Origin of the sequence: Algibacter sp. L4_22, assembly GCF_023473045.1 — a bacterium.
Classification (GTDB): Bacteria; Bacteroidota; Bacteroidia; order Flavobacteriales; family Flavobacteriaceae; genus Algibacter.
Genome location: NZ_JAMCOK010000009.1, coordinates 57,672 through 114,774, shown reverse-complemented (window position 1 = coordinate 114,774; position 57,103 = coordinate 57,672). Strand labels below are relative to the sequence as shown.

The window sequence follows — 57,103 nt, the reverse complement described above, 5'->3', positions numbered from 1 at the left end:
TCTGTTGAAATAACTGAAATCCCTTTATAAATGAATTGTTTCATTGGGGTTTCATTGTAAGATAAAAACCCGACATCGGTGCCAGGTTCAAAATTACTGGAGCGGCATTGTTCTAAAAAGATACCGAGAATTCTATCGCTTACGCTGATGTAGGCCTCGCCTTTTTTGATATTAAAATCTTTAGAATCTGTAATAATTTCAAAACTGAAACCTTCCTCTTTGCAGTATGCTTTAAAATAATCTACCGTTTCTGCTGGGTGATGTGTAAATGTGGGATACACTAACACTAATTTTCTGTATTTCTTAAATGCCTGATTTGCTTCTTTTAAAGTATCATAAAAAGATTTTCCAAAATCTTGAAACACAAAATTATTATGCTTGTTTGCGTGAATATTCCAATCGATTAACAATAATTTACTATCATCAATATCTTTTAAAACTTCGGCAACTTCTTTGTTATCAAAAGTCATCACTACATACTTATAATACTTCCCTTTACTATTATTAATTATGGTTTTAAAATTATCAATATTATAATGATGAAACTGAATATCTGTAATAACATTTTCGGGCAAATTATTTACAAACGCATGATATAGCACTTCTTTATAAGCCTTAAAGGTATCTAAAAGCAAAAGCACTTTTCTAGTTTCGTTGGCTACGTAATAGCCTTTATTTGGCACAGATTCTATAACGCCATGTTCTTTTAAAATAGAATAGGCTTTAAAAACAGTATCGCGAGAAAGTTTATGAGATTTGCATACCGAATTAACTGATGGTAACGCATCACCACTAGCCAACCTATTGTTTGCCAACTCGTTATTTATAGCATTAACAAGCTGCTGATACTTAGGCGTTTCGCTATTTATGTTGATTTTAAAATCCATATTTATAAACCGTACTGGTCTGGTCCGGTATGCAAATATAAAATTTATTTTTATGAATCCCTATATTTACTTAGAAAATATCTTTTTAGGGCACAAAAAAACCATGTACATTCGTAAATATACATGGTTTTAAAAAATATTTAACGAGCTTTTTAGCCCACTTTTTGATTCTTTTTATCTTTTCCGAGCATCATTAACTCTGCTCGATTTTCTTCTTTTCGTTCATTAAACAAACGTACGCGCTCCAATAAAGCATCCTGCTTTTCTATTCGTGCCTTTCGCCTTATTTCTTGAGCTTCTTTTTGCTTCTGACTTTCTTCTTTTTGTTTTGCCTTTTCTTTTAAAACAGACAAATATGAATAGCCATACATGCTTAAAAAAAGCAAAGCTATTATACCGATAATAACATAACCGTTTTCCATTGAATTCTATGAGGGATTAATTAGAATAAAAAAATCAATTGGTTAGACTGAATTTTAATTTATAAAGTTAAAAAAAACAGTGCCTAATTAAGAATAAAAAAGACAATCAGTAAATAAAAACAGATAAACGTAAAAATAAATTTTATTTTAGCTCAGTATCAAAACCATTAGCCTTCCAATTTAAAATTCCACCCTCCAACTCATAAACTTTAAGGAATCCTAATTTTTTAAAAACAGCAATACTTTTACCGCTTCTTCGTCCTGATTTACAGTAAATTATTAGTGGCTCTTCCCTATTCAATACTTCCAAAGATTTCGAAAAATTATCTGATAAAAAGTTAATATTTTCAGCTCCCGAAATATGACTTATTTTAAATTCTTTAGGAGTCCTTACGTCTAGCATTCGGATACCGTTTTGTTCTTTTAAAATCACATTAAGCTCCTCTGGAGTAATTTCGGTAACAATATCATCCTTTTGTGCTTTACAATTAAATAAAGTAGCACAAAAAAAGATGATTATAAAAATTGAAATTGATTTCATATATTATTATAAATCTACAACATCTCCAGCCCAATCTAACATGCCTCCTTCTAAATTATAGGCGTTTTCAAACCCCATTTGTTCCATTATTGCACAAGCCTGCCCACTACGATTTCCAGAACGGCAATACACATAAAAGTTTTTGCTCTTGTCTAATTTTTCGATTTCGCTTACAAACTCTTGCCCTTTGTATATATCGATATGTTTAGCTCCTGGAATAATACCTTCCGCTACTTCTGCATCTGTTCTTACATCTAAAATTACAGCGTTATCGTCCTTAGCTAGTTGCTCTGTCCACTCTTCTTGTGATAAATCTTCCATTATTATGTTGTTATTTTTTGTTTTATTATTTTAATGAAAACAAATTTAATATTTCTAAAGTGATAGACGAAAAAAAACCCAAAGTATTACACTCCAGATTTTTTTACTACCTATTCTATATTACTGATTCATTATACTTTAATACCACAGCCAATAGCTCTAGTTTCAGTTGTTTTCACTTCTTTTCCATCAAGCAAAGCATCTACTGCATTTTCAACATATTTAGTTGTAACTGCCGTAGCATCTTTATAATTATCATCGATTGCTCCAATATACTTTACCTCATTACCTTTACTTGTTTTCTCTAAAACAAAAACATGAGGTGTTTTAGTTGCTCCAAATTTTGGATATATTTTTTGATCCTTATCAATTAAATAAGGAAATGTAAAGCCTTTTTCTACTGCGCGTTTTTTCATAGCCTCTAAGTTATCATCTGGCTTAATATCTGTATTATTCGGCATTATTGCAATTACAGGGTAACCTAACTTCGCATATTTTTTATCGAGTTCTACAATACGATCTTCATACATTACAGCATAAGGGCAGGTATTACAAGTAAATGTTACTATAAAACCTTTAGCTTCTTTATAATCTGATAGCGAAACCATGTTTCCATCAATATTTTTTAACGAAAAATCTTCAGCCACGTCACCAATTCCATAACCATCACTAACAGTTTCAGTCTTTACAGTAAATGCGCTTACACAAAGTACAACCATAATTACCGATATTATTTTCATTGTTTTTTTCATAACTATTTAATTTAAGAATTGCTTTAACTCATGCTCTAACTCTTCGTAAGTAAACGATTTCTCATAAAACTTACGCTTTCCATTTTTATAAATAATAGTTGCTGGTATTGCTCCAGACCATGTTTCATCTACCTGCGGAATCCAAGAATTACTATCAACATCATCCAAAGCAACAACTTTGGATTTCAGTTTTTCCTTCAAAATAAAAGGCTTCAATTTAGATTCATATAAATGTGGAAAATCTAAACTCACCAATGTAATATCTACGTTCTCATTTACGTATTCAGACTTCAACTTCTCAAAATAGGGCAATTCTTTCACACAGGGCGCACACCAAGTGGCCCAAAAGTTAATAACATGAATCTTATCATCAGTCCTATTTAAAAACTTCTTTAAACCATTAAAATCATAGACTTCCAAAGCTATATCATTTTTCATAAAAGCATCAATTTCTTTTACTTCAGGAGCACTACTAATTAAATTGGTTTGTTTATTTTTATTCCCACAACCAAAAACAAAAAGTAAGGTTGCCATAAATAAGTATCGTTTCATAATCATAAAATTAATTAATACTATTTTGTTTCTTCTCCTGTTTAACAAACTTTTATATAAAAACGCAGCGTTATTCGGAATTTTATATACATTTGTATGTACCGCAGTTGTTTTCGGCTCGTAAACAAGTAAGATTTTTTTACAATCGAACTCAAACTATCATTAAATAAAAGTCAACTTTTAGTTGTAATTATATAAAACAAAACACTAGCAATAATAGAAAATAAATTAGTGGCTCACTTAACCACCAACGAAAAAGCTGAATTAACTTCACTTTTACGCAAATTACGGTTAATAGCAAGTAGGTTTCCCTAAACCAATAGTAACCAACCAAGACTGTTGTACTTGTTATAGCAGTCTTTTTTAAAGAGGAATCCCTAACAAATTAGTCCTAATTCTTCTTTATTCGTAAAAAAAGCACAAAGTTTTGTATAATACTTTTTCAATCTTTATATTTGAACCAGTTAAAACAATAACAATGAACATATTTTTAAATAATACATGGTGGTGGAGCTTTCGAAACTAAAATTCGTGAAGTAAAACCCAAGTATATTTAAAACTTAAAATATCCAAAAGGCTTGTCATTCACGACAAGCCTTTTTTTTATTAAAAAAGTTTACATTTTCGGTGTTTGCCGAAATATTAAAAACATTAAATGGAAAAATTTAGTCTATACACCCACCACAAAAAAATATTAACAGATACTATAACACCTGTATCTGTTTACTATAAAATACGCGATAAATACCCAAACAGTATTTTGCTAGAAAGTGGTGATTACCACCGTAATCACAAAAACTTCTCGTATATATGTTTCAACCCAATCGCATCTATAAAGGTAGAAAACGAAGTTATTTCGCAAACCTTTCCCGACGGAAGCACCACGTCTTTAAACATAACAAAAGATATAAACGTAGCGAACGAAATCCATGATTTCACAAAACGTTTCGATCCCCAATCCGACGAAGATTTCAAATTCATTAACAACGGTATATTTGGTTACACTGCTTACGATGCTGTTCGGTATTTCGAGGATGTTCAAATTAGTAAAAAAGACGACTCTGTAGTAATACCAGATATTTACTATGCTGTTTATAAAAATATTATCGCCATAAACCACTATAAAAACGAAGCTTATATTTTTGCACACTGCTTTAACGATGCCGAAAACAACATACACGACATCGACCAGCTAATAAACGTGCAAAATTTCGCATCTTATAATTTCAAATCTAAAGGCGAAATAAAATCTAATTTAACCGATGACGAATTTAAAGCTCAAGTAGATTTAGCTCAAAAACATTGTGCTCGAGGCGATGTTTTTCAACTCGTACTTTCTCGTCGTTTTTCACAAGAATTCACAGGAGACGATTTTAATATTTATCGCGCCTTACGTAGCATAAATCCATCACCATATCTATTTTATTTCGATTATGGAGATTTTAAAATATTTGGTAGTTCACCCGAAGCCCAACTTGTTGTAACAAATGGTCTGGCCGAAATTCACCCTATTGCAGGAACATTTAAACGAACAGGCGATGAGGAACAAGACGAAATTCTTGCCGAACAATTAAAAAATGACGATAAAGAAAACGCAGAACACGTTATGCTTGTCGACCTAGCCCGAAACGATTTAAGTCGTCACGGCAGCCAAGTAAAAGTAGAAACCTATCGTGAAGTGCAGTTTTTCTCGCACGTAATTCACCTAGTAAGTAAAGTAACAGGCCATAAACACAAAAGCACCTCAACGATGCAAGTTGTGGCAGATACTTTTCCTGCAGGAACATTAAGTGGCGCACCAAAACACCGTGCTATGCAACTTATTGAACAATACGAAAAAACAAGTCGCGGCTATTACGGTGGCGCAATCGGATTCATGGATTTCGAAGGCAATTTTAATCACGCCATCATGATCCGTACCTTTTTAAGTAAAGATTACAAATTAAACTGGCAAGCAGGCGCCGGAATGGTATCAAAATCTAATGCCGAAAACGAATTGCAAGAAGTATTTCATAAACTCGGTGCATTAACAAAAGCCATAAAAGTAGCCGAAGACATATAAATAAATTGGGCGTTACCCGAAAAGGGTCGGGCTTTCGGCAGTCGCTTTTTTGTGTTGCATAGGTGCAACAACACAAAAAGAGCTTCAACAAAGCCTCAATCCCTAACGCGGAGCAATCCACGGAAAAAGTAGCAGTAAAGCAACACCTACTCGAATAACAAAATAAATAAAATTCAGATTCATCTGAAAAAAAATAAACTTATGAAAGTACTAGTCATAGACAATTACGACAGTTTTACATACAATCTAGTTCATTACCTAGAAGATTTAAATTGCGATGTTACCGTAGTCCGAAACGACAAACTTACCCTTGACGATGTTGAACCATACCATAAAATAGTATTATCTCCAGGCCCAGGAATTCCAGACGAAGCAGGATTACTAAAAGCCATTATAGAAAGATATGCTCCAACAAAAAGTATTCTTGGCGTATGCTTAGGCCAACAAGCCATAGGTGAAGTTTTCGGAGGCTCATTAATAAACCTAGATGAAGTTTATCATGGTGTAGCAACAAACGTTACCATAACCGTAGACGATGAAATCCTTTTTAAAGGCTTAGATAAAAACATAGAAGTCGGGCGCTATCACTCATGGGTAGTAAACCCGAATTTACCAGAAAGTTTAGAAGCGACATCGGTAGATATTAACGGACAAATCATGTCTCTTCGCCATAAAACATACGATGTTCGTGGCGTACAATATCACCCAGAATCGGTATTAACTCCAAACGGAAAAGCAATTTTAAAAAATTGGATTGAAAATTAAAAAAAAACAGTATTCAGTTTTCAGTCTCAGTAAAACAGTGCTTACTCCAATGAAAACAAAATAACCAACAACAATTCTCGCTTTACGGAAATAAAAAAGAAATGAAACATTTATTAAACAGACTAATAAACCACGAAACACTTTCAACCGAAGAGGCAAAACAAGTCTTGGTAAACATATCAAACGATATGTATAATCCTAGCCAAATAACCTGTTTTTTATCGGTTTTCATGATGCGCAGTATTACTATAGAAGAGCTAAAAGGCTTTAGAGACGCGCTTCTAGAACTGTGCTTACCTATAAATCTTACCGATTTTAATGCTATCGATATTGTAGGAACTGGCGGAGACGGTAAAAACACCTTCAACATTTCTACCCTATCGGCTTTTATAACCGCAGGTGCTGGTGTTCATGTTTCTAAACATGGAAATTACGGTGTATCATCAACTTCTGGCTCATCGAATGTTATGGAACATTTAGGTGTGAAATTTTCTAATAATGAAGATTTTTTAAAACGCGCTTTAGACCAAGCAGGAATATGTATTTTACACGCACCATTGTTTCACCCAGCAATGAAAAACGTTGCTCCTATTCGAAAAGAACTAGGTGTTAAAACTTTTTTCAATATGTTAGGGCCTTTGGTTAATCCGTCCTTTCCAAAAAACCATGTTCTAGGGGTTTTTAATTTAGAAGTTTTAAGGCTTTATAGTTTCTTATTTCAAAATACAGAACACAATTATAATATCGTTTATGCTTTAGATGGCTACGATGAAATTTCATTAACAGGAAAAGCAAAAATTATTTCTAATCATACCGAAAAACTTTTTTCACCTGAAGATTTAGGCGTTTCAAAAATTAAACAAAACGCTATTTTTGGTGGAGATACCATAAAAGATGCAGCAAATATATTTGTCGAAATTATTAGTGGAAAAGGAACAGAAGCTCAAAACAATGTTGTTTGTGCCAATGCAGGATTAGCCATTGCCACTTCAAAACAAATTTCACATCAAGAAGGTTTTCAAATAGCAAAAGAATCTCTGTTTTCAGGAAAAGCAAAAATGAGTTTAGATAAATTAGTAGCATTAAGCAAGTAAAACAGTATACTGAAAATGAATATTTTAGACAAAATAGTAATCGATAAAAGAAATGAAGTCGCCTTAAGAAAGCAACTTATTCCCGTTTCGCAATTGGAGCAATCTGTTTTATTTGAACGCGCAACGGTTTCTTTAGCCAATAACTTACGAAATAGCAAAACTGGTATTATCGCTGAACACAAAAGACGTTCACCTTCAAAATCTGTAATTAACAACACTCTCAATGTTCAAGATGTGGCTTCGGGTTACGAAAATGCAGGTGTTTGTGGCATGTCCGTTTTAACCGATGGAAAATATTTTGGCGGAAGTTTAGACGATTTATTAACTGCTCGTGCAAGTTGTAATTTACCGCTTCTACGTAAAGAGTTCATCATAGACACCTATCAAATATTGGAAGCCAAAGCTTATGGCGCCGATGTAATTTTACTTATCGCTGCTGTTTTAACCCGAGAAGAAATTAAACAATATTCGGAGTTTGCAAAAAGCTTAAACCTCGATGTTCTTTTAGAAGTGCATAACGAGGCCGAATTGCAAAAATCTATTATGCCAAGTTTAGATATGCTTGGTGTGAATAATAGAAATTTAAAAACCTTCGAAGTAAGTTTAGAAACTAGTAAATTATTAAGCACACAAATACCAAACGATTTTGTAAAAGTCTCCGAAAGTGGCATTAGTAACATTGAAGCCATTAAAGAGCTTAAACCTTTTGGATATCAAGGATTTTTAATAGGTGAAAACTTTATGAAAACCGATAACCCCGGTGCAAGTGCTACTGAATTTATTAACCAATTGAATAAATAATATTTCACTGAATTTATTTTAAAACCACATAAATTGAGCATCATGAAACTGAAAGTTTGCGGAATGAAATATCAAGATAATATAACCGAGGTCGCAGCTTTACAGCCAGACTATTTAGGTTTTATATTCTACGGTAAATCGTCTAGAAATTTCGATACATCCATTCCAAAAATATCTAGCACCATAAAAAAGACAGGTGTTTTTGTTAATGAAGACTTGCAAGTTGTTATTGAAAAAATAAAAACATTCGACTTACAAGCTGTTCAATTACACGGTGAAGAATCTCCAGAATATTGTGCTACTTTAAAAGGCGAAGTACTTGAGATCATTAAAGTATTCTCTATTAAAAACGAATTCAATTTCGAAGTATTAAAACCCTACGAAAATGTCTGCGATTACTTTTTATTTGATACCAAAGGAAAACACCCAGGCGGAAATGGCTATACCTTCAATTGGAATGTTTTAAACCAATACCCATCAACAAAACCATTCTTTTTAAGTGGAGGCATTGGTGTTGATCAAACAGAAGATATTAAAGAATTCCGGAATAGTAAAGCTTCAAAATACTGCTACGCATTAGATGTAAACAGTAAATTTGAAATAGAACCCGGATTAAAAAACATAACATTATTACAAGAATTTAAAACAAACCTTAGCACAATTTTATACCATAAAAAAGAACAGGTTATGAATTATAACGTAAACGAAAAAGGCTATTACGGTGAATTTGGTGGCGCTTTCATCCCAGAAATGCTTTACCCAAATGTGGAAGAATTACGCCAAAACTATTTAAAAATAATGGCGGAGCCGGACTTTAAAAAAGAGTTCGATCAACTTTTAAAAGATTATGTTGGCCGTCCATCGCCTCTGTATTTTGCAAAACGCCTTTCAGAAAAATATAACACAAAAATATATTTAAAGCGTGAAGATTTAAACCACACTGGCGCTCATAAAATCAACAATACTATCGGGCAAATCCTTATGGCTAAACGCCTTGGAAAAACTCGAATTATAGCAGAAACAGGTGCAGGGCAACATGGTGTTGCTACAGCTACCGTTTGTGCATTAATGGGTTTAGAATGTATTGTTTACATGGGCGAAATCGATATTGCACGCCAAGCTCCAAACGTAGCGAGAATGAAAATGTTAGGAGCTACTGTAGTACCTGCGCTTTCAGGAAGCCGTACGCTAAAAGATGCTACAAACGAAGCCATTCGTGATTGGATTAACAATCCTGTAAACACACATTACATTATTGGCTCGGCTATTGGCCCGCATCCTTATCCTGATATGGTTACGAGATTCCAATCGATAATTTCTGAAGAAATAAAATGGCAATTAAAAGAACAAATTGGTCGTGAAAACCCCGATTATGTTGTAGCCTGTATTGGAGGAGGAAGCAATGCAGCAGGAACATATTACCACTATCTACACGAACCTGATGTAAAAATTATTTCGGTAGAAGCTGCTGGTTTAGGAGTAGATTCTGGTGAAAGTGCTGCCACTTCGGTTTTAGGACACGAAGGTGTTATTCATGGTTGTAAAACATTGCTGATGCAAACCAAAGACGGACAAATCACAGAGCCCTACTCTATTTCGGCTGGGCTGGATTATCCTGGCGTTGGACCTATGCATGCACACTTATGCAAAACAGGGCGTGCAGAATTTATGTCGATTACCGACGACCAAGCTATGAATGCTGGTTTAGATTTATGTAAACTGGAAGGTATTATTCCTGCCATTGAAAGCTCGCATGCCTTAGCCATTTTTGAAGAAAGAACCTTTAAACCAGACGATGTTGTTGTGGTGAGCCTTTCTGGTCGTGGTGATAAAGATTTACAGAATTATATTGAATATTTTAAAATATAAAATAACAGACGATACCGCGTTAGGGATTGAACGGCATGTTTGAGCTCCCCGACTTTTTAGGAGGGAGCGAGTAGTGAAAGCCCGACCCTTGTGGTAACGCAAAAAAACAAAAAAAGCAAAAACATATTCAATCGTAGTAAAATAGGATTTACTCGAGGGAATGAAAAAAATATTCTTATTATGAATAGAATAAACCAAAAATTACAAGAAGATAAAAAGTTGTTATCGATCTATTTTACAGCTGGTTACCCAAGTTTAACAGATACCGTTTCTATTATTGAAGATTTAGAAAAAAACGGGGTAGATATGATAGAAATTGGACTTCCATTTAGTGATCCGCTAGCTGATGGCCCTACTATTCAAGCAAGTTCAACTAAGGCTTTACAGAATGGCATGACGACTGACGTGCTTTTTGATCAATTAAAAAATGTTAGAAAAACCGTTTCTATTCCGTTAATAATTATGGGATATTTCAACCCCATGCTACAATATGGTGTGGAGGCATTCTGTAAAAAATGTCAAGAAATTGGTGTTGATGGTTTGATAATTCCAGATTTACCAGTGGATGTTTATCATGAGGAATATCAAACTATTTTTGAAAAATACGGATTAATAAACGTGTTTCTAATTACACCACAAACATCGGTGGAGCGTATTAATTTTATAGATTCTGTTTCTAACGGATTTATTTACATGGTGAGTAGCGCTAGTGTTACAGGAAGTAATTCTGGTTTTGGTGACGAGCAAACAAGCTATTTTAAACGTATTGCCGATATGAATTTAAAAAACCCACAGGTTATTGGGTTTGGAATTTCGGATAATGAAACTTTTACTCAAGCTACAGAATATGCGAAAGGTGCCATTATTGGTAGTGCTTTTATAAAACATATTACAAATAGCGGAATAAACAAAACAGATGCATTTGTAAAATCTATACTCAACTAACATGAAACTGCTTAACGACTGGAAACTTATTTGCTTACTTTGCTTAACGCTAGGTTTGGCCCCCTTTTTTCCAGAACCTCATATTATCGGCAAACTTAAATGGATATCTGGTGGAGCAACTGGAATGCAATTTAAGGACTGGTTTGATGTTTTGTTACATGGTTTTCCTTTTGTACTTTTATTACGCATTATTATTATAAAAATATTTCAAACAAAAACAAACTAAGTTTTAACCAAACAACTAGATAAGCACGTGCTAATATTATAAATTAATAAAAATTTATTCTTGCCTAAAAATAAGATAATATGAAAACAGAAAAAGTTGTAATTGTTGGTGCCGGTTTTGCTGGATTACGTCTTGCTCAAGACTTGATTAACCATCCAAACTACGAGGTTTATTTAATTGATAAACAAAATTACCACCAATTTCAGCCATTAATGTATCAGGTGGCAACTGCACGTCTTGAGCCCGCTAGTATTTCTTTTCCGTTGCGAAAAGTTTTTCAAAAGGCTAAAAACGTTAAAATAAGAATTACCGAAGTTTCTGAAATTAATTTCAACAAACAATTTGTTGCTACACCTATCGGAAACTTTGATTACAACCATTTAGTAATTGCTATTGGTTGTACCACAAACTATTTTGGCAATAAGAATCTACAAGATTTTGCTTACCCAATGAAAACTATTCCTGAAGCGATACAGCTTAGAAATAGAATTTTACAAACTTTTGAAAACGCTTTAAACACCACAGATCCAGACAAATTACAAACTTTATTAAATTTTGTAATTGTTGGTGGCGGCCCAACTGGAGTAGAATTAGCAGGTGCTTTGGCCGAGATGAAAGAAAACATTTTACCTAAAGATTATCCCGATAAGGATTTCTCGAAACTTACCATCTATTTACTAGAAGGCAGTCCACATACGCTAAGCCCAATGAGTAAAGGCTCACAAAAAATGTCGCAAAAATACTTGGAAGAATTAGGTGTTTCTGTAGTTACAAATACCTTTGTAAAAGATTACGACGGTACTATTGTAACATTAAATACGGGTGAAAAAATAAACTCGAAAAACGTAATTTGGGCAGCCGGTGTAACAGGAAACGTTATTAAAGGTTTCCCTGAAAGCTGCATAACGCGTGGTAACCGCCTTATTGTTAATCGGCAAAATGAGGTAGTGGGTTTAAAACATGTTTATGCTTTAGGTGACATTTCGTATATGGAAACACCAAAACACCCTAAAGGGCATGCACAAGTTGCTAGTGTAGCCTTGCAACAAGCTTCACTTTTAGCCGAAAACCTGAAGAAAATAATTAAAAACAAACCTGTAAAAGATTATGAATATATAGATAAAGGCTCCATGGCAACTATTGGAAAACGGAAGGCTGTGGTAGATTTGCCTAAATTCAGTTTTCAAGGACGTTTGGCTTGGTTTACATGGATGTTTATCCACTTAATGCTTATTTTAAGTATAAAAAACAAGCTCCTTATTTTCATGAATTGGATGATTAGTTATTTTAATAACGATAGTACTTTGCGGATTATAATGAAACCTATTTCAACCAAAGTTAAAACCACCAAAGAATAATGCCTTTAAATATTGTTTTAGTAGAACCAGAAATACCGAATAACACAGGAAACATTGGTCGTTTAGCGCTAGGTTCAGGTTCGCATTTACACTTAGTAAAACCGTTTGGTTTTGAAATTAGCGATTCCCGCTTAAAACGTGCTGGACTAGATTATTGGAAACATCTTTCGATAACTTACTACGAAAACATTGAGGACTTCTTCAAAATAAATAAAGATAAAAAAATGGCTTTTCTTTCCAGCCATGGCAAAAAAAATCATTGGGATATTCCTTTTGAAGATGAATTGTTTTTAATCTTCGGAAAAGAATCGGTTGGGTTGCCAAAATCCATAATTGAAACCTATTCTGAACAACTTTATAAAATACCGCTTTACAGCGAACATGTTCGGAGTTTAAATTTAGCCAATGCCGTAAGTATTGTTACTTATGAAGGATTAAGCAAGTTAAACTCTAAATAAATTTATCAGGAAATTGAATTCAAAAAAAAATAAAAATATTTTTTCATCTATTAAACCTATTTTAAAAAAACGTGTCTAAACATAAAGTTTAACTATAAAACTAATATAAATGACATCAAAAAAATTAAAATTCGGTTTAGTTATTGTAGCATTATGTGCTGTTTCTATTACTAATGCTCAAGACAAAAAGAAGCCAGATCCAGAGAAAATGTTTGCTTCTTACGATACCGACGAGGACAAACTTATAAGCTTAGATGAGTTTAAAACAAAAAAACGTAAGAAAGAAATGGAAGCAGCCGTTTTAGAAAAACGTTTTGCTAAAATTGATGCAGATAGCAATGGTACGTTAACTTTAGATGAATTTAAAGCAGGAATGGCAAAAGGAAAAGACCAAGGAAACAACAAGAAAAAGAAAAAATCTGAGTAATATTAGCTATCATTTTATAATTGAAAGACAGCCAAATAAGCTGTCTTTTTTTTTATAAATTAATTATAACATGCTACATTTTTATTCCTAATAAATAATCGTATTTTTACAGCTAATAAAACCAAATCATTTAATGGGTAAAATCATTGCAGTTGCTAACCAAAAAGGAGGCGTTGGAAAAACCACCACGTCAGTAAACCTTGCGGCATCACTAGGCGTATTAGAAAAAAAAGTATTACTTATAGATGCAGATCCTCAGGCAAACGCCAGTTCCGGAATTGGTATAGATGTAGATAGTGTAGAAATTGGAACCTACCAACTTTTAGAACATTCTAGCACTGCAAGAGAAGCTATACGCAAGACAGACACACCAAATCTAGACATTATCCCGGCACATATTGACTTAGTTGCTATTGAAATAGAACTTGTTGATAAGGAAGAACGCGAATACATGTTAAAAAAATCGTTACAAGAAATTAAAGACGATTACGATTATATATTAATTGATTGTGCACCATCATTAGGTCTATTAACTTTAAATGCATTAACAGCTGCCGACTCGGTTCTCATTCCAATTCAATGTGAATATTTTGCGCTAGAAGGTTTAGGGAAATTATTAAACACGATAAAAAGTGTTCAAAAAATACACAACCCAGAATTAGACATTGAAGGTTTACTACTAACGATGTACGATTCTCGTTTACGATTATCAAATCAAGTAGTTGAAGAAGTACAAAAACACTTTAACGATATGGTTTTTAAAACCATTATTCAACGTAATGTGCGTTTAAGTGAAGCTCCAAGTTATGGAGAAAGCATTATTAATTATGACGCAAGCAGCAAAGGAGCAACAAATTACCTGAGTTTAGCTAGAGAAATTATTACTAAAAACGCTTAATTATGGCGAAGGCAACAAAAAAACAAGCTTTAGGAAGAGGTTTATCGGCTCTTTTAAATGACCCGAGTAACGATATAAAATCGGCTGAAGACAAGAATGCAGATAAAGTTATTGGAAATATTGTTGATTTAGATATCGATTTTATAGAAGTTAACCCGTTTCAACCGCGAAGTAATTTTAGCGAAGAAAGCTTACGAGAATTAGCTTCTTCTATAAAAGAGTTGGGCATTATCCAACCTATAACTGTTAGAAAATTAGGCTTAAATAAATATCAACTCGTTTCTGGTGAACGTCGATATAGAGCCACTAAATTATTAGGTTTAGAAACCATTACGTCTTACGTAAGAATTGCGAACGACCAAGAATCGCTAGAAATGGCTTTGGTTGAAAACATTCAACGTCAGGATTTAGATCCTATTGAAATAGCACTTTCATACCAACGCTTAATAGATGAAATAAATCTAACTCAAGAGCAAATGAGTGATCGTGTTGGAAAAAAACGTTCTACTATTGCTAATTATTTACGTTTACTAAAATTAGACCCTATTATCCAAACAGGCATGCGGGACAGCTTTATTTCTATGGGTCATGGCCGTGCTTTAATTACTGTTGAAGATCAATCGATTCAATTAGATATTTACGAAAAAATCTTGACGAATAAATTATCGGTTAGAGACACCGAAGTTTTAGTTCGTAATTACAACAATGGCGAAACATTAGAAACACCTGTAAAAAAGGAAACAAATAGTGCCATGCCAAATTTTGTTAAAACAGGCATTAGCTCGTTTTCGGAATACTTTGGACATAAAATAGACGTTAAAGTCTCTAAGAACGGAAAAGGAAAAATTACAATTCCATTCCATTCCGAAGAAGATTTTAATCGTATTAAAAAATTAGTAGAAGGTGATTCAAAATAAATTTCTAATAACAAGTCTATGCACTTTTCTATGCTGCGTTTCTTTATTTGCTCAAGATAAAGCTCCAAAGGAAGATTCACTTCCAAAGGAAAAAACAAAAGAACTGCCTAAAGAATTTGTGATAGACTCTGTTCTACAAATAACAGAAGCTTACGATCCTTTAAGACCTGCAAAAGCAGCATTTTACTCAGCCATTCTGCCAGGTTTAGGACAAGCTTACAATAAAAAATATTGGAAAATCCCTATTGTATATGCTGCATTAGGAACGGGAGTTTATTTTTACATAAATAACAGTAATGAATACACGAGATATCGCGATGCCTATAAAAGTCGTTTAGCCGGATTTGAAACTGATGAATTTTATTACGATTCCTCTGGAACAAAACTAGACGAACCACGTGTAAGTACAGATAGATTAGAAACAGCACAAGAATTCTACCGAAAAAACAAAGAAATTTCACTTCTTGTAACTATTGGTCTGTATGCTTTAAATATAATAGAAGCCAATGTAGATGCACATTTACTGCAGTATAACGTAGATGAAAATTTATCTTTGGCACCACACTACCAATTCAATGAGGTCGACGCAACTAGCAACCTTGGATTAACTTTAAATTTTAAATTTTAATATGAATATTGCTTTACTCGGATACGGGAGAATGGGTCAGACCATAGAACAAATTGCTATTAAACGTGGCCATAATATTGTTTTAAAGGTTGACAAAAACGACAAAGATTACGATATCACTAAAGCAGATGTAGCCATAGATTTCAGTATTCCAGATGTGGCTTTCAACAATATTCAAAACTGCATAAACAACAATGTCCCTGTTATTTCGGGTACAACGGGTTGGTTAGCTAATTATGATAACGCTGTGGCGCTATGCGAAGAAAAAAAGGGAGCTTTTATCTATGCTTCAAACTTCAGCTTAGGTGTAAATATCTTTTTTGAATTAAATAAAACACTAGCTAAAATGATGCGTGCTTTAGAACAATACAATGTTTCTATGGAAGAAATTCATCATACAAAAAAATTAGATGCGCCTAGTGGCACAGCTATTTCTTTAGCCGAAGATATTATATCTAATAGCGATAAATATGAAGGTTGGAAACTTGATGAACAAGTAGAAAAAAACATTCCTATTGTTGCAAAACGAATTGGAGATGTTCCAGGGACACACTCTGTTACTTACGAAAGCGAAGTGGATACTGTAACAATAGAGCATATAGCTCACAATCGCCAAGGTTTTGCCTTAGGCGCTGTAATTGCTGCAGAATGGATTGTTGGAAAAACAGGGGTTTTCACAATGAACGATGTGTTAAACATTGGTTAAAAAACAAAATTAATGTAACGCAAAACTCCGTTTGGCTACTTACATGAATAAATAAAATATTAGGATTATGACGTTAATGCAGTGGTTTATATTCATTTTGATAACTCAGGTTATTCATGGATTAGGAACTTGGAAATTATATATTAAAGCCGGCCGCCAAGCCTGGGAAGCCTTTATCCCTGTTTATAATGGAGTGGTTTTAATGAAAATAATTAATCGCCCTGTTTGGTGGGTTATTCTTCTTTTTCTTCCCATTGTAAACATGATTATGTTTCCTGTTGTATGGGTAGAAACAGCTCGTAGTTTTGGAAAAAACACAACTTTAGATACTGTTTTAGCCGTTATTACATTAGGTTTTTACAACTATTACCTTAATTATGTTGCCGATGTAACTTATATTAGAGAACGTAGTTTACATCCAAAATCGGCAACTGGAGATTGGGTTAGCTCAATTCTATTTGCAATTGTTGCAGCAACTATTGTACATACGTATTTTATTCAGCCATTTACAATTCCTTCTTCATCTTTAGAAAAATCGCTATTAGTTGGTGATTTCTTATTTGTAAGCAAGTTTCATTACGGCGCTAGGGTACCAATGACAACCATTGGAGCTCCTATGGTTCATGATACTATTCCTGGCTTAAAAAAGAAATCATATTTATTTAACGATAGGTTTGAAGAACGCAAAACGTCTTTAATCAATAAATTACAACTTCCCTACTTACGTTTTCCTGGTTTCGAAAACATAGAGAGAAATGATATTGTGGTTTTCAATCAGCCCGCAGATACGCTGTTGGATATGAACGATTTTACACCAGATAGAAATTATTACAAACCCATCGACAAAAAAACTAACCTAGTAAAACGTTGTGTTGGTATTGCTGGAGATAGTTTAGAAGTTCGCGATGGTTATGTTTATATTAATGGAAAGAAAAACGAATTACCAGATCGCGCACATTTACAGTTTAGCTATTTGGTTCAACCAAAAACAAACCAATTCAACCCGGCATATTTAAAAGAACGTTACGATATTACTGATGGTTTTGGAATAATAAACGATAAGAACACATACTACTTTTCAGCTATTTCCGATGAAGCTTTATCTCAGTTTAAAAATCATCCTAATGTTGCTAGTATAACGCCTAATAAAGCCGTAAAAGGTGTTCCAGATGCTAATATTTTCCCTCAAGATCCAAATTACGACTGGAATGTAGATTTCTTCGGACCTTTATATATTCCAGAAGAAGGAAAAACAATCGATATCAACTTAGATGTTTTACCTCTGTACAAACGTGTTATTAGCGAGTATGAAGGTAATGATGTAAAAGTAAAAGGAAACCAAATTTTAATAAATGGCGAGGTCGCTAAAACCTATACATTCAAACAAAATTATTACTGGATGATGGGTGATAACCGCCATAATTCTATTGATGCGAGACGATGGGGCTTTGTACCTTTCGATCACGTTGTTGGTAAACCAGTATTTATTTGGATGAGTTGGGACGGATCTAGCCCACGCTGGGAGCGTTTCTTTACAACAGTTAGCGGTAGCGGAAAGGCGACTTCATTTTTTATTCCGTTCCTAATTCTGTTAGCAGGATATTTCGGATTTACAAAATGGAAAAAACGAAAAGCAGACAATAGCTAATTATTGACTTACGTTTATGGATAACACACTATTAGAAAGTCTACTTAAAGCCTTAGAATTTTCGCCAGAAAATATTGAATTGCGTTTTCAAATTGCAAAACTATATTCCGATGGCTTAAATTATGAAGAGGCAGAAAAGCACCTATTATTTATCTTAGATAAACAACCAACAGATGCTCACAAATTTCTATTAGCAGAATGCTATTATAAACAGAAAAAATACAATTTAACAGAAGTTATACTTGAGGAGCTTATTGAAAACAACGAAGCCCCTAATTACTTAGAACTTCAATGTTTTTGTTATATAGATCAAAACCAAACGGAAGATGCGCTAGCTACGTACCAGCGTATTCTTGAAATTGATAAAACGTTTAGAAATGAAGAGTTCGAAAATTTATTTCGCGTTCCTGTCCAAGACTTTGATGACGATTTTTTCGATGAAGATGGTATTTCATTCTTAAAAAAACCCGATATTAATTTTGACAATGTTGGGGGGATGGAAAAAGTAAAGGAGGAAATTGATTTAAAAATAATCAAACCCCTTTTACATAAAGATTTATACAAAGCATATGGTAAAAAAATTGGTGGAGGTATTTTACTTTACGGCCCACCAGGTTGTGGAAAAACTCATATTGCACGAGCCACAGCTGGCCAAATTAACGCCAACTTTATAAATATAGGTATTAATGACATTTTGGATATGTGGCTAGGTAGTTCTGAAAGGAACTTACACGAAATATTCGAAACAGCCAGAGCCAATACGCCTTGTGTCATTTTTATAGATGAAATCGATGCTTTAGGCGCTAACAGAAATGACGTTAATAAAACGGCAGGAAGAACCGTTATCAATCAATTTCTATCGGAACTTGATGGTATTGATTCAGACAACGAAGGTATTCTTGTTTTAGGAGCAACTAATGCACCTTGGTATATAGATCCTGCATTTAGAAGACCAGGACGTTTTGATAGAATCATTTTTGTAGCACCTCCAGACGAAGCTGCACGAGAATCTATCTTTAAAATTGAGTTGAAAGACAAACCAACAGAAAACATTAAATTACAAGATTTAGCTAAAAAAAGTAAAGAATTTTCTGGAGCTGATATTAAAGCGAGTATCGATATTGCTATTGAGCAAAAATTAGTAGAATCATTTAAAGATGGTATTCCAAAACCATTAACAACTAAAGATATTTTAAAAGCTTTTGGCAAAATGAAAGCATCTACCCGAGAATGGTTTAATTCTGCTAAAAACTACGCCTTATACTCCAACGATTCTGGTTTATACGATGATATTTTGGTCTATTTAAAGATGAAAAAATAATGGATAGCCCAAATCTAGAACGTGGTATTCAACTTTTTGAAATTGGCAGATATCAAGATGCTATCCCCTATTTTCAAACAGCTCTAACCGAGAATGTTAATAACAGCAATGCTAAATATTTTCTAGCCCAGTCTTTTTTTTTAACCAAAGATTTAGACAAAGCTTTAATTTTAGCTTTAGACCTTCGATCAGAAATCCCGAATTGGTCTAATGTTTATTTTTTATTATCTCAAATTTATTTACATCAAGATAAAATAAAAGAGGCAGAAGAAAATATTGACAAATCGATAGAATTAGAGCCTCATGATGAACATGCTTTCGGACAAAAAGCATACATTCAAATAACGAAAAAGAAATTTGAAGCCGCTTTAAATTTTGCTAATGAAGGATTAAGGATTAATCCAAAAAGTAATTTCTGTTTAAATGCACGAACTACGGCGTTAACTAAATTAAACAGAAAGGAAGAAGCAAAATCCACTATTGAAAATCTATTAGAAGATGACCCAGAAGACGCACACTCACACGCTAACGTTGGCTGGAGTTATCTTGAACATAACGACACAAAAAAAGCTTTAACCCATTTTAAAGAAGCGTTATCGCTGAATCCTAATTTAGATTATGCGCGATCGGGAATGGTTACCGCAATAAAATCCAAAAACAAGGTTTACAAACTCTATTTGCGTTATTCATTTTGGATGAATAAACAATCGGGTAAAAACCAATGGATTTTTATTATTGGAATTTACATTGCCTATAAACTTTCAGCCAAATTAATTTCTGCTTCTGGTTATACCTTTTTACTTATCCCTTTAATTATCGCTTATCTTTTGTTTGCTTTAGGCAGCTGGATTATGGAACCACTATCCAACATGTTGCTTATTTTAGATAAATACGGTAAATATTTACTTGATAAAAATGAAAAGCTAAGCGGTCAAATATTTTTTGGATTACTTGTTGGAGCATTAATTATGTTTCTTTGTAATGTATTTACAAAAAACGACTATTTCACTATGCTTAGTTTAACATGTTTAGCAGCTGTATTGCCATTAACACGTGGCGTTTTAGCAAATACCGAAAAATCAAAAATAATCAATCTAATTTATGGCGGTATCATGTTAGCAGCAGCCGTAGTAATGTCTTTAATTGGCAGTTCTATAGCAAGTATTGGTATTACAGTTGGTGTTATGTTTATTGCGTACACTTGGTTAAGCAACTTTTTCACAAAATAATGAGTATTTTAATTCACCCTACATATTTTCCGAGTATTGCGCATTTTGTTGCTATTGCAAATGCCGATGATTTGGTATTTGAAATGGATGATAATTTTTTAAAACAAACTTATAGGAACCGTACTTATATTTATGCAGCTAATGGAAAACTAACTTTAAACATTCCGGTAATTCATTCTCAAAAAAACAGACAAAAGTATCGCGATGTCAAGATTTTCAATGAAGAGAATTGGCAGAGTTTACACTGGAAATCCTTACTTTCCGCTTACAGGACATCACCATTTTTCGAATATTATGAAGATGAACTTCTCCCATTATTTGAAATGAAAACTGATTTTATTTTAGATTTTAATTTGAAGTGTTTTGAAGTTATTACTGAATGTTTACAACTAGACATTAACACCTCTAAAACGGAAACATACCAAACAGATGTTAATGATACTAAAGATTTTAGGTTTTTAGTAAACGCTAAAAAAGAACAACCTCAAAACTTCGAAAAATACACACAGGTTTTTAGTAACAAACATGGTTTTATTTCTAATTTAAGTATTCTTGATTTACTATTTAATGAAGGTCCGAATGCTCTAAACTATTTAGAATCTCAAACTATTACACCTCAATAATGCTACAATCTATCGCACATTATGGTTGTCATTTTCTACTTCCGCTAGCAGTGGCACTTATTTGGTTTAAACCGAATTGGAAAACGGCATATTTTATAATGATTTGTGGCATGTTAATCGATTTAGATCATTTGCTAGCTACCCCCGTTTTCGATCCAAATAGATGTAGTATAAACTTCCACCCGTTGCATACATATTATGCGCTTGCCGTTTATATTCTTCTATTGTTCTTTAAGAAAACACGTCTGGTTGGTTTGGGATTAGTTATACACATTATAGCCGATGTGGTAGATTGTTCTTTTATGTAAGCTTAACACTTAACTAGTACTACTAAAGTATTTCTTTTATTCAATAGAAATCATAAAAACCGTTATAAAGCTACATTTTTATATTGAACAACTATTCTAGACTCAAGGTTGTACTTAATGGGAAATGATCGGAAAAGTGCTCGTTATAACTTTTATATCCATTTACAGAAAAGGCTTTATCTGCAAAAATAAAATCAATACGCATCGGAAAAAGGAAAAAATCGTGCGTACGTCCGAAACCATTTCCGCCTTCCTTAAAAGTATCGTTTAAATCACCTCTAATTTTTCTATATACATACGAGAAAGCCGTATTATTAAAATCCCCACAAATAATCATTTTATATTTACAGTTCTTTTTATGTGCCAAAAACAATTCTGCTTGATTCTGTTGCGTTTTAAATGCAGTACCTATACGTAATAAAAGGCGTTCGGAATCTTCTTTTTTCAAGCTCTCTATCTTCGTGTTTATTCTTAAAGATTCTAGATGGATGTTGTAAATTCTAATAGTGTCTTTGCCTTTTACCACATCGGCAAATATAGCATTGTTTGCTGTATTGGGAAATTCAACAGATCCTGAATTTATTATTGGAAACTTTGAGAAAATTGCTTGTCCGTGTTTAAATTTTTTACCCGATAATTTTTCGAATTTATATTTAAAGTTAGATAAATTAACATTTTTATGCGGGTGATATTCCTGAATACTTAATATATCTGGAGCTTCTGCTTTTATAAAATCTACAATATTAGTTTCAATGTGATCTTCAGGAATCCACTTATAAAGATTGAAAAGCCGAACATTATAATTCATGACTTTGAAATTCTGTACCGACTCGATGTTTTTAGATGACGAAAACTTATATAAAGACCCAAAAGTTATATAAGCTATAATTAACACTAAAAGCGAGATTAGAAATTGCTTTTTTAAACGAATTAACCAATATATAAAGAATATAACATTGATGATAATTAAAAATGAAACCCCTAAATTTATTACTGATAAAAACGAAAATGTTTTGGGGGGTAAATAAGGAAAAAACATTGAAAGCAACAACAACATCGCCACAATATTGTTGACGATATATATTATTTTATTAATGAAACTTAAATTTTTCATTTTGCTTTATTTATCCTTGTAAACATACACTTTTAATTGCTTTGTTACTACCATTACCAGAAGTTCTCCCGCGTTAGGGATTGAACGGTTTGTTTGAAATCCTTTTTGTTTTCCTTCAAAACAAAAAGATTGAGTAGTGAAAGCCCGACCCTTTTCGGGTAACGCCCAAATGTTTATAATGAACTATTTACCTGCTCGAAAAAGTAATTCTTTTTCTTCGGCTGTTAAACTATCATAACCACTTTTACTGATTTTATCTAAAATAACATCAATTTTTTTCTGGTTATTAAATTCACTATAATCCGATTTTTTATAACCACCTACTTTACTTTTATTTTTATGAACGGTTTTTAAAGGTCCTTTTTTAGAGGATGAAGATTTAAACATATTTGTAATAGCATTGGCAAAACGCTCGAATCCGCTACCAATATCATTGCCTTTAACCAATTGCGTGGCATAGAAATAGCCCAATAAAGCACCTCCAATATGTGCTAAATTCCCGCCAGCATTTACGCCAAACAGACCCACAATATCTAAAACAACAATGGCCGCACCAATATACCAAAGCTTAAGATTGAACGTAAATACACGAACATCTTGGTTGGGCATATAAGCACACATAAAAATTAACAAGGCTCGAACAGCAGCCGATGCTCCCACCAAACTTGAGTTTACTCCAAAAAAACTAGGCAATAAGGCATAGCCGATAAGAAACATAGCGCCACCAGAAATTGCTCCTAAAAAATATATATTTAATGCTGTTTTTGGACTAAAAAGATTTAAAAACATGCGCCCAATAACGTAGAGCCAAAGCATATTAAACAACAGATGAATAAAATCGTAATGCACAAAGGCATAACTAACTATTGTCCATGGATTTACTAAAGCGTTGAAAAAATCGCTAGGTAATTCGAACCAACTTAATGCCGATCTAAAAATTAAACCTACTAGAAAAATAACGACGTTTACCGCAATTATTTTTTCTAATATATTAAGTCGCGTTAACTTATATTTTATGTCTGTAGTTAAACTCATTAGTTCCAACGGTTATTATTAAACTGTGTTTTTTTCCAAAAATACATAATTAAAAAGCCTGTGATTGCTCCTCCAACGTGCGCCATATATGCCGTATTACTTGGGCTAAAAAAGGACTGACCGGTAACACCTGAAATTAAGTCTAAAAGAATAATTCCTGGTATAAAGTACTTAGCTTTTATTGGAATTGGTAAAAAAATCATCATCAATTCTGCATTAGGATTCATCATAGCAAAGGCTGCCATAACTCCCATTATACAACCAGAGGCTCCTACCATACTAGCATTAAAGGCAGGATAAATCCCTTTTAACAACTCAATTTGAGACTGTGTTACTCCTGCTATGGTTTGATTACTAGAAAGCATTCCTTTTATACTTTCGGCCGATAATCCAGAGTTAAGTAATGCATTATAATCCGGCATATATTGAAAGTAATAGAAACCTACTTGTAATAAAACCGCGCCTAAACCGGCAGAAATGTATATAAACAGAAAACGTTTTGACCCCAAGGTTTGCTCTACTGGTGTTCCAAACATCCATAAAGCAAACATATTAAATAATAAGTGTGTTATACTTAAATTCTGCAGATCACCACCACCATGCATAAACATGTGCGTTATAATTTGCCAAGGTCTAAATAATTCGTTCTGCGGAAAATACATTGCAAACCATTCATAAAAACTTCCGTTCCCTATAAACAAGGTCCCTATAAACATAATCACGTTTATGATTATTAAGTGTTTAACAGTTTCTGAAATTCGCATCATAATTTATATAAATTTTTTATCTAATTCGTCAACACTCATGGTTACAAATGTTGTTCTATTAGTAGGCGAAACATTAGGCGCTTTACAAGCAAACAGCTTATTTACTAAATGTTCTTGTTCATCTTTCTGTAATGACTGCCCTGTTTTTATGGCTAAACTTTTTGCCATAGATTTTGCTAATAAATCGGTTGCCGAGAAGTTACTGTCTGGTACTTCGTTTTCTACATCACTAATTAGTTGTTCTAAAATAATAGAAACTTCGCTTTCTGGAACGCCAACGGGAACCCCTATAATCTCAATAGACTCCTCTTTAACGTTTGAAAACACAAAACCGGTATGTTCTAAATCTTCTTTTAATTGAATAATAACAGCTATTTCTTGATTTGAAAAATGTAAATCTAACGGAAATAATAATTGCTGACTTAGCGCACCTTTTATAGTAAGATGTTGAAGATAATCTTCATACAAAATTCGTTGATGGGCACGATGTTGATCGATAACCAACATACCCGATTTTATAGTACTAACAATATATTTATTATGTAATTGATACGTGGTGTGCGTTCTCTCGATATCTTTATCGAACATGGAAACTGTAGACTCTTCAGTTTCAAAATGCACTTCACTAAAATCGTGTTGTGTTTTTGTGCCTTTAGATTCTAAGCCAACGTATAAACTCTCCCAACTTTCGGTTGGTTCTTTTTTATAAGAAACGGTTCTAGGTTTAATTGGAGCTTCATCTTGAAATGGATTAAAACTCCTATCCACCTCAATACTTGGTGTATTTGTTCTAGTCGCTTCTTTTTTAAGTCCGTATGGTGTATCTAGATTTGCGTCACGGTCAAAATCTAAAACTGGCGCGATATTAAACTGGCCTAGACTATGCTTAACTGCCGAACGAAGAATGGCATAAAGTGTATGCTCATCATCAAACTTTATTTCCGTTTTTGTTGGATGAATATTAATATCTATGGTTTGCGGATCTACAGTTAGGTTTAAAAAATAACTTGCATGTGTTCCACTTTTAAGTAAACCATCATAAGCCGAAGCTATAGCATGATTTAAATAAGCGCTTTTTATAAATCTATCATTTACAAAAAAGTATTGCTCTCCTCTAGTTTTTTTAGCAAATTCCGGTTTGCCAACAAATCCAGATATTTTAAGCACCTCTGTTTCTTCTTCTACAGGTACTAATTTTTCATTAGTTTTTGTTCCGAAGATATTTACAATACGTTGTCTGTAATTACTAATTGGTAAATTGAAAGCTTCATTTCCGTTATTATAAAAAGCAAAAGCAATCCCTGGATGCGCTAATGCTACACGGTGAAACTCATCAATAATATGACGTAATTCTACATTATCCGATTTTAAAAAATTCCGTCTGGCAGGAATATTAAAAAATAGATTTTTAACAGAAATCGAAGTTCCTTGTGGCGTTACTACCACATCTTGATCGGTTACTTTACTCCCCTCTATAATTATGGTATTCCCAACATCATCTTGAGGTTGCTTGGTTTTCAATTCTACATGCGCAATAGCCGCAATACTTGCCAAAGCCTCTCCACGAAAGCCTTTGGTATGTAGTTGAAATAAATCTTCCGCACTTCGGATTTTAGATGTTGCATGACGCTCAAAACTTAATCGGGCATCGGTAGTACTCATTCCTTTACCGTTATCGATAACCTGAACCAATGTTTTTCCGGCGTCTTTTATTATGAGTTTAATAGAGTCCGCTCCTGCATCAATTGCATTTTCAAGCAATTCTTTGACTACAGATGCTGGACGTTGAACAACTTCTCCAGCAGCAATTTGGTTTGCGACGTGGTCGGGTAAAAGCTGTATAATGTCTGCCATATAATTATTTAGAAAAGAATATAGATAAATCGAAATCGATGATGAATAAAAATATAACTAACAAAATGCCCACAATAATTAAAACGCGACGGTTAGCTTCATGACCTCTATTGTGCTTTAATTCGTTTAAAGCATTATTTAATTTTGACTTAAAATTTTTATTTGCACCAACAGTTGTTCTGTATTCATCGAACTTATGTTTAATTTCAAAAGGGTTTCCTTCGCCTTTATCATCAAAATAACGCGGTGTATAACTAAATTTCTTGTTTTTTTTTGCCTTTAAGATTCCCATAATTCGCGAGTTTTTTAAGTAATTTGTATTACATGTATTTTTTTTCTAGTAAATACATACAAATCAATAATAATACCAAAAATAAAAGTAAGGTTTTTACTGGCATAGTACCACGTACTTTACGCTTAACTTCACGATTTTCTTTCCATTTAGAAATATAATCTTTGGTATTAGAATCATCATTTAAACTAGAATCTGTTCTGTTTTCTTTTGAAAAACGAGACTGATAATCAAAGGTTCTATGTTTACGCTGTTTAAACAAAATCTAGTAGTGTTATCTTCCAAAAATACTTAAAAATAGGGAGAAACTGGGCTTTGAAATGCTAAAAATATCTAAAATTTAGACAGTAAAATCAGTAAACCTAACCCAATTAAAATATCAAATTCCAAAGGATATAATAAAACATCTTTGGAATTTTCAATAAATTTTAAAGCTGGCCTTAACTATTTTTACGTAATTCTGCCATTTTAATCGCCGCAATAGCAGCTTCAGTACCTTTATTACCGTGTTTGCCACCAGAACGATCTATAGATTGTTGCATGATGTTATCGGTAAGTACACAGAAAATAACCGGAGTTTCTTTCTGTACGTTTAAATCTTTAATACCTTGAGTTACACCTTCACAAACAAAATCGAAATGCTTGGTTTCGCCTTGTATTACACAGCCAATTGCTATAACGGCATTTACCATTTGCTCCTGCATTTTTTTACATCCGTAAATTAGCTCAAAACTTCCTGGCACATCCCAGCGCACAATATTGTCTGGCTCTACACCATTTTCTATCAAAGCATCATATGCGCCTTTATACAAACCTTCGGTAATGGTATCATTCCATTCAGAAACAACAATCCCAAATCGAAAATCTTTCGCATTTGGGATTGTTGTTTTATCGTAATCCGATAAATTTTTATTTACTGTTGCCATATATGGTAAAACTATTACTTGTTAGCCAACACCTGCGCTTTTCCGATAAACACATCTACAGTAGATGCTTCGGTAGCGTTTGGATATTTTTCTTTAATTTGAGTAAAGTAAGACAACGCTTTATCAGCTTTTCCTAAATCTAGAGCGATAGCACCTGCCTTGTATAAATACATTGGTGTGGTATATTCGTTATCTCTCATGTTAGCAGCCTCTTCATAATACCCTAAAGCATCCTCTTTTTGGTTTAATTGCACAAAGGCATCACCAATATTTCCTTTTGCTAAAGGTGCTAAAACTTCATCATCACTATCAAAATCACTTAAATGCTCAACCGCATTCTTATAATCTTTCAATCTTAAATACGCTGTTCCAGCATAATAGCTTGCTAAGTTAGCTGCTTCTGTACCGCTATACTCTTCAATAATATCTAACATTCCAAATTTACCTTCACCACCATTTAAGGCTAGATTATAAAGTGAATCTTTAGCCACACCTGTTACAGCTTGGTCAAAATATTTTTGAGCTTGGAACATATCGTTCATTGCATTTTCTTGCTTCGGACTAGCAACAAATTCTTTGTATGCTAAAGACCCTAAAACAACTAATGCAACAACACCAATAATGATAAAAATATATTTTTGGTTTTTTGCTACAAAGTCTTCCGTTTTCGAAGCTGTTTCATCAAGGGTGTTAAAAACTTCAGCCGTTGTTGATCCTTCTTCAATATCGTGTTCCTTTTCAACTTTTGTTTTTGGTTTGTAACCTCTCTTATTATATGTAGCCATGTTCTATATTCTATTAATGTGGCGCAAAAATATAATTTTCTTCAGAACTAAAAGGGTATTTATTTGATATTTTTCAATAATTTGCACTTCTTTTCAAGACTTCACCCTCTTTATGCGCTTTAAGTTGCTATTTATATGATTTTAAAATCACTTTCGTTACTCAATTATAAAAATTTTGATAGCAAAACATTTGCTTTCAATGAGAAAATTAACTGCATTGTTGGAAATAATGGCATCGGAAAGACCAATGTACTCGATGCTATTTATCATTTATCCTTCGGAAAAAGTTATTTTAATCCAGTCGCAACTCAAAATATTAAGCATAACGAAGAGTTTTTTGTAGTGAATGGTGACTATGAAAAAGATGAAAAACCAGAAAAAGTAATAGTCAGTTTAAAACGCGGACAAAAAAAAGTAATTAAACGTAATGGTAAAGCTTATGATAAATTTAGCGAACACATTGGTTTTTTACCTTTAGTTATTATTTCGCCAGCCGATAGAGATTTAATTACGGAAGGCAGTACCACACGTCGAAAATTTATTGACAGTGTGATTTCGCAAAGTGATAATAGCTATTTGAGTTCTTTAATTAATTATAATAAAATTTTAGCGCAACGCAATGCATTGTTGAAGTATTTTGCATTAAACCACACTTTTAACAAAGATACGCTAGACGTTTATAACAGCCAATTAACAGACTTTGGAACTAAAATTTTCGAAAAACGTGATGCCTTTTTAAAAGAATTCATCCCCATTTTTAAGTCTAGATACGAAGCCATTAGTAATGGTAATGAAAACGTTGATTTAAATTACCATAGTGATTTATTTGAAAGTGATTTAAATACACTTTTAAATAAGGTTATTAATAAAGATAAGGCATTGCAATACACAAGCGTTGGTATACATAAGGATGATTTACATTTTAATATTTCCGGACATCCAATAAAGAAATTTGGAAGTCAAGGTCAGCAAAAATCATTCTTAATTGCTTTAAAATTGGCACAATTCGATTTTATAAAAGCGCAAAGCGGCGTAAATCCTATATTATTATTAGATGATATTTTTGATAAACTAGATGAACAACGTGTATCTCAAATAATTAAATTGGTTGATGATGAGAATTTTGGACAACTTTTTATAAGTGATACACATGCCGAACGCACCGAAAACGCCGTAAAACAAGTACATCAGTCATATGAGATTTTCAAATTATAATAGGGATGCATTTAGAATGTTATTATCAAAGTTTTAGATGAACCCACTATTGAAGAAATAAAAGCCAACGATTATCAAATTGATATATTAATCCACAATCTACCGACAGACTTTGTAATTACATTTATACTTCGCTCATCTGCGGAAGTAAAACAAAAAAATCTTGAAGCTTTTGAAACTCATCGAGATTCCTTAATTAAAAAAAACAACATTTTTAACAGAGATAGAATCGTTTAAAAACTATAATTTTGGTACTTTTAAAGTTGAGGCCATTAGAAATTATTTTTAGCGGTTGGCTTCAAAAAAAAGAACACGTAAAAACACTGTTCAATTTCAACATATAAGCTACAGAACTCTCACATATTTAACCTCATGGCAAAACGCATTAACGACAACTTAAGTATACAAGACGCATTAAAGGAATTTGTAACAACAAACAGATTAGAAAAAGGTTTAGATAAAGTTAATGTTGCTGATGCTTGGGCAAAACTTATGGGTAACGGCGTAAACAACTACACTAGTTCTGTTGCTTTGGAACGCGAAACACTATATATAGAACTTAGTTCTAGTGTACTTCGAGAAGAATTAAGTTATGGTAAACAAAAAATAATTAACATGCTAAATGAAGAGTTAGGCAAGGATATTATTAAAAAACTGGTTTTAAGATAATTAGGCTAAAAAAAATATATTAAAATTTTTAATATATTTTGGTTATTTATTATTTTTTACATTATCTTTGGCACTTAATTATTTATAATACACATTAAAATGAGTAAAGGTACCGTAAAATTCTTCAACGATTCTAAAGGTTTTGGATTTATCACAGAAGATGACAACAACAAAGAACATTTCGTACACATTTCAGGACTTATCGATGAAATTCGTGAAGGTGATGCAGTTGAATTCGATCTACAAGAAGGTAGAAAAGGATTAAACGCCGTAAACGTAAAAGTAATCTAAGATTTATACTTTAACAATTACAACTTTAAAAGTCTGTCAATTTATTTTGACAGACTTTTTTGCTTTAAAAACTTACACTAACCTATTTGCCTAAATAATTTGTGGCATCACTTTTGTATTACATATATTAATAATTTAATATTTATAATACAATGAGTAAAGGAACAGTAAAATTCTTCAACGATTCTAAAGGATTCGGATTTATAACAGAAGAAGGTTCAAACAACGAACATTTTGTTCACATTTCTGGATTAATCGATGAAATTCGCGAGGGCGACTTAGTCGAATTCGATTTACAGGAAGGCAAAAAAGGATTAAACGCCGTAAACGTAAAAGTAATTTAGTATATACTAGTAAACTTTTTTAAAACAAAAATCCCGCAACAAATGTTGCGGGATTTTTTATATAATATATTTTCAGAATTAAGGTTCCCAATTAATAGGAACCACTTTCAAAAAAAAAAAAACTTAAAGGTAAGCCTTTAAATAATTTCCTAATTAAAACTGCTCTCTTCCAGCGAAATGAAACTCACCTTCAATAAATGCGTTTTCATCACTATCACTACCATGTACAGCATTTTCACCCATAGATGTTGCATACATTTTACGAATAGTACCTTCTGCAGCATCAGCAGGATTTGTAGCCCCGATTAACGTTCTAAAATCGTTCACTGCGTTTTCTTTTTCTAAAATAGCAGCAACTATTGGACCTCTTGTCATAAACTCAACTAATTCTCCAAAAAATGGACGTTCGTTATGTACAGCATAAAATGCTTCAGCGTCAGCTTTTGTCATTTGTGTTAATTTCATAGCTACAATTCTAAATCCTGAAGCTGAAATCTTTTCTAATATTGCACCAATGTGTCCGTTTTCAACAGCGTCTGGCTTAAGCATTGTAAATGTTCTATTTGTTGCCATTTTTATTTTTTTAAATTTCTGCAAAAATACATTTTTATATTTATTTACACCTTAATAGGTTTGTAAAAGTTTTTGTTGTAAAATATTGTTTACACCTCGCATTTCCATCAGTATTGTTTTTCTTTCAAAATTAAATTTCAAAACTCCAAAGCTTAATTCTGGAACCACTTTTAATATGCGATTTTTATTTGCCTCCGAAGTAAAACCACTGTATACATGAGTTAAGCCGCTAGATGTAAAATCGATTAAAGGAAAAGAGACACCTTTAATTTTGGTTTTTGAAAATTCAGAAATATGCCGATCTCCCGAAAGCACAACAACTCCATTTGCCTTAGAATCTTTTATCAATAATTTTAATCTATCCACTTCATGAGGGAAATTACCCCAAGTCTCAAAACCGTGCTCGGCAGATAGAACCTGAATACTACTCACAATAATATTAAAATCAGCTTCAGAAGATTTTAATTCACCCCCTAACCAACTCCATTGTTGCTCACCTAGAATAGTCCCTTCACCATAAACACTTGGCTCATATCTTTTTTTAGAATCTCTAGCTTTGGTTAAAGCTGATCTAAAATAACGCGTATCTAAAACAATCACTTTTATTTTTCCTTTAGGTGTATTTATAACTTGAGAACTATAAACACCTTCTTGATCTCGTCGTTTATCATTTCCAGAAACTCCTAAAAAATCTAAAAATAATTGTTCACTCCCTTTTTTTGCATGAAACTCCACACCTCCATCATTTAAACCATAATCGTGATCGTCCCAAGTACCTGTGATTAGGGTCGTTTCTTTTAACTTTTTATAGCCTTCATCAGCTAGTAATTTATCATATTCCGCTTTTAATTTTACCATGTTATCTGTATCGGCATATACAATATCACCTCCCCAAATCCACAAATCTGGTTTATTTTTCACAATTTCAACCCAAAGTTTATTTTCTAAATCCTGCTTATTACAAGAGCCAAAAGCAATAGTAGCATCATATACCATTTCTTTCTCCTTTTCAGCTTTAATTAGAGTCGTTTTACAAGACATAAAACAAAACATCATTATAAAGGCACTAAATATTAATCTATTTTTCATGTAATTCACCGTTAATTTTTACATAAAAGTACTGTATTCTATTTTAAGTCTATATTATTAAATTGTATCTTCGTTTCCTATGAAAAAAGAAGACATTACCAATATAAAACAACTATTATCTAGTCCTAAAAAAATAGTTATTGTTCCGCATAAAAACCCAGATGGCGATGCTATTGGATCAACTTTAGCACTTTACCATTATCTTTTAAAAGAAAATCATAACGCAACGGTTATTGTACCTAATGACTATCCTACTTTTTTAAAATGGATTCCGGGTAATGACACGATCTCTGTTTATGACCACCAAACTAAAACTTGCGACAGTTTAATAGAATCTGCAGATATTATTTTTACTTTAGATTTTAATGCGTTCCATAGAACAGGCAATATGGAAAAGATACTTTCTGAAAGTAAAGCTTTAAAAATCATGATTGATCATCACCAATCTCCAGACGACTATGCTACTTACACTTATAGCGATACAACCATGAGTTCTACCTGCGAAATGGTATATAACTTTATAAACATGCTAGGCGATGCAGAATTAGTTGATGCCAATATTGCTACTTGTATTTATGTTGGAATCATGACAGATACGGGCTCGTTTAGATTCCGTTCAACTACGAATAAAACACACGACATTATTGCTAAGCTTATTGAAAAAGGAGCAGATAATACCAATATTCATAATAACATTTACGATACAAATAGTTATGAAAGCTTACAATTATTAGGTTGTGCGCTTAGTAACCTAAAAGTTGTTCCCGAATCGAGAGCAGCTTATATTACGCTATCTCAAGAGGAGCTTAATCGTTTTAATTATAAAAAAGGAGATACAGAAGGTATTGTAAATTATGCTTTATCACTAAACGGAGTTGTACTTGCGGCCATTTTTATCGAGGATAAGCAAGAAGGGATTATTAAAATCTCTTTACGTTCTAAAGGAAGTTTTTCGGTAAACGAAATGTCTCGTGCGCACTTTCATGGAGGAGGACACACCAATGCTGCGGGAGGAAAAAGCGATTTATCCCTAACAGAAACCGTTGATAAATTTATTAGTATATTACCTAGTTATAACGATGCATTAAACAATGAATAAATTAATTACCACAGCCCTACTTGTACTTCTCGTTTTTAGCTGTAAAAGCCCAGAAGCAAGACGACCAGTTTCTACAAAATCCGGATCTTATATAGACGCCTCGATTGCTCTAAATAAAAAACGTTTTGCTAAAGAAAAAGCGGTTATTGAAAAAATAATAGAAGCTGACACCGATGAATACTTAGCATCGGATACTGGTTTTTGGTATAAATACCAAACAAAAACAGAAAACGATAGCTTAAGCACTCCAAATTTTGGTGATATTATTAACTACGATTATAATATTAAAACTCTAAATGGTAATGAAATTTATTCTAAAGCAGATTTAAAAACACAGAATTACGCTATGGATAAGCAAGAACTTTTTACAGGTTTACGCCATGGCTTAAAGCTTATGAAAATTGGTGAAACAGTTACCTTTATTTTTCCATCCGATCGTGCTTACGGTTACTATGGTGATGAAAATAAAATTGGACCAAACACACCTCTAATTTGTGAAGTTACTGTCAACTCTATTACCCCAAATCAAAGCAACTAATATGTATTTATTTAAAAACGTTTTAAAACTCGTTCTGTTTACATTAGTATTAAACCTAACATCTTGCAAAGCGCAGTATCCCGACTTAGAAGACGGTATGTATGCTGAATTCGTTACCACAAAAGGTGTTATGGTTGCCAAATTAAGTTACGAAAAAACGCCGCTAACAGTTGCTAATTTTGTTTCCCTAGCCGAAGGTGAAAACACAATGGTCGATAAAGCTTTCAAGAAAAAGAAATTTTACAATGGACTAATTTTTCACCGCGTTATAGATGGGTTTATGATACAAGGTGGCGACCCGACAGGAACAGGTTCTGGCGATGCTGGTTACAAGTTTATGGATGAGTTTTCTCCAGATTTAAAACACGACAAACCAGGTATTTTATCCATGGCAAATTCTGGCCGAAACACCAACGGGTCTCAGTTTTTTATAACAGAAATCCCAAAACCTAACTTAGACAACAAACATAGTGTTTTTGGCGAATTAGTATTAGGTTTAGATGTTCAAGATAGTATTTCGAACGTAGAAGTTGACAGAAATGATAGACCAATTGAAGATGTGGTTATCGAAGAATTAAACATTATAAGAAAAGGAAAAGCTGCTAAAAACTTCGATGCGCCTAAGGTTTTTATAAATTCTTTAGCCGAAGCTGAAAGATTAGAAAAAGAAAAGGTAGCTAAAGCAGCGGCTATTTTGAAAGCAACTCAAGATAAATTTAAAGCCTTAAAAGAAAAAGCAATTACACTTCCTTCAGGATTAAAATATATTATTACAGAAAAAGGTACTGGAGAAAAATTGCCAGAAACTGCCGAGCTATTAACCCATTATGCCGTCTATTTTGAAAACGGAAAGATACTAGAAACGAGTAAACTAGAAATAGCCGAAGCGTTAGATATTGTAAACGAACGTCGTAAAGAACAAGACGGCTACCAACCTATTACCGCTGAAATAGGGCCAGACGCAAGAATGATTGCAGGCTTTAAAGAAGGCTTACAACAATTAAGTGTTGGTGATAAAGCCACTTTATTTATACCGTACCACTTGGCTTACGGAGAATCTGGTACTAGAGGTATTCCTGGAAAAACAAATATTGTTTTTGAAGTTGAAATTTTAGAACTTCTTAAATAAACATAATACAAAAACAGTCTGAAACACTTAATTTCGCACTGAAAAACAAAACCTATGCAATTATTAAAATTTGATTGGAACCCTATAACAGGAATCGATATAATCGGGAATTTTAAAATCCATTTTTACAGCCTTATGTGGGTTACTGCCTTTGTTATTGGCTGGTATATTATGAAACGGATTTTTACAAAAGAAAAAGTATCGTTAGAATATTTAGACCCTTTATTTATTTATACTGTGCTTTCTACCATGATTGGCGCGCGTTTAGGTCACGTTATATTTTATCAATCGGAATTATTATCTGAAGATTTTTTCAGTGTTTTTCTACCTGTTAAATTTAAAGGAGGCTTTGAGTTTACAGGATTTCAGGGTTTAGCCAGTCATGGTGCCGCTATCGGAATTATTATTGGGATGTATTTATACAGACGAAAATATAACTACAAATCGATTTTATGGATTTTAGACCGCATTGTAATTCCAGTAGCTTCTGGAGCAATTTTTATTAGAATTGGAAACTTTATAAATTCTGAAATTATAGGAAAAATCACAGATTCGAATTTTGGTGTTCGTTTCATTCAAGATCAGTATTACAAAAATGAAATCATGCAACGCACAGGAATCAAAGATGTGCAAAAAGCCTACAACGCCGTTACTGATAACCCTAAATTTCAAAACCTGTTAGATGCTGTTCCATATAGACATCCTGCACAATTATACGAATCGTTTTGTTATATTTTTGTGTTTTTAATTCTGTTATATTTCTATGTAAAAACAGAAAAAAGAAATCAAACAGGCTTTTTATTCGGCTTATTTTTAGTTTTACTTTGGACTGTTAGATTCTTTGTTGAATTTGTAAAAGAAGCACAAGTTGATGTTCGTTCTACCTGGGCATTAAACACAGGGCAATGGTTAAGTATTCCGTTTGTACTGATAGGATTGTATTTTATGTTTGTTTACAAACCAAAAAACGCAGTAAAATAAGATGGTTTTAAAACGATTTGGTTTCATTTTAGTACTAAGTATATCTTTATTATCACTTTCAAATTGTAAAGATGATAATAAGGTAATTACTCAAACCGAAGTTCATTTCACAAAAGAAGGTGAATTAACGATTACTAAAGCAGATAACTCCAAAGTAGTTTTAGATATTGAAATTGCTGATACCGATTTTGATGTTCAAACGGGTTTGATGTACCGAAATTCTATGAAAATGAATCAAGGTATGTTATTTATCTTTGAAGATGTAACGGAGCGTTATTTCTATATGAAGAATACAAAAATACCATTAGATCTTATTTATATTGATGAAAATAAAAGCATTGTGAGTTTTCAGAAAAATGCTAAACCATTTGATGAGACATCACTTCCATCAAATGCACCTGCTAAATACGTTTTAGAAGTAAATGTGGGCTTGGTGGATATCTGGAAACTTTCTGTTGGCGATTCTATTGTTTTTAGTGAAGTTTCTAATTAAAAAATCACCACATATCTATTAATTACAAAATAAAAAAAGCATAAGGTTTAAAATCTTATGCTTTTTTTATTTCATTTTCTTTACTTCTTCAACCTAAAACAATAACTTAATATTAGCATAAGAATTCTCTAATGCTTTTGCCGTTTTCTTTTTACCCAACCATTTTACTTTAGTGATGCCTTCCTTTTTTTGAGGTTTAAGCTCACCCTTAAAACTTGTTTTCATCTCAAACCAATAAGTTACTTTTATTCTATAGCGGCCGTTTCGTTTAAAAATATGATATGTAGTTTCTAAAGGTTTCACAATTTCCAAACCTTCTACTTTCGTCTCTTCTTCAACTTCACGAATAGCTGTTTCTTCAATAGTTTCATTGCCTTCTGCTTTTCCTTTAGGCAAATCCCATTTATCATTTCTATAGATAAATAACACTTTCCCTTCATCATTATAAACTTTTCCGCCACCAGCAATTACGTTTGGTAACTTCTTTAAAAACTTAGAAAGCAGCTTACTTTCGTTTTTATGTGTAAGCCTTACTTCCTGTAAATTTGTACGGTTTAACTTCCTGATAGCTCGATAAAGACCTACCCGTTTTAGCTTATATGTTTTATACCCTTCACCTTTTTCGGTGTTCGTTGTTAATGTTATCGGCTTGTTATTTACAAAAATCTTGTGCATGGTTAGGTTTGATTTAATGATATGGTAAAAATATCATTTTTACTTACAATCTGCTTATTGTAGAAAAAAAAATTTTATTCCATTTACAACTTCAGAATAAAAGCAAATTTATCCGTAATTTTACAGCATGATATTCAACAAAGACACCGCTAAAAAAACTGCCGAAGTTTTATTGCAAGTTCATGCCATAAAACTAAGCCCGAAAGAACCTTTCACTTGGGCTTCCGGCTGGAAATCACCAATTTATTGCGATAACCGTATTATTCTATCGTATCCACCAATACGTAATTACGTTCGCGAAACCATGGCTAAACATATTGAAAACCAATATGGAAAACCAGATGCTATTGCCGGAGTAGCCACAGGCGCTATTGGCATTGGTATGTTGGTTGCCGAATATTTAGGGCTCCCATTTATTTATGTTAGGCCAGATGCAAAAGGACACGGCCGTAAAAATCAAATTGAAGGCTTTATTGAAGGCGGACAAAATGTTGTTGTGGTCGAAGATTTAATAAGTACCGGAAAAAGTAGCTTAAATGCTGTAAAAGCACTAAAAGAGGCTAAAGTAAATGTAAAAGGCATGGTTGCTATTTTTACTTACGGGTTTGATGTAGCTACCAAAAATTTTGAAGAAGCAGGTATTACCTTAAATACCCTAAGTAATTATGAAAATTTACTAGAACAAGCTCTAGATACCAACTACATTTCTCAAAAAGAATTAAAAACCTTATCCGAATGGAATTCCAACCCTAGTGAATGGAACGCTATTTGATATAAAATACGTATGCTATAAAACTGTAAGTTGTTTAGAGACGACCAATTTTATCGCTTAACGAAACACAAATTACAATACAATGAATTTAGAATCCCCAAAAGTTAACGTTACTAAATCTCCTCAAGAAGTCTTTAACTTTTTAGAAGATATTAAAAATTTTGAAACTTTAATGCCTGAAAACATAAGCAAATTTGAAGTTTTAGATAATGATAAATTCCTTTTTGCTTTAAAAGGAATGCCAGAAATTATTTTAAAAAAGAAAGAAGTTATTCCTCCAAATAAAATTATTTTAGGTGCCGCAGGCGGAAAATTAGATTTTTCTTTAATTGGAAATATTGTTGAAACTGCTGATGGTAATAGCGAAGTACAATTACAATTTTCGGGAGATTTTAACCCAATGATGGCCATGATGATTAAAGGCCCAATCACAAAATTTATTGAGACGTTGGCTTCTAATATGCCAAAATCTATTTAATATAGCAGTGAAATTTCTTTTAAATCGAATGTTTTTATAATTTCATCTTCTAGCAAAACTTCAAGTTTTCCATCTGAAGAAATTCCAGTTATAAAACCAGAAAACATTAAACCTTCAGCATCTTTAAATGTTGAAGGTTTATCTTTTCGAAACAAATTGGTTTCATACTCGTCCTTCAAAACCTTCAAATTACCAGCTTCTAAAATTCCGAAGTAATATTTCAAATTTAAAATTAACGCCACTAACACTTCATCTAAAACAAAAAATTTACCAGATATTGATTTTAAAGATGATGCTTTTGGTAGATTTTCGAAATCGGTTTGATTAACATTTAAGCCAATTCCTATTATTGAGCCTTGTAACTGACTTTGTTTTATGACATTTTCAATTAAAACTCCGCAAACTTTTTTATTTTCTGACAAAATGTCGTTAGGCCATTTCACACTTAATTTAGGAATAGCCAATTCCTTCAAAGTTTTTAAAGCCGCTAAAGCCGTAACCATACTAATATAAAAGCACTGCTCCATCTCAAGAAACGAAACATCCTTAAACACACTAAACGTAAGGTTTTTGGACGTACTAGACTCCCAGACTGTCCCCATTTGCCCACGGCCTTTGGTTTGTTTTTTTGTTGAAACAACAGTAAAATCATCCACTTTCCCTTTGCTAATTAGTTCGCGTAAATAGCTATTTGTGGAATTGGTGGCATCAAGTTTGATTATTCGCATATGGAAGTTATTGCAGTACTATAAAATCTTATGATTATTTTAAACCATAAAGAACTAAAAAAATAATAACTTTGCACAAATTAAATAAAATTAATGGCGAAACAAAATATAAACTCAGACCAATTAATATCTGTAATAATCAGTGGAATTGAAGAAGTTAAAGGAAAAGAAATAAATATACTAGATTTACGAGAAATTGAAAACACGGTTTGTGACTACTTTATAGTTTGCGAGGGGACTTCAAATACACAAGTAAGCGCTATAGTAAATTCTGTTCAGAAAAAAGTAAGCAAAGAACTTAAAGATCATCCATGGCACACTGAAGGCTTAGATAATGCCGAATGGGTGTTAATGGATTATGTAAATGTTGTAGTACATGTTTTTCAGAAACAAATTAGAGAATACTACGATATTGAAAGCCTTTGGGGAGATGCGAAAATGACAGCTATAGAAACGAGTTACTAAAAAAAAGACATGGCAAAAGATAAAAAAAACGTAAAAGAAAAGAAGCCTAAATTCAGTCCCTATTGGATTTACGGAATTATAATCGCTCTATTTTTAGGGTTTCAACTGTTTAGTGGCGCAAATTATCAAGAAGGTAATATTACTACACCATCAGATTTTTTTAAATACTTAAAAGATGGAGATGTAGCACGTGTTGATATTATAAAAAACACACGAGTTGCAAAAGTATATTTAACCAAAGAAGCTCAAGAAAAGGAAATTCATAAAAATTCTACACCAGAAACTTTTATTCCTTCGGCAACTAAATTACCTAATTATAAATTTGAATTTGGTGACTTACAAAATTTTGAAAATGAATTAAACACAGCTACAGCCACTTTAGCAACAAAACCTGTTGTAAAGTTTGATACAGAAACTAACGACTGGAGTAATTTATTAATGGGGATTTTACCATTTATTTTACTTATTGGTGTTTGGGTATTCATTATGCGTAGAATGTCTGGTGGCGCCGGTGGTGGAGCAGGCGGACAAATTTTCAACATAGGAAAATCTAAAGCAAAACTTTTTGACGAGAACACAGAAGTTAAAACAACTTTTAAAGATGTTGCTGGTTTAGAAGGTGCTAAAGAAGAAGTACAAGAAATTGTAGACTTCCTTAAATTCCCTGAGAAATATACAACTCTTGGTGGAAAAATACCAAAAGGAGCATTGCTAGTTGGCCCTCCTGGAACAGGTAAAACCTTATTAGCTAAAGCCGTTGCCGGTGAAGCTAAAGTGCCATTTTTCTCTTTATCGGGTTCAGATTTTGTTGAAATGTTTGTTGGTGTAGGTGCATCTCGTGTTCGAGATTTATTTAAACAAGCCAAAGAAAAATCGCCTTCAATTATTTTTATAGATGAAATTGATGCTATTGGTCGTGCCAGAGGTAAAAATGCCATGTCTGGAAGTAATGATGAGCGTGAAAACACTTTGAACCAGTTATTAACTGAGATGGATGGTTTTGGTACCAATACAAACGTAATTGTTATTGCTGCAACCAACAGAGCCGATATTTTAGATAAAGCTTTAATGCGTGCTGGACGTTTTGATAGACAAATTTTTGTTGATTTACCAGATGTTCGTGAACGTAAAGAGATTTTTGAAGTACACTTGCGTCCTTTGAAAAAAGAACCAGGATTAGATTTAGATTTCTTATCGAAACAAACACCAGGATTCTCTGGAGCAGATATTGCTAACGTTTGTAACGAAGCTGCTTTAATTGCTGCCAGAAATGGTAAAAAAGCAGTTGACAAACAAGACTTTTTGGATGCTGTTGATAGAATTATTGGCGGTCTAGAAAAGAAAAACAAAATAATTACACCTAGCGAAAAACGCGCTGTAGCATTCCACGAAGCTGGTCACGCTACTGTAAGTTGGATGTTAGAACATGCTGCACCTTTAGTAAAAGTTACTATTGTGCCTCGTGGTCGTTCTTTAGGTGCTGCTTGGTATTTACCAGAAGAACGTTTAATTGTTCGTCCAGAACAAATGCTAGACGAAATGTGTGCTGCTCTTGGTGGTCGTGCTGCAGAAAAAGTTATTTTCAATCAAATATCTACTGGTGCTTTAAGTGATTTAGAAAAAGTTACAAAACAGGCTAGAGCCATGGTTACTATCTATGGTCTTAGTGAAAAAATTGGAAACTTAACGTATTACGATTCTGGTCAAAGCGAATATGGTTTTACTAAACCTTATAGTGAGCAAACAGCAGAATTAATTGATAATGAAATTTCAGATATTATTGAAAAACAATATCAACGTGCTATAGCTTTACTCGAAGAAAATAAAGATAAACTTACAGAACTTGCAGAAGTTCTTCTTGAAAAAGAGGTTATTTTCAAAGATAATTTAGAAAAAATATTTGGAGAACGTACTTTTCTTAAAGAAGAACCGATAAGTAGACCTGATATTATTTCCTAAAAAACTGTTAACCTTAAACAAAAATCTTAAATTAATCGTATGGTTAATTTAAGATTTTTTATATTTGATAATTCTCTCAAAAAAAACAGTTAATAGCACCCAGCTAAATGAGTCTTTTTAGAAAATTTTTTGGTTTAAAAGCTGACAAAAAAACCGAGGATATAAAATCCGCGGATCGAGGCAGATATATGCCTGAAGTAAAGTTGCCAATAGACGAAAGGTTTACTATAAACTTTAAAGCTAATGGCGGTAAATTTCTGTATTGTGAAAATTTATCGGAAGTTTTTCAAAATCTTCAAAACATAGTTGAAGAAAATGCCTGGGATTCTAAGAAAGTATTGCTTCTTGATCCAAACTTAAAAGACAAGTTTAAAAATTCGTCTTTAAAATCGACAAGAGTGATAAGTGAGTCTACCTATTTTTTAACTACTTGTGAGAACCTTATTGCTAACGATGGCTCTTTACTCATTTCATCCAATCAAATCTTTGAGAAGAAACTTAACGAACTACCTTTAAATTTTGTTGTATTTGGTACCACAAGCCAAATGGTAGAAAACATTGGTGAAGGTTTACGAGGTATTAAATCTAAAAATCGTCAAAAAATCCCTACTAATATTACTACAATTAAACAGTTTAAGACTCAGGATGACAAAGATTTTTTAACCTATGGTAGCAGTGCTAAAAACTTATACCTATTACTTCTAGAAGATTTATAAGCTAAATCGTCTATGATTAAAATCTTAATTGCACAAAAGAGAACTGTTATGTATATTACATGTGTTGTTATAAAAAACCATAATTAAAAGCACATGAAAGAAACCATTACCCGATCATTTTCAGGCTTGCTTTATGTTGTAATACTTATTACTTGTTTATGGTTTGAGCAATCTATAACCGTACTTCTATTTGTTTTTGGACTAATTAGTATGAATGAATTCTTAAAATTGATTCAGCTGAAAAGTAAAATTCCATATTTTATATTTATTTTTATTTTTGGATTAATAGCCTACTTTAAACATTTTCAAGTTAAACATGTTGCCGCAGACGAATTCATTCGGATATTTACAGTACTCACCATTTTCGTTTTACTGTTTTTAATACGAGATTTATTTTCAAGAAAAACCATTCCACTATTTATCTCAAAACGTTTTTTACTCACCACGTTTTATATCACAAGTGGGTTTTCATTCTTATTTTTAATTGCTCATTATTTTAAAAGCTACAATCCTAATATTTTATTAGGCTCCTTTATTTTAGTTTGGGTAAACGATACTTTCGCCTATTTGGTCGGGAAAAACTTTGGAAAACAGAAGCTTTTCGAAAAAATATCACCTAAAAAAACAGTAGAAGGCTTTTTAGGAGGCCTCTTTTTTGCCTGTATAGCAAGTTTTTTTATTGCAAGTTGCACAAAAACCTTAAACTCGACGCATTGGCTTATGTTAAGTATAATTGTAAGTGTTACAGGTACTTTGGGCGATTTAATAGAGTCTAAATTTAAGCGCCAAGCTAAAGTAAAAGATAGTGGAACCATAATGCCTGGGCATGGTGGCCTATTAGATCGATTAGATAGTATTATATTTGCAGCACCTTTTATATATTTGTTTTTAAGAATTTTGCACTATGTTTCATAAAGAAGGAAATAAAATTATAGTTATCACACTAATTTTAGTCGTGGCACTATTTCTATTAATTGATAATTTTATAGCTATCTCATGGCTTAGAATTGCATTAATGATTACTGTATTAGCTTTTTTAATAATAGTACTTCAATTTTTTAGAAACCCAAAGCGTAAAACAGTAGCAGACCAAAAAACAGTAGTTTCTCCTGTAGATGGTAAAGTTGTAGTTATAGAAGAAGTTTTTGAAAAAGAATTTTTTAAAGAAAAACGATTACAAGTCAGCGTTTTTATGTCTCCAATAAATGTACATGTAACACGTTATCCTATTGCTGGAAATATTATTTTTAGTAAATATCATCCCGGTAAATTTTTAGTAGCATGGCACCCAAAAGCGAGTGAAGAAAATGAACGTACAACAGTAGTTGTTGAAAACGAGACCTACGGAAAGGTATTATACAGACAAATTGCTGGAGCTTTAGCTAAACGTATTGTAAACTACGCAAAAGTAGACGATAAAGCCATACAAGGCGCCGATTCTGGTTTTATTAAATTTGGTTCAAGAGTTGATTTATTCTTACCTTTAGACACTAAAATTAAAGTAGAACTTAATCAAGTTGTTCGCGGAGGCGAAAGTATTATTGCAGAAATTAATGATTAGCAAAGACTTAGAAATACTGTTTGAAGACGCCGTAAGTCGGGTAAATGCGCATACAGAGCCATTTCCTGCAGATACGTTATTAAAACTATACGCCTATTACAAAAAAGCAACAAACGATTATAGTCGCCCAAAAAGTAAGAAACCTATTATCAATGCTTTTAAAACTAATGCTTTATTTCAGGTGAAGAATATTAGCGAGAGTGAAGCTATGGAAACTTATATTGAACTTGTAGATAACTACTTTTTATATCGCGAGTAAATCGTTTTTTCATTTTACTTCTGAAGAAATTTCGTCAAGGCAATTTAATTTCTTATAAATGGTTTAATTATTCTAGAATTTTAATAATCAGGATATTTTTTCCTAAATCATTACAACTATTTCTTTTCACACCTTGCCTCTAACCATTTAAAACATTTGAAATAAAATTTTAGAGTTTTAAACAAGCCTTGTATACTACTACTCCTTTTTTTCAAAAAACACTCTAAAACACCTTTAACCTATCCTAATATATTAAAACAAAAAAGAGTATTTTGACCGAAATCAAAACACCCTTTTTAAATAAATCTATTACTCTATAATATTATGCCAAACTCGATAAACTTGCTTTTAACGTTTCAATTTTAGCTAAGGCATCCGCTTCTTTTTTACGTTCATTAGCAATAACTTGTTCTGGAGCACCGGCTACAAAACGTTCGTTAGAAAGTTTTTTCTGTACAGATTTAAGAAAACCTTCAGTATAGCTTAACTCTTCAGTAAGTTTTTTGATTTCAGCTTCAACATCAATAGCACCATCCATTGGAATAAAATACTCGTTAGATTTTACTCTAAACGTTAATGCACCTTCCACTGGCTCTTTTACATACTCTAAAGTCTCTAAATTACCAAGTTTTGAAATAACCTCATCAAATATAGTATCTGAGTTTTCATTATTTATTACAGAAAAACTAATAGCATCTTTAAAGGCTATGTTTTTTTCTTTTCTAATAGTACGAATTCCAGAAATAACTTCTGAAGCAAATTCAAACTGAGCAATCAACTCCGTATTAATAGGTTTAGCTTCTGGCCATTTTGAAACTATTAAAGCCTCATCTGGTGTTCTTTCAGAAATATATTGCCAGATATCCTCCGTTAAGAAAGGCATAAATGGGTGTAATATTTTTAAATTATCTTCAAAAGCAGCCATTACTTTATGGTAAGTCGTTGCATCTATTGGTTGTTGGTATGCCGGCTTTACAATTTCTAATAACCATCCGCAGAAATCATCATAAATTAATTTATAAATCGCCATTAAAGCATCGCTTAAACGGTATTTACTAAAGTGATCTTCAATTTCAACTAAAGCAGAACTAAATTTAGCTTCATACCATTCTAATGCAATTTTACTAGAGTTTGGTTGCTTAATACTATCACTAACTTCCCAAAGGTTGGTTAAATTAAAAGCATTCCATATTTTATTCCCGAAACCTTTCCCTTGTTGGCAAAGAGTTTCATCAAACATTAAATCGTTTCCGGCTGCAGAACTTAACAAAAGTCCAACACGAACACCATCGGCACTGTATTGCTCAATAAGTTTTAAAGCATCTGGAGAGTTCCCTAAACTTTTACTCATTTTTCGGCGTTGCTTATCACGAACTAGACCTGTTAAGTATACATTATTAAACGGTTTTTCATCTTTATATTCGTAACCTGCAATAATCATTCTTGCAACCCAAAAGAATAAAATATCTGGACCTGTAACCAAATCGTTGGTTGGGTAATAATATTTTATCTCTTCGTTTTCAGGGTTTCTAATACCATCGAAAACAGACATTGGCCATAACCAAGACGAAAACCAAGTATCTAACGCATCGGTATCTTGACGTAAATCGGCAGTTGTTAAAGCTGCGTTATTCGTTACTTTTTGCGCTTTTTCTAATGCTGATTCTATATTTTCAGCAACTACAAAATCTTCTTTTCCATCTCCGTAGAAATAGGCTGGAATTTGTTGTCCCCAAAGTAACTGACGTGAAATATTCCAATCGCGAATATTTTCCAACCAGTGACGGTAAGTGTTTTCAAATTTCTTTGGAAATAACTTTATCTCAGCATTCTCACCTAAAACAGCTTCAATAGCAGGTTTTACCAACTCTTCCATTTTAAGAAACCATTGATCACTTAAACGCGGTTCGATTACAGCTTTTGTTCTTTCAGAAGTTCCTACTTTATTAATATGTATTTCTGTTTTAATTAAAACACCTAAAGTTTCAAGTTCTTTTGCAACAGTTTTTCTGGCTACAAAACGGTCTTGACCTTCAAATTGTAAACCAAAACTGTTTAAAGAAGCATCTTCATTAAAAATATCAATTACTTCTAAATTGTGCTTATCACCTAAAACCTTATCATTTTCATCGTGTGCAGGCGTTACTTTTAAACAACCTGTACCAAATTCTAAATCGACATATTCATCTTCAATTATAGGAATTACTCTTCCACAAATTGGAACAATCGCTTTTTTTCCACGTAAGTGAACAAAACGTTCATCATTAGGATTAATACAAATAGCAGAATCGCCAAAAATAGTTTCTGGTCTTGTAGTTGCAATGGTTAAAACATCGTCACTACCTTCTATTTTATAATTGATATAGTATAAATTTCCTTGACGCTCTTCATGAATAACCTCTTCATCAGATAAAGTTGTTTTAGCCTCAGGATCCCAATTTACCATACGGTAACCACGATAGATAAGTCCTTTTTCATGTAAATCGATAAAAACTTTTATTACTGCTTGAGACATATCGTCGTCCATAGTAAACTTTGTTCTATCCCAATCGCAAGAGCAACCTAGTTTTTTTAACTGCTCTAGAATTACACCTCCATATTCATGAGTCCATTCCCAAGCGTGTTCTAAAAACTCTTCTCTTGTTAAATCGTTTTTATCAATACCTTGTTCCTTTAATTTAGCAACAACCTTTGCCTCTGTAGCAATAGATGCATGATCGGTTCCAGGAACCCAACACGCATTTTTACCCAATAAACGAGCACGACGTATTAAAACATCTTGGATAGTATTGTTTAGCATATGCCCCATGTGCAAGACGCCAGTAACGTTTGGCGGAGGGATTACAATGGTGTAAGGTTCTCTTTCATCTGGTGTTGAATGAAAATAATTATTTTTCATCCAGTAATCGTACCACTTACTTTCTACCTGACTTGCATCATATTTTGATGGAATTTGCATACTTTGGAATAGTTTTTGAATATTGAATTGCAAAAGTACTTATATTTCTTTTTCTGTGAAAGCAATAAGCCGTATTGAAAATTTTAAAACAATACACTTTAGCATTTTTAAATGAATTCACTAAAACGTTGTAAGTACTCTCAACCAAGTTGAATATGTTAATAAACATGTAATACATCTATTATTTTTGCAGATGATGGAAAAAGTGAGTATGTTTGACTTGATTTTAAAATTATTGACAATAAAATATCCTAAGTTTTTAGGATGATAATTGTAACCTATAGAATATTAAATAAAAAAATCATGAAACAAATTATTACAATTTTATTTATCGGATTAGTAAGTTTTTCGGTAAATGCACAAGCTAAAATTGAGTTTAAATCGGATACAGTCGATTATGGTACTATCCAAAAAGGATCTAATGGTGTTCGCGAATTTGAATTCACCAATACAGGAAATGAGCCATTAATTGTATCTAAAGTATCATCTAGTTGTGGTTGTACTATACCTAAAAAACCAGACGCTCCTATTATGCCAGGAAAAACGGGTGTAATTGAAGTAAAGTACGACACGAACCGAGTTAACCCAATTAGAAAAACAATTACTGTAATTTCTAATGCAGAGACTCCAACTGTTGCCTTAAAAATTAAAGGTCTAGTTGTAGATTCTAAAACTCAAAGTGTGTTAGAAAAAAAAGATAAGAGTATTGTTCAACAATAAACTCTAGAATAATTTTAAAAAGGCTTAAAATCTCAAGATTTTAAGCCTTTTTTATTTCAAAACATCTACCAATTTAAAATTATAAGTTAAAACGGTTCCTGCCCGTTCTATTTTAAGTTTTATGCGTTTACCGTGATCATCGTAAAATAACTCTATTAACTTTTGTAAAATAAACTGATAAGCTGGCTTATTATTTATACTTAAAATATTATCCCCTATCTGCAATCCAGCTTTATGCGCTGGTGAATCTGCTCGTAATTCGACAATAACATAAGCTGGTTTTATACTCATTCTATAACTTGGACTAATCACAACTTTAGTGTTATCACTATCCATAGTTTTATTCTTCATTTTATTTTTAGAAATAAAGTTTTCAGCCTCTTTTATTATTCGCACACCATTATGTTCTAATTCAATTCCGCTTTTATTATATTTAAATGATTCTTTGAAGAATCTATTTTTTTTGAGTGTTACGTTAGCTTTTCGATAATTAAAAACCAGATTGAAACGCTTCAAAATATTCCCAGAAACACTACCATGACGCTCTTTATGATTTAAAGCCTGCCCGATTGATACAGAGTCTGGAAAAGCTACATTAGGGGTTTTAATTGTGAATTTATTTAAATGAAACGCCTTAATTCTAGAACGCTTACCATAAACACTTCCGCTTAAACCATGGCCTAAAAAATCATAAAAAGAGGGATTACTTGATGTAATATTATCTGCTTCATTTTCAAACAACCAAAGCGCATCACTTCCACCTGAATCTATAAGCATTTTCACAGGAATACGGCTTTCATCTATTTCAACTTCGGCATTGAGATAAGGTTTGTTTTTATAAAACTCTAACCTTAACATCTCACAGTTTCTGCATAATTTATTATTATAATCTGCTTGATTAATAAGTTTTAAAAAACCTTTTGCATAATTAATTTCGACAACTAGGTCTTTAAACAAATCGTAACCAATAATACCATGTACAGGTACTCCTAATTTGGGGCTGAAGTCTAAATTAGAATCGCGAATGGCATATAAATCCTGATTAATATTAATAGCCTCTCCAATTTTAAAAATATTATTTTTTGACCGCAACGCTTCAATAGATTCTCCTTCGCCTAAACCTTTTAAATATATTTTTTGAGGGTTTTTAATTTTTAAAGAATCCGAAATATTCAGAAAATTAAAAACTATTGGCTTACTTACGCCTGTGTCAACCAAAAAAGACAAGGTAACTCCGTTAATTTCAACAGGAATAATTATTAAATTATGAATAAGCTTAAACTTTATTTTATCCTTGCCTTTTTTATTATTTATAATAAATTGCCCTTGTGAATGGCAAAGACCACTCGCTAAAACCAATAAAATCATAACAAAAAGAGCCTTTTTCATATAAAATAAAACTAATCCCTAACAATTTACTAAACATTATAAGAACTAAACTATTTAAGCCCCGTTTTAAAAAATATATAGGATAATTTTTGCAACTTTGCATGTAAAGCCATACATATGCCAACAATATCCAAAAAAGGGCTCTTAATGCCTGAGTCTCCAATCCGTAAATTAGTTCCTTATGCAGAAGATGCTATTAAAAAAGGAAAATATATCTACCATTTAAACATTGGTCAACCAGATATTAAAACTCCCGAAGTCGCTCTAAACGCTGTTAAGAACAATACAATTGAAACTCTTGCATATTCAAGGTCTCAAGGTTCGGACACCTATAGAGAAAAACTTGCAAACTATTATGCTAAACATCAAATTAATGTAACCCTAGACGATATAGTTGTAACCACAGGAGCTAGTGAAGCATTACAGTTTTTATTTAGTAGCGTTATGAATCCTGACGATGAAGTTATCATTCCAGAACCATTTTACGCAAATTATACTGCATTCTCAATTGCTGCTGGCGTAAAAGTTGTACCTGCAGTTTGCAAAATAGATGATAATTTCGCATTACCCACAATTGCTGCTTTCGAAAAATTAATTACTCCGAAAACAAAAGCGATTTTAATATGCAATCCAGGCAATCCAACAGGATATTTATATTCGAAAGAAGAAATTAACCAATTGGCAAGTATAGCTATTAAGCATGATTTATACTTAATTGCCGATGAAGTTTACCGAGAATTTGTTTATGATGGCCATACACATTATTCTGTTTTACAAGAAAAAGGTGTAGATGAGCATGCCATAATAATAGATTCAGTTTCTAAACGCTACAGTATGTGCGGTGCTCGTGTAGGCTGTTTAGTCTCGAAAAACAAAGCAGTTATGCAAACGGTTTTAAAATTTGCTCAAGCAAGATTAAGCCCACCAACTTATGCGCAAATTGCAAGTGAGGCTGCTTTGGAAACGCCACAAAGTTATTTTGATGACGTTATTGAAGAATATGTTGAAAGAAGAAATACTTTAATTAATGAATTACAAAAAATAGAAGGCTTAAAAGTAGCGAAACCTAATGGTGCTTTTTACTGTATAGTTGAATTACCAATAAAAGATTCCGATCATTTTGCTAAATGGCTTTTAGAGTCTTTTGATTTAGACGGTGAAACGGTTATGGTTGCTCCTGCGGCCGGATTTTACTCAACTCCAGGTGTTGGTCTAAACCAAATTCGTATTGCTTACGTACTTAAGAAAGAAAGCTTAATAAAAGCTGTCAATATTTTAAAACAAGCTTTAAAAGTTTATAAAGACTAGTGCAAGTGCAAATACTTAACAACATATCCTTAAAACCATATAACACATTTGGCATTGATGCCGTTGCAAAACATTTTACATCGGTATCATCTATTAATGATTTAAAACAAGTTTTAGAATTAGATAGATTTCCAAACAAACTTATTCTTGGTGACGGAAGCAACATGTTACTCACCAAAGATTATGAAGGTTTAGCGCTTCATATTAATTTAAAAGGAATTGAAATAATTTCTGAAGATGAAAACAGCGCAATTGTAAAAGCTCAAGCTGGCGAGAACTGGCATGAGTTTGTACTATGGTGTTTAGAGCATGATTTTGGAGGTCTTGAAAACTTATCGTTAATTCCTGGAAATGTTGGCACTACACCTATTCAAAACATAGGTGCTTACGGTGTTGAAATAAAAGACACTTTTGAATCTTGCGAAGCCATCAATTTAAAAAGTCTTGAATTTGAAAATTTCACAAAAGAAGAATGTAATTTCGGGTATCGTAACTCCACATTTAAACAAAAAAATAAGGATAAATATATTGTTACAAGCGTTTGCTTTAAACTATCAAAAAAGAACCATAAACTTAACATAAATTACGGCACTATTGCTAACGAACTTCAAAAAAATGGTATTAAAAACCCCACTATTCAAGATATTTCAAAAGCTGTAATTGCTATTCGCGAAAGCAAACTACCAAATCCAAAAGATATTGGAAACAGTGGTAGCTTTTTTAAAAACCCAATTATTCAAAAATCGGAGTTTGATAAATTAATTGAAAACTTCCCGGATATGCCTAGTTATACCATTTCGGATAATGAAGTAAAAGTTCCGGCAGGTTGGTTAATTGAAAAATCTGGTTTCAAAGGAAAACAATTTGGCAATTATGGCGTTCATAAAAAGCAAGCTTTGGTTTTAGTAAATTACGGAGATGCAAAAGGCTCGGATATTTTTAAACTCTCAAAACTCATTCAAAAAACGGTGAAACGACTTTTTAATATTTCAATTGAAGCCGAAGTAAATATCTTATAATAAAAAGACAATCTTAACTTTGGTATATTTGCATATCATAAAACCAACTTTACATTGATTTCAGCTATAGAAAAAGACATAGTTTATTTATTAGAACGTGGTGATAAAAAAGCTATTACGCTATTGTATGAGAACTATGCGGATTCTCTATATGGTGTAATTCAGAAAATTATTAGCGACGAGGATACCGCCCAAGATGTTCTACAAGAAACTTTTGTAAAAATTTGGCGCTATGCTAAAAAGTACGATTCGAGTAAAGCCAAGCTATTCACATGGCTTTATCGTATAGCATACAACACAGCAATAGATAAAGTAAGGTCTCTAAAAAATAAAACGAACAAAGAAGTCCAGATAGAAACTTCAACCGTATATAAAATAACTACCAACCAACTAAACGATGATGTTTTAGATATTCAAAAACATCTAAGTACTTTAGAAGAAAAATATCAAATTGTAATAAACGCCCTCTTTTTTGAAGGCATGACCCAACAAGAAGCTAGTGATGAACTAGACATTCCGCTAGGGACTATAAAATCGAGATTAAAAATTGGATTACGTGAATTAAAAAAAATTTACAATCCTTAAATTATTAACGTCATGAATGAAAAAATAACTGCTTTTTTAAATTCTGGCCTATTAGAAAAATATCTAATTGGTGACACAACTTCTGTGGAAACAGAACAAGTCGAGTCTTTTATTTCAAAATACCCAGATGTACAGAATGCCTACAACAGTTTGCAACATAACCTAGAAATTGTTACAAAAACAAATGCTGTAGAAGCGCCTAAATTTATTTTAGATAATATTTTAGCCGAACTAGACGAGAAACCTGTTGTAAATCTAAATGCAAAAAAGAAATACAAATCATGGTACAAATACACTATTGCGGCTAGTTTTGTTGCGTTTATTTTTGCGGGAACATCTTTTTCCTTCTACAATCAAAACATAAAACTTTCTAAGGAAAATCAAGTTGTTGTAGATGAAATCTTTGACTTAAGAAGCGATATTGAGCAAAACAACATCATGCTCGATAATGTTATGAGACAACTTTTAAAACTTAATAATCCTGAAACTGAAAAGTATATTATATCGGGTAATGCACGTGCAAAAGATTTAAAAACGGTGGCTTATATAAATCCTAAAGAAAAAACTTCTATGATTGATGTAGTATCCCTACCTAAATTACCAGAAGAACAATGCTACCAAATATGGGCAGATTTACAAGGACAAATGGTAAGCTTAGGTATTTTAAACGAAACCGACCGTAAACTAATGAATTTACCTTATGCTGAAAACGCATTAGCTTTAAATATAACTATTGAACCAAAGGGTGGAAACACCGTTGCTTCTGTTGAAAACTCTGTTGCAGAAATTACTTTACATTAAAAGTACTTTTGAGCAGCACGTAAACTAAACTAAATTTAAAAGCCTCATTTATAAATAAATGAGGCTTTCTTCTTGCTATTAATAAACGTCTTATACAATTCTACACGAATTGCTAATAGGGTTTATTCTTTTCTATTCTTTATCGAATAATGCTTTATGTATAAATCCAGCAACAATAGCACCAGCAATTGGAGCTACCCAAAACAACCAAAGTTGTCCAGTAAACTCGCCACCAGCAAATAAGGCTTGACTAGTAGAACGAGCAGGATTAACAGATGTATTAGTAATTGGAATACTTATTAAGTGAATTACGGTTAAGCCTAAACCAATAGCTATTGGTGCAAAACCTTTGGGTGCTCTAGAATTTGTACTTCCTAAAATAATTAGGAGGAAAAACATAGTTAATAAAAATTCTGCTATTAAAGCAGCCGTCATAGAATAACCGCCAGGAGACAAATTACCATAACCATTTGCAGCAAAACCGCCTACAGTTTCAAAATCTGCTTTATTACTAACAATTAAATATAATGCTCCAGCCGCAGCAACCGCACCAATTAATTGAGAAGCAACATAGCCTATCAAATCTTTAGCATCAAACTTTCCTCCAGCCCATAAACCAATAGAAACAGCAGGATTAAAATGTCCGCCAGAAATATGTCCAACAGCAAAAGCCATAGTTAAAACCGTAAGACCAAATGCGAAAGCTACACCGAAAAAACCAATTCCTAGTTCTGGGTAACCCGCAGCAAAAATAGCACTACCACAGCCTCCAAAAACAAGCCAAAACGTTCCAAAAAACTCTGCAAATAATTTCTTCATAATTAATAATTTTAATTGGTTAAATAACACCTAATGTGCTGTCTATTTTAACTTTAGACACTAAAACATCTAATAGGTCACAATTCCTTAATTATCAGTTCTTTTATTACATGTTAAAATCATATCTTTGCAGCCAATTATATTGTTAGGTTGAAAAGCGACATGTTTTTGTTATTTTATAAAACTTTTTTCGACTCATTTAAGAACCAAAATCACATTTTATTATGAAACTTTTACTAATAACTATTGTCTTGTTAGGAGTTGGTGTTGCTGGAATTGCCATTAAAATATGGGCAAAAAAAGACGGTAAATTTGCAGGTACTTGCGCAAGCCAAAACCCAATGCTTAATAAAGATGGAGAAGCCTGTGGGTTTTGTGGAAAAACACCAGACCAATATGCCGATTGTAACGAACCTCAACATTCTTAAATTTTAATGATTATACTTGATGTGCTACTCTACGCATTTATTGTCGTAGTCTTTATTCAAGTGGTTTATTATCTTTTTATTTTTGGAAACTTTGCTTTTCTAAAACAAAAAAAACCATCTTCCAAAAACTTTGCTGTTTCTGTAATTATTTGCGCTAAAAACGAAGCTGAAAATTTAAAAACGTTCATTCCTTCTATAATAAATCAAGATTATCCCGAGTTTGAAATTGTTTTAATCAATGATGGATCGTATGATGAAACTCTAGATGTTCTTGAAAATTTTGCAAAAAAACATAACAATATAAAAATTGTTGATGTAAAAAGTATTGAAGCCTTTTGGGGTAATAAAAAATACGCTTTAACGCTAGGTATAAAAGCATCAAAACACGATTATCTTTTATTTACAGATGCCGATTGCGAGCCCGTTTCTAAGCATTGGATTAAGGAAATGAGCGCATATTTCAGTAATGAAAAATCAATTATCCTAGGTTACGGTGGCTATTCAAAAATTAAATATTCGTTTTTAAATAAACTTATTCGTTTTGAAACGGTTATGACAGCCGTTCAATATTTTTCATTTGCAAAATTAGGAATGCCTTATATGGGTGTTGGCCGAAATTTAGCTTATACGAAAAACGAGTTCTTTAAAGCCAATGGTTTTATAAAACATATAAAGGTACGCTCTGGCGACGACGATTTGTTTATAAACCAAGTGGCAAACTCTAAAAACACTGCCATTAATTTTTCAAATAACAGTTTTACCACCTCGATACCAAAATCTAATTTTAAGGCTTGGTATAAACAAAAAAGACGTCACGTTTCAACAGCGCACTTATACAAATCGAAACATAAATTTTTACTAGGATTGTTTTATTTGTCAAACGTGTTATTTTGGGTATTGACAATAACACTATTAACAATCGCATATAGCTGGCCTATTGTTTTAAGCTTATTTTTAGTTCGATTAAGTATTCAATATCTAATTATTGGTTTTTCGTCGAAAAAATTAAAGGAAATAGATATTTTACTATTACTTCCTATCTTAGAAATTTCTCTTATCATTTCACAATTTGCCATTTTTATTAATAACTTAATCTCAAAACCTGATTTTTGGAAATAAACGAAGCCATAAAACGAGCAAAGTCTAACGACCAGAAAGCCTTTAATTTTTTATTAAATTTATATTGGGATGATGTTTATGGTTTTCAGTTAAAACGTATTCAAAATGAAAATGATGCTGAAGATGTTACTATTCAAACTTTCTCGAGAGCTTTTGATAAAATTGAAACTTTCGATGAAAAGTACACCTTTAAAACGTGGTTAATTGCAATTTCTAAAAACCTTCATATCGATTTACTTCGGAAAGAAAAAAACTCAATCACCCAAGTTATTTCTAACTCGGATAAAAAAGCTTTTCAAGTTTTAGACGAGTCTCCTTCTCCAGAAGACATCCTTATTACCGAGCAACATCTAGCCAAGTTACTTCGTGATATTAAAAAGCTAAAACCCCATTATCAAGAAATTATAAATCTGCGCTATTTTCAAGAGTTAAGCTACAAAGAAATATCGAAACAACTAAACGAACCCATGAATAATATAAAAGTTAAACTTTTACGAGCAAAAAAACTACTTGCCGAGATTATTCAAGATAAGTAAACAGGACTGCTTTTTATAGAATACTTCGTATATTTGCTTTCTACATTTTATAGATATGAATAGCGAAACGATTTCAAATATACTACCAGAACGTCAAGCCAAACCAAAATGGCTTCGCGTTAAACTACCTACCGGAAAAAAATACACAGAATTACGTGGTTTAGTTGATAAATACAGCTTAAACACCATTTGCACCTCTGGAAGTTGCCCTAACATGGGCGAATGCTGGGGAGAAGGAACTGCAACCTTTATGATTTTAGGTAATGTTTGCACGCGCTCTTGCGGGTTTTGTGGCGTTAAAACCGGCCGACCAGAAACTGTAGATTGGGATGAACCTGAAAAAGTAGCACGCTCTATAAATTTAATGAAAATTAAACATGCGGTTTTAACTAGTGTAGACCGCGATGATTTAAAAGATATGGGAAGCATAATGTGGAGTGAAACCGTAAAGGCAGTCCGTAGAATGAATCCTGAAACGACTCTAGAAACTTTAATTCCAGATTTTCAAGGTATAGAACAACATCTTGATAGAATTATTGATGTTGCTCCAGAAGTAGTATCGCATAACATAGAAACGGTTAGACGATTAAGTAGAGAAGTACGTATACAAGCCAAATACGACAGAAGTATGGACGTTTTAAAATATTTAAAACAACAAGGCCAGCGTAGAACAAAATCTGGTATTATGCTTGGTTTAGGAGAGCAACGTGAAGAAGTTATTGAAACTTTACACGATTTAAAAGCTCATGACGTAGACGTTGTTACTATTGGCCAATACTTACAACCGAGTAAAAAACACTTACCAGTAAAACAGTTTATAAATCCAGATCAATTTAAAGAATACGAAGAAATTGG

66 protein-coding genes and 1 pseudogene (2 of these 67 only partly in view) are annotated in these 57,103 nt (G+C 32.6%); 46 read left to right on the top strand and 21 right to left on the bottom strand.

Going from position 1 to position 57,103, the window contains the following annotated elements; all coding sequences use genetic code 11:
* From M4I23_RS18745 to M4I23_RS18720, 6 genes are all read right to left on the bottom strand, one after another.
* Positions 1-887 carry the 5' portion of a GntR family transcriptional regulator gene (locus M4I23_RS18745; RefSeq protein WP_158847553.1) on the bottom strand. The gene continues 100 nt to the left of window position 1, outside the view, so only the first 887 of its 987 coding nucleotides appear in the window; it begins with the start codon at positions 885-887; its stop codon lies beyond the left edge, outside the window.
* A gap of 152 nt (positions 888-1,039) precedes the next feature.
* Positions 1,040-1,309, bottom strand: a complete 270-nt coding sequence (locus tag M4I23_RS18740; protein WP_158847551.1) for a hypothetical protein — start codon at positions 1,307-1,309, stop codon at positions 1,040-1,042.
* Between the two features lie 142 nt (positions 1,310-1,451).
* Positions 1,452-1,850, bottom strand: a complete 399-nt coding sequence (locus M4I23_RS18735) for a rhodanese-like domain-containing protein (RefSeq protein WP_158847549.1) — start codon at positions 1,848-1,850, stop codon at positions 1,452-1,454.
* Positions 1,851-1,856: 6 nt separating this feature from the next.
* Positions 1,857-2,171, bottom strand: a complete 315-nt coding sequence (locus M4I23_RS18730) for a rhodanese-like domain-containing protein (protein ID WP_199269919.1) — start codon at positions 2,169-2,171, stop codon at positions 1,857-1,859.
* 131 nt (positions 2,172-2,302) lie between these two features.
* Entirely contained in the window at positions 2,303-2,923 is a 621-nt protein-coding gene (locus M4I23_RS18725) for a thioredoxin family protein (RefSeq protein ID WP_158847547.1), read from the bottom strand.
* Between the two features lie 6 nt (positions 2,924-2,929).
* Entirely contained in the window at positions 2,930-3,475 is a 546-nt protein-coding gene (locus M4I23_RS18720) for a TlpA disulfide reductase family protein (RefSeq protein ID WP_249755402.1), read from the bottom strand.
* Positions 3,476-4,130: 655 nt separating this feature from the next.
* Here M4I23_RS18720 and M4I23_RS18715 point away from each other — a divergent pair.
* From M4I23_RS18715 to M4I23_RS18625, 20 genes and pseudogenes are all read left to right on the top strand, one after another.
* Complete coding sequence (locus tag M4I23_RS18715) at positions 4,131-5,537, top strand: anthranilate synthase component I family protein (protein WP_158847543.1); 1,407 nt, start codon at positions 4,131-4,133, stop codon at positions 5,535-5,537.
* 201 nt (positions 5,538-5,738) lie between these two features.
* Entirely contained in the window at positions 5,739-6,302 is a 564-nt protein-coding gene (locus M4I23_RS18710; RefSeq protein ID WP_158847541.1) for an aminodeoxychorismate/anthranilate synthase component II, read from the top strand.
* Between the two features lie 101 nt (positions 6,303-6,403).
* Positions 6,404-7,396, top strand: coding sequence for an anthranilate phosphoribosyltransferase (trpD, locus tag M4I23_RS18705; RefSeq protein ID WP_158847539.1), 993 nt, complete (start codon positions 6,404-6,406; stop codon positions 7,394-7,396).
* Positions 7,397-7,411: 15 nt separating this feature from the next.
* Positions 7,412-8,197 (top strand): indole-3-glycerol phosphate synthase TrpC, encoded by a 786-nt coding sequence (gene trpC / locus M4I23_RS18700; RefSeq protein WP_158847537.1) that lies wholly within the window; start codon positions 7,412-7,414, stop codon positions 8,195-8,197.
* A 42-nt stretch (positions 8,198-8,239) separates the two neighbouring features.
* Positions 8,240-8,827: pseudogene (locus tag M4I23_RS19875) on the top strand (phosphoribosylanthranilate isomerase); the annotation flags it as partial.
* A 57-nt stretch (positions 8,828-8,884) separates the two neighbouring features.
* Complete coding sequence (gene trpB, locus M4I23_RS19870; protein ID WP_306799999.1) at positions 8,885-10,066, top strand: tryptophan synthase subunit beta; 1,182 nt, start codon at positions 8,885-8,887, stop codon at positions 10,064-10,066.
* Between the two features lie 180 nt (positions 10,067-10,246).
* Positions 10,247-11,011: a tryptophan synthase subunit alpha gene (trpA, locus tag M4I23_RS18690; protein ID WP_249755400.1), complete on the top strand. Its 765-nt coding sequence runs from the start codon at positions 10,247-10,249 to the stop codon at positions 11,009-11,011.
* Between the two features lies 1 nt (position 11,012).
* On the top strand, positions 11,013-11,237 hold the full coding sequence (locus M4I23_RS18685; RefSeq protein ID WP_249755399.1) for a hypothetical protein: 225 nt from the start codon (positions 11,013-11,015) through the stop codon (positions 11,235-11,237).
* A gap of 80 nt (positions 11,238-11,317) precedes the next feature.
* Positions 11,318-12,595, top strand: a complete 1,278-nt coding sequence (locus M4I23_RS18680; RefSeq protein WP_249755398.1) for an NAD(P)/FAD-dependent oxidoreductase — start codon at positions 11,318-11,320, stop codon at positions 12,593-12,595.
* Positions 12,595-13,053 (top strand): tRNA (cytidine(34)-2'-O)-methyltransferase, encoded by a 459-nt coding sequence (locus M4I23_RS18675; RefSeq protein ID WP_249755397.1) that lies wholly within the window; start codon positions 12,595-12,597, stop codon positions 13,051-13,053. Before M4I23_RS18680 ends, M4I23_RS18675 begins: the two co-directional genes overlap by 1 nt.
* Positions 13,054-13,162: 109 nt before the next feature.
* Positions 13,163-13,480, top strand: coding sequence for an EF-hand domain-containing protein (locus tag M4I23_RS18670; RefSeq protein ID WP_249755396.1), 318 nt, complete (start codon positions 13,163-13,165; stop codon positions 13,478-13,480).
* A gap of 133 nt (positions 13,481-13,613) precedes the next feature.
* Positions 13,614-14,378 (top strand): ParA family protein, encoded by a 765-nt coding sequence (locus tag M4I23_RS18665; RefSeq protein ID WP_158847522.1) that lies wholly within the window; start codon positions 13,614-13,616, stop codon positions 14,376-14,378.
* 2 nt (positions 14,379-14,380) lie between these two features.
* A complete protein-coding gene (locus M4I23_RS18660) occupies positions 14,381-15,295 on the top strand; it encodes a ParB/RepB/Spo0J family partition protein (RefSeq protein WP_158847520.1) in 915 nt (304 codons plus the stop codon).
* A complete protein-coding gene (locus M4I23_RS18655) occupies positions 15,285-15,923 on the top strand; it encodes a DUF5683 domain-containing protein (RefSeq protein ID WP_249755409.1) in 639 nt (212 codons plus the stop codon). Before M4I23_RS18660 ends, M4I23_RS18655 begins: the two co-directional genes overlap by 11 nt.
* A gap of 1 nt (position 15,924) precedes the next feature.
* Positions 15,925-16,629, top strand: a complete 705-nt coding sequence (gene dapB, locus M4I23_RS18650) for a 4-hydroxy-tetrahydrodipicolinate reductase (protein ID WP_249755395.1) — start codon at positions 15,925-15,927, stop codon at positions 16,627-16,629.
* Positions 16,630-16,696: 67 nt separating this feature from the next.
* The gene (gene lepB / locus M4I23_RS18645) at positions 16,697-18,277 is read left to right on the top strand and encodes a signal peptidase I (RefSeq protein WP_158847516.1); all 1,581 of its coding nucleotides are present in this window, start codon (positions 16,697-16,699) and stop codon (positions 18,275-18,277) included.
* A gap of 16 nt (positions 18,278-18,293) precedes the next feature.
* Positions 18,294-19,598, top strand: a complete 1,305-nt coding sequence (locus M4I23_RS18640; RefSeq protein WP_158847513.1) for an ATP-binding protein — start codon at positions 18,294-18,296, stop codon at positions 19,596-19,598.
* The gene (locus M4I23_RS18635) at positions 19,598-20,827 is read left to right on the top strand and encodes a lipopolysaccharide assembly protein LapB (protein WP_249755394.1); all 1,230 of its coding nucleotides are present in this window, start codon (positions 19,598-19,600) and stop codon (positions 20,825-20,827) included. Before M4I23_RS18640 ends, M4I23_RS18635 begins: the two co-directional genes overlap by 1 nt.
* Positions 20,827-21,450, top strand: a complete 624-nt coding sequence (locus tag M4I23_RS18630; RefSeq protein WP_249755393.1) for a WbqC family protein — start codon at positions 20,827-20,829, stop codon at positions 21,448-21,450. The genes M4I23_RS18635 and M4I23_RS18630 overlap by 1 nt, the downstream gene beginning before the upstream one ends.
* Positions 21,450-21,758: a DUF6122 family protein gene (locus M4I23_RS18625; protein WP_249755392.1), complete on the top strand. Its 309-nt coding sequence runs from the start codon at positions 21,450-21,452 to the stop codon at positions 21,756-21,758. Before M4I23_RS18630 ends, M4I23_RS18625 begins: the two co-directional genes overlap by 1 nt.
* A 91-nt stretch (positions 21,759-21,849) precedes the next feature.
* Here the strand turns inward: M4I23_RS18625 and M4I23_RS18620 are convergent, their stop codons facing one another.
* The 8 genes from M4I23_RS18620 to M4I23_RS18585 all read right to left on the bottom strand — a co-directional run bounded on the left by M4I23_RS18620 (position 21,850) and on the right by M4I23_RS18585 (position 28,531).
* Complete coding sequence (locus M4I23_RS18620; RefSeq protein WP_249755391.1) at positions 21,850-22,566, bottom strand: endonuclease/exonuclease/phosphatase family protein; 717 nt, start codon at positions 22,564-22,566, stop codon at positions 21,850-21,852.
* 489 nt (positions 22,567-23,055) lie between these two features.
* Positions 23,056-23,907: a rhomboid family intramembrane serine protease gene (locus M4I23_RS18615; protein WP_158847503.1), complete on the bottom strand. Its 852-nt coding sequence runs from the start codon at positions 23,905-23,907 to the stop codon at positions 23,056-23,058.
* On the bottom strand, positions 23,907-24,674 hold the full coding sequence (locus tag M4I23_RS18610; protein ID WP_249755390.1) for a rhomboid family intramembrane serine protease: 768 nt from the start codon (positions 24,672-24,674) through the stop codon (positions 23,907-23,909). Before M4I23_RS18610 ends, M4I23_RS18615 begins: the two co-directional genes overlap by 1 nt.
* A gap of 3 nt (positions 24,675-24,677) precedes the next feature.
* A complete protein-coding gene (mutL, locus tag M4I23_RS18605) occupies positions 24,678-26,528 on the bottom strand; it encodes a DNA mismatch repair endonuclease MutL (protein ID WP_249755389.1) in 1,851 nt (616 codons plus the stop codon).
* A 4-nt stretch (positions 26,529-26,532) separates the two neighbouring features.
* On the bottom strand, positions 26,533-26,820 hold the full coding sequence (locus M4I23_RS18600; protein ID WP_249755388.1) for a riboflavin synthase subunit beta: 288 nt from the start codon (positions 26,818-26,820) through the stop codon (positions 26,533-26,535).
* A 28-nt stretch (positions 26,821-26,848) separates the two neighbouring features.
* Positions 26,849-27,082: a hypothetical protein gene (locus tag M4I23_RS18595; RefSeq protein ID WP_158847495.1), complete on the bottom strand. Its 234-nt coding sequence runs from the start codon at positions 27,080-27,082 to the stop codon at positions 26,849-26,851.
* A gap of 178 nt (positions 27,083-27,260) precedes the next feature.
* Complete coding sequence (gene ribH, locus M4I23_RS18590) at positions 27,261-27,746, bottom strand: 6,7-dimethyl-8-ribityllumazine synthase (protein ID WP_158847493.1); 486 nt, start codon at positions 27,744-27,746, stop codon at positions 27,261-27,263.
* A 14-nt stretch (positions 27,747-27,760) separates the two neighbouring features.
* On the bottom strand, positions 27,761-28,531 hold the full coding sequence (locus M4I23_RS18585) for a tetratricopeptide repeat protein (RefSeq protein ID WP_158847491.1): 771 nt from the start codon (positions 28,529-28,531) through the stop codon (positions 27,761-27,763).
* 135 nt (positions 28,532-28,666) lie between these two features.
* Between M4I23_RS18585 and M4I23_RS18580 the strand changes: the two genes are divergently transcribed.
* From M4I23_RS18580 to M4I23_RS18565, 4 genes are all read left to right on the top strand, one after another.
* Positions 28,667-29,746, top strand: coding sequence for a DNA replication/repair protein RecF (locus M4I23_RS18580; protein ID WP_158847489.1), 1,080 nt, complete (start codon positions 28,667-28,669; stop codon positions 29,744-29,746).
* Between the two features lie 372 nt (positions 29,747-30,118).
* Positions 30,119-30,415, top strand: a complete 297-nt coding sequence (locus M4I23_RS18575; RefSeq protein WP_158847487.1) for a DUF721 domain-containing protein — start codon at positions 30,119-30,121, stop codon at positions 30,413-30,415.
* Positions 30,416-30,514: 99 nt separating this feature from the next.
* Positions 30,515-30,706, top strand: coding sequence for a cold-shock protein (locus M4I23_RS18570; RefSeq protein WP_034044451.1), 192 nt, complete (start codon positions 30,515-30,517; stop codon positions 30,704-30,706).
* Between the two features lie 152 nt (positions 30,707-30,858).
* On the top strand, positions 30,859-31,050 hold the full coding sequence (locus M4I23_RS18565) for a cold-shock protein (RefSeq protein WP_158847485.1): 192 nt from the start codon (positions 30,859-30,861) through the stop codon (positions 31,048-31,050).
* Between the two features lie 153 nt (positions 31,051-31,203).
* On the opposite strand, the gene M4I23_RS18560 is transcribed toward M4I23_RS18565, so the two are convergent.
* Positions 31,204-31,623, bottom strand: coding sequence for a nucleoside-diphosphate kinase (locus M4I23_RS18560; RefSeq protein WP_158847483.1), 420 nt, complete (start codon positions 31,621-31,623; stop codon positions 31,204-31,206).
* A gap of 51 nt (positions 31,624-31,674) precedes the next feature.
* Positions 31,675-32,712, bottom strand: coding sequence for an alkaline phosphatase D family protein (locus M4I23_RS18555; RefSeq protein WP_249755387.1), 1,038 nt, complete (start codon positions 32,710-32,712; stop codon positions 31,675-31,677).
* 79 nt (positions 32,713-32,791) lie between these two features.
* On the opposite strand from M4I23_RS18555, the gene M4I23_RS18550 reads away from it, so the two are divergent.
* The 5 genes from M4I23_RS18550 to M4I23_RS18530 are packed head-to-tail and all read left to right on the top strand — an operon-like array spanning position 32,792 to position 36,952.
* A complete protein-coding gene (locus M4I23_RS18550) occupies positions 32,792-33,811 on the top strand; it encodes a bifunctional oligoribonuclease/PAP phosphatase NrnA (RefSeq protein WP_249755386.1) in 1,020 nt (339 codons plus the stop codon).
* On the top strand, positions 33,804-34,349 hold the full coding sequence (gldI, locus tag M4I23_RS18545; protein ID WP_249755385.1) for a gliding motility-associated peptidyl-prolyl isomerase GldI: 546 nt from the start codon (positions 33,804-33,806) through the stop codon (positions 34,347-34,349). Before M4I23_RS18550 ends, gldI begins: the two co-directional genes overlap by 8 nt.
* 1 nt (position 34,350) lies before the next feature.
* Entirely contained in the window at positions 34,351-35,478 is a 1,128-nt protein-coding gene (locus tag M4I23_RS18540; RefSeq protein WP_158847475.1) for a peptidylprolyl isomerase, read from the top strand.
* A gap of 54 nt (positions 35,479-35,532) precedes the next feature.
* Complete coding sequence (lgt, locus tag M4I23_RS18535; protein ID WP_158847473.1) at positions 35,533-36,459, top strand: prolipoprotein diacylglyceryl transferase; 927 nt, start codon at positions 35,533-35,535, stop codon at positions 36,457-36,459.
* Between the two features lies 1 nt (position 36,460).
* Positions 36,461-36,952 (top strand): DUF192 domain-containing protein, encoded by a 492-nt coding sequence (locus M4I23_RS18530; protein ID WP_249755384.1) that lies wholly within the window; start codon positions 36,461-36,463, stop codon positions 36,950-36,952.
* A gap of 93 nt (positions 36,953-37,045) precedes the next feature.
* On the opposite strand, the gene M4I23_RS18525 is transcribed toward M4I23_RS18530, so the two are convergent.
* Positions 37,046-37,627 carry an NUDIX hydrolase gene (locus M4I23_RS18525; protein WP_158847469.1) on the bottom strand — a complete coding sequence of 194 codons (582 nt, stop codon included), beginning with the start codon at positions 37,625-37,627 and terminating at the stop codon, positions 37,046-37,048.
* A gap of 127 nt (positions 37,628-37,754) precedes the next feature.
* On the opposite strand from M4I23_RS18525, the gene pyrE reads away from it, so the two are divergent.
* Both pyrE and M4I23_RS18515 read left to right on the top strand, forming a co-directional pair.
* Positions 37,755-38,399 carry an orotate phosphoribosyltransferase gene (gene pyrE, locus M4I23_RS18520; RefSeq protein WP_158847467.1) on the top strand — a complete coding sequence of 215 codons (645 nt, stop codon included), beginning with the start codon at positions 37,755-37,757 and terminating at the stop codon, positions 38,397-38,399.
* An 82-nt stretch (positions 38,400-38,481) separates the two neighbouring features.
* The gene (locus M4I23_RS18515) at positions 38,482-38,877 is read left to right on the top strand and encodes an SRPBCC family protein (RefSeq protein ID WP_249755383.1); all 396 of its coding nucleotides are present in this window, start codon (positions 38,482-38,484) and stop codon (positions 38,875-38,877) included.
* On the opposite strand, the gene M4I23_RS18510 is transcribed toward M4I23_RS18515, so the two are convergent.
* Entirely contained in the window at positions 38,874-39,605 is a 732-nt protein-coding gene (locus M4I23_RS18510) for a biotin--[acetyl-CoA-carboxylase] ligase (RefSeq protein ID WP_158847463.1), read from the bottom strand. The two genes, M4I23_RS18515 and M4I23_RS18510, sit on opposite strands and share 4 nt — an antisense overlap.
* Before the next feature lie 93 nt (positions 39,606-39,698).
* Between M4I23_RS18510 and rsfS the strand changes: the two genes are divergently transcribed.
* From rsfS to M4I23_RS18480, 6 genes are all read left to right on the top strand, one after another.
* Positions 39,699-40,070 carry a ribosome silencing factor gene (rsfS, locus tag M4I23_RS18505; RefSeq protein WP_158847461.1) on the top strand — a complete coding sequence of 124 codons (372 nt, stop codon included), beginning with the start codon at positions 39,699-39,701 and terminating at the stop codon, positions 40,068-40,070.
* Between the two features lie 9 nt (positions 40,071-40,079).
* Positions 40,080-42,029 carry an ATP-dependent zinc metalloprotease FtsH gene (ftsH, locus tag M4I23_RS18500; protein ID WP_158847459.1) on the top strand — a complete coding sequence of 650 codons (1,950 nt, stop codon included), beginning with the start codon at positions 40,080-40,082 and terminating at the stop codon, positions 42,027-42,029.
* A gap of 107 nt (positions 42,030-42,136) precedes the next feature.
* Positions 42,137-42,745 (top strand): LUD domain-containing protein, encoded by a 609-nt coding sequence (locus M4I23_RS18495; protein WP_158847457.1) that lies wholly within the window; start codon positions 42,137-42,139, stop codon positions 42,743-42,745.
* Positions 42,746-42,838: 93 nt separating this feature from the next.
* Positions 42,839-43,660, top strand: a complete 822-nt coding sequence (locus tag M4I23_RS18490; RefSeq protein WP_158847455.1) for a phosphatidate cytidylyltransferase — start codon at positions 42,839-42,841, stop codon at positions 43,658-43,660.
* Positions 43,650-44,306, top strand: coding sequence for a phosphatidylserine decarboxylase family protein (locus M4I23_RS18485; RefSeq protein ID WP_249755382.1), 657 nt, complete (start codon positions 43,650-43,652; stop codon positions 44,304-44,306). Before M4I23_RS18490 ends, M4I23_RS18485 begins: the two co-directional genes overlap by 11 nt.
* Entirely contained in the window at positions 44,299-44,565 is a 267-nt protein-coding gene (locus tag M4I23_RS18480) for an acyl-CoA-binding protein (RefSeq protein ID WP_158847451.1), read from the top strand. Before M4I23_RS18485 ends, M4I23_RS18480 begins: the two co-directional genes overlap by 8 nt.
* Before the next feature lie 322 nt (positions 44,566-44,887).
* On the opposite strand, the gene M4I23_RS18475 is transcribed toward M4I23_RS18480, so the two are convergent.
* Positions 44,888-47,524, bottom strand: coding sequence for a valine--tRNA ligase (locus M4I23_RS18475; RefSeq protein WP_249755381.1), 2,637 nt, complete (start codon positions 47,522-47,524; stop codon positions 44,888-44,890).
* A gap of 303 nt (positions 47,525-47,827) precedes the next feature.
* Between M4I23_RS18475 and M4I23_RS18470 the strand changes: the two genes are divergently transcribed.
* On the top strand, positions 47,828-48,244 hold the full coding sequence (locus M4I23_RS18470; protein WP_158847447.1) for a DUF1573 domain-containing protein: 417 nt from the start codon (positions 47,828-47,830) through the stop codon (positions 48,242-48,244).
* Positions 48,245-48,295: 51 nt separating this feature from the next.
* On the opposite strand, the gene M4I23_RS18465 is transcribed toward M4I23_RS18470, so the two are convergent.
* Positions 48,296-49,633 (bottom strand): aspartyl protease family protein, encoded by a 1,338-nt coding sequence (locus M4I23_RS18465; protein ID WP_249755380.1) that lies wholly within the window; start codon positions 49,631-49,633, stop codon positions 48,296-48,298.
* 117 nt (positions 49,634-49,750) lie between these two features.
* Here M4I23_RS18465 and M4I23_RS18460 point away from each other — a divergent pair, with 117 nt between their 5' ends.
* Genes M4I23_RS18460 through M4I23_RS18445 form a run of 4 tightly spaced genes read left to right on the top strand, consistent with a single transcriptional unit; the run spans position 49,751 to position 53,346 of the window.
* A complete protein-coding gene (locus M4I23_RS18460) occupies positions 49,751-50,941 on the top strand; it encodes a pyridoxal phosphate-dependent aminotransferase (RefSeq protein ID WP_249755379.1) in 1,191 nt (396 codons plus the stop codon).
* Positions 50,942-50,946: 5 nt separating this feature from the next.
* A complete protein-coding gene (gene murB, locus M4I23_RS18455) occupies positions 50,947-51,960 on the top strand; it encodes a UDP-N-acetylmuramate dehydrogenase (protein ID WP_249755378.1) in 1,014 nt (337 codons plus the stop codon).
* A gap of 54 nt (positions 51,961-52,014) precedes the next feature.
* Positions 52,015-52,545: an RNA polymerase sigma factor gene (locus M4I23_RS18450; RefSeq protein WP_158847439.1), complete on the top strand. Its 531-nt coding sequence runs from the start codon at positions 52,015-52,017 to the stop codon at positions 52,543-52,545.
* Between the two features lie 12 nt (positions 52,546-52,557).
* Entirely contained in the window at positions 52,558-53,346 is a 789-nt protein-coding gene (locus M4I23_RS18445) for an anti-sigma factor (protein ID WP_249755377.1), read from the top strand.
* Positions 53,347-53,478: 132 nt separating this feature from the next.
* Here the strand turns inward: M4I23_RS18445 and aqpZ are convergent, their stop codons facing one another.
* The gene (gene aqpZ / locus M4I23_RS18440) at positions 53,479-54,165 is read right to left on the bottom strand and encodes an aquaporin Z (protein ID WP_158847435.1); all 687 of its coding nucleotides are present in this window, start codon (positions 54,163-54,165) and stop codon (positions 53,479-53,481) included.
* 224 nt (positions 54,166-54,389) lie between these two features.
* Here aqpZ and M4I23_RS18435 point away from each other — a divergent pair, with 224 nt between their 5' ends.
* The 4 genes in view from M4I23_RS18435 to lipA are tightly spaced (at most 55 nt apart) and all read left to right on the top strand, a layout consistent with a single transcriptional unit that may run on beyond the window.
* A complete protein-coding gene (locus M4I23_RS18435) occupies positions 54,390-54,593 on the top strand; it encodes a membrane or secreted protein (protein ID WP_158847433.1) in 204 nt (67 codons plus the stop codon).
* A 6-nt stretch (positions 54,594-54,599) separates the two neighbouring features.
* Positions 54,600-55,712: a glycosyltransferase gene (locus M4I23_RS18430; protein WP_249755376.1), complete on the top strand. Its 1,113-nt coding sequence runs from the start codon at positions 54,600-54,602 to the stop codon at positions 55,710-55,712.
* The gene (locus tag M4I23_RS18425; RefSeq protein WP_158847431.1) at positions 55,703-56,248 is read left to right on the top strand and encodes an RNA polymerase sigma factor; all 546 of its coding nucleotides are present in this window, start codon (positions 55,703-55,705) and stop codon (positions 56,246-56,248) included. Before M4I23_RS18430 ends, M4I23_RS18425 begins: the two co-directional genes overlap by 10 nt.
* Positions 56,249-56,303: 55 nt before the next feature.
* Positions 56,304-57,103, top strand: partial view of a lipoyl synthase gene (gene lipA, locus M4I23_RS18420; RefSeq protein ID WP_158847429.1) — the 5' portion only. It continues 79 nt past the right edge of the window; 800 of the gene's 879 nt are visible here — the first part of the coding sequence; it begins with the start codon at positions 56,304-56,306; the stop codon falls past the right edge of the window.

Excerpts from the sequence above, each read along its gene's own strand:
- M4I23_RS18740 (WP_158847551.1), bottom strand. The coding sequence starts at position 1,309 with ATGGAAAACGGTTATGTTATTATCGGTATAATAGCTTTGCTTTTTTTA.
- M4I23_RS18735 (WP_158847549.1), bottom strand. The coding sequence starts at position 1,850 with ATGAAATCAATTTCAATTTTTATAATCATCTTTTTTTGTGCTACTTTA.
- M4I23_RS18730 (WP_199269919.1), bottom strand. The coding sequence starts at position 2,171 with ATGGAAGATTTATCACAAGAAGAGTGGACAGAGCAACTAGCTAAGGAC.
- M4I23_RS18725 (WP_158847547.1), bottom strand. The coding sequence starts at position 2,923 with ATGAAAAAAACAATGAAAATAATATCGGTAATTATGGTTGTACTTTGT.
- M4I23_RS18720 (WP_249755402.1), bottom strand. The coding sequence starts at position 3,475 with ATGAAACGATACTTATTTATGGCAACCTTACTTTTTGTTTTTGGTTGT.
- M4I23_RS18715 (WP_158847543.1), top strand. The coding sequence starts at position 4,131 with ATGGAAAAATTTAGTCTATACACCCACCACAAAAAAATATTAACAGAT.
- M4I23_RS18710 (WP_158847541.1), top strand. The coding sequence starts at position 5,739 with ATGAAAGTACTAGTCATAGACAATTACGACAGTTTTACATACAATCTA.
- trpD (WP_158847539.1), top strand. The coding sequence starts at position 6,404 with ATGAAACATTTATTAAACAGACTAATAAACCACGAAACACTTTCAACC.
- trpC (WP_158847537.1), top strand. The coding sequence starts at position 7,412 with ATGAATATTTTAGACAAAATAGTAATCGATAAAAGAAATGAAGTCGCC.
- trpB (WP_306799999.1), top strand. The coding sequence starts at position 8,885 with ATGAATTATAACGTAAACGAAAAAGGCTATTACGGTGAATTTGGTGGC.
- trpA (WP_249755400.1), top strand. The coding sequence starts at position 10,247 with ATGAATAGAATAAACCAAAAATTACAAGAAGATAAAAAGTTGTTATCG.
- M4I23_RS18685 (WP_249755399.1), top strand. The coding sequence starts at position 11,013 with ATGAAACTGCTTAACGACTGGAAACTTATTTGCTTACTTTGCTTAACG.
- M4I23_RS18680 (WP_249755398.1), top strand. The coding sequence starts at position 11,318 with ATGAAAACAGAAAAAGTTGTAATTGTTGGTGCCGGTTTTGCTGGATTA.
- M4I23_RS18675 (WP_249755397.1), top strand. The coding sequence starts at position 12,595 with ATGCCTTTAAATATTGTTTTAGTAGAACCAGAAATACCGAATAACACA.
- M4I23_RS18670 (WP_249755396.1), top strand. The coding sequence starts at position 13,163 with ATGACATCAAAAAAATTAAAATTCGGTTTAGTTATTGTAGCATTATGT.
- M4I23_RS18665 (WP_158847522.1), top strand. The coding sequence starts at position 13,614 with ATGGGTAAAATCATTGCAGTTGCTAACCAAAAAGGAGGCGTTGGAAAA.
- M4I23_RS18660 (WP_158847520.1), top strand. The coding sequence starts at position 14,381 with ATGGCGAAGGCAACAAAAAAACAAGCTTTAGGAAGAGGTTTATCGGCT.
- dapB (WP_249755395.1), top strand. The coding sequence starts at position 15,925 with ATGAATATTGCTTTACTCGGATACGGGAGAATGGGTCAGACCATAGAA.
- lepB (WP_158847516.1), top strand. The coding sequence starts at position 16,697 with ATGACGTTAATGCAGTGGTTTATATTCATTTTGATAACTCAGGTTATT.
- M4I23_RS18640 (WP_158847513.1), top strand. The coding sequence starts at position 18,294 with ATGGATAACACACTATTAGAAAGTCTACTTAAAGCCTTAGAATTTTCG.
- M4I23_RS18635 (WP_249755394.1), top strand. The coding sequence starts at position 19,598 with ATGGATAGCCCAAATCTAGAACGTGGTATTCAACTTTTTGAAATTGGC.
- M4I23_RS18630 (WP_249755393.1), top strand. The coding sequence starts at position 20,827 with ATGAGTATTTTAATTCACCCTACATATTTTCCGAGTATTGCGCATTTT.
- M4I23_RS18625 (WP_249755392.1), top strand. The coding sequence starts at position 21,450 with ATGCTACAATCTATCGCACATTATGGTTGTCATTTTCTACTTCCGCTA.
- M4I23_RS18620 (WP_249755391.1), bottom strand. The coding sequence starts at position 22,566 with ATGAATTATAATGTTCGGCTTTTCAATCTTTATAAGTGGATTCCTGAA.
- M4I23_RS18615 (WP_158847503.1), bottom strand. The coding sequence starts at position 23,907 with ATGAGTTTAACTACAGACATAAAATATAAGTTAACGCGACTTAATATA.
- M4I23_RS18610 (WP_249755390.1), bottom strand. The coding sequence starts at position 24,674 with ATGATGCGAATTTCAGAAACTGTTAAACACTTAATAATCATAAACGTG.
- mutL (WP_249755389.1), bottom strand. The coding sequence starts at position 26,528 with ATGGCAGACATTATACAGCTTTTACCCGACCACGTCGCAAACCAAATT.
- M4I23_RS18600 (WP_249755388.1), bottom strand. The coding sequence starts at position 26,820 with ATGGGAATCTTAAAGGCAAAAAAAAACAAGAAATTTAGTTATACACCG.
- ribH (WP_158847493.1), bottom strand. The coding sequence starts at position 27,746 with ATGGCAACAGTAAATAAAAATTTATCGGATTACGATAAAACAACAATC.
- M4I23_RS18585 (WP_158847491.1), bottom strand. The coding sequence starts at position 28,531 with ATGGCTACATATAATAAGAGAGGTTACAAACCAAAAACAAAAGTTGAA.
- M4I23_RS18580 (WP_158847489.1), top strand. The coding sequence starts at position 28,667 with ATGATTTTAAAATCACTTTCGTTACTCAATTATAAAAATTTTGATAGC.
- M4I23_RS18575 (WP_158847487.1), top strand. The coding sequence starts at position 30,119 with ATGGCAAAACGCATTAACGACAACTTAAGTATACAAGACGCATTAAAG.
- M4I23_RS18570 (WP_034044451.1), top strand. The coding sequence starts at position 30,515 with ATGAGTAAAGGTACCGTAAAATTCTTCAACGATTCTAAAGGTTTTGGA.
- M4I23_RS18565 (WP_158847485.1), top strand. The coding sequence starts at position 30,859 with ATGAGTAAAGGAACAGTAAAATTCTTCAACGATTCTAAAGGATTCGGA.
- M4I23_RS18560 (WP_158847483.1), bottom strand. The coding sequence starts at position 31,623 with ATGGCAACAAATAGAACATTTACAATGCTTAAGCCAGACGCTGTTGAA.
- M4I23_RS18555 (WP_249755387.1), bottom strand. The coding sequence starts at position 32,712 with ATGAAAAATAGATTAATATTTAGTGCCTTTATAATGATGTTTTGTTTT.
- M4I23_RS18550 (WP_249755386.1), top strand. The coding sequence starts at position 32,792 with ATGAAAAAAGAAGACATTACCAATATAAAACAACTATTATCTAGTCCT.
- gldI (WP_249755385.1), top strand. The coding sequence starts at position 33,804 with ATGAATAAATTAATTACCACAGCCCTACTTGTACTTCTCGTTTTTAGC.
- M4I23_RS18540 (WP_158847475.1), top strand. The coding sequence starts at position 34,351 with ATGTATTTATTTAAAAACGTTTTAAAACTCGTTCTGTTTACATTAGTA.
- lgt (WP_158847473.1), top strand. The coding sequence starts at position 35,533 with ATGCAATTATTAAAATTTGATTGGAACCCTATAACAGGAATCGATATA.
- M4I23_RS18530 (WP_249755384.1), top strand. The coding sequence starts at position 36,461 with ATGGTTTTAAAACGATTTGGTTTCATTTTAGTACTAAGTATATCTTTA.
- M4I23_RS18525 (WP_158847469.1), bottom strand. The coding sequence starts at position 37,627 with ATGCACAAGATTTTTGTAAATAACAAGCCGATAACATTAACAACGAAC.
- pyrE (WP_158847467.1), top strand. The coding sequence starts at position 37,755 with ATGATATTCAACAAAGACACCGCTAAAAAAACTGCCGAAGTTTTATTG.
- M4I23_RS18515 (WP_249755383.1), top strand. The coding sequence starts at position 38,482 with ATGAATTTAGAATCCCCAAAAGTTAACGTTACTAAATCTCCTCAAGAA.
- M4I23_RS18510 (WP_158847463.1), bottom strand. The coding sequence starts at position 39,605 with ATGCGAATAATCAAACTTGATGCCACCAATTCCACAAATAGCTATTTA.
- rsfS (WP_158847461.1), top strand. The coding sequence starts at position 39,699 with ATGGCGAAACAAAATATAAACTCAGACCAATTAATATCTGTAATAATC.
- ftsH (WP_158847459.1), top strand. The coding sequence starts at position 40,080 with ATGGCAAAAGATAAAAAAAACGTAAAAGAAAAGAAGCCTAAATTCAGT.
- M4I23_RS18495 (WP_158847457.1), top strand. The coding sequence starts at position 42,137 with ATGAGTCTTTTTAGAAAATTTTTTGGTTTAAAAGCTGACAAAAAAACC.
- M4I23_RS18490 (WP_158847455.1), top strand. The coding sequence starts at position 42,839 with ATGAAAGAAACCATTACCCGATCATTTTCAGGCTTGCTTTATGTTGTA.
- M4I23_RS18485 (WP_249755382.1), top strand. The coding sequence starts at position 43,650 with ATGTTTCATAAAGAAGGAAATAAAATTATAGTTATCACACTAATTTTA.
- M4I23_RS18480 (WP_158847451.1), top strand. The coding sequence starts at position 44,299 with ATGATTAGCAAAGACTTAGAAATACTGTTTGAAGACGCCGTAAGTCGG.
- M4I23_RS18475 (WP_249755381.1), bottom strand. The coding sequence starts at position 47,524 with ATGCAAATTCCATCAAAATATGATGCAAGTCAGGTAGAAAGTAAGTGG.
- M4I23_RS18470 (WP_158847447.1), top strand. The coding sequence starts at position 47,828 with ATGAAACAAATTATTACAATTTTATTTATCGGATTAGTAAGTTTTTCG.
- M4I23_RS18465 (WP_249755380.1), bottom strand. The coding sequence starts at position 49,633 with ATGAAAAAGGCTCTTTTTGTTATGATTTTATTGGTTTTAGCGAGTGGT.
- M4I23_RS18460 (WP_249755379.1), top strand. The coding sequence starts at position 49,751 with ATGCCAACAATATCCAAAAAAGGGCTCTTAATGCCTGAGTCTCCAATC.
- M4I23_RS18445 (WP_249755377.1), top strand. The coding sequence starts at position 52,558 with ATGAATGAAAAAATAACTGCTTTTTTAAATTCTGGCCTATTAGAAAAA.
- aqpZ (WP_158847435.1), bottom strand. The coding sequence starts at position 54,165 with ATGAAGAAATTATTTGCAGAGTTTTTTGGAACGTTTTGGCTTGTTTTT.
- M4I23_RS18435 (WP_158847433.1), top strand. The coding sequence starts at position 54,390 with ATGAAACTTTTACTAATAACTATTGTCTTGTTAGGAGTTGGTGTTGCT.
- M4I23_RS18430 (WP_249755376.1), top strand. The coding sequence starts at position 54,600 with ATGATTATACTTGATGTGCTACTCTACGCATTTATTGTCGTAGTCTTT.